General features: G+C 71.3%; 52 protein-coding genes and 1 pseudogene (1 of these 53 only partly in view). 20 read left to right on the forward strand and 33 right to left on the reverse strand.

All coding sequences use genetic code 11. From position 1 onward, the window contains the following. Window positions 1-376 precede the first annotated feature (376 nt). Both ACWEQG_RS37350 and ACWEQG_RS37355 read left to right on the forward strand, forming a co-directional pair. Window positions 377-1465 (forward strand): AI-2E family transporter, encoded by a 1089-nt coding sequence (locus ACWEQG_RS37350; RefSeq protein ID WP_452292175.1) that lies wholly within the window; start codon window positions 377-379, stop codon window positions 1463-1465. 108 nt (window positions 1466-1573) lie between these two features. Beyond that, window positions 1574-1984 carry a hypothetical protein gene (locus tag ACWEQG_RS37355; RefSeq protein WP_346229829.1) on the forward strand — a complete coding sequence of 137 codons (411 nt, stop codon included), beginning with the start codon at window positions 1574-1576 and terminating at the stop codon, window positions 1982-1984. A 34-nt stretch (window positions 1985-2018) separates the two neighbouring features. Here the strand turns inward: ACWEQG_RS37355 and ACWEQG_RS37360 are convergent, their stop codons facing one another. The 5 genes from ACWEQG_RS37360 to ACWEQG_RS37380 all read right to left on the reverse strand — a co-directional run bounded on the left by ACWEQG_RS37360 (window position 2019) and on the right by ACWEQG_RS37380 (window position 10256). Beyond that, window positions 2019-3392 carry a hypothetical protein gene (locus ACWEQG_RS37360; protein ID WP_452292177.1) on the reverse strand — a complete coding sequence of 458 codons (1374 nt, stop codon included), beginning with the start codon at window positions 3390-3392 and terminating at the stop codon, window positions 2019-2021. 373 nt (window positions 3393-3765) lie between these two features. Then, window positions 3766-5241: a carbohydrate-binding protein gene (locus tag ACWEQG_RS37365; protein ID WP_452292179.1), complete on the reverse strand. Its 1476-nt coding sequence runs from the start codon at window positions 5239-5241 to the stop codon at window positions 3766-3768. Between the two features lie 38 nt (window positions 5242-5279). Beyond that, entirely contained in the window at window positions 5280-6884 is a 1605-nt protein-coding gene (locus ACWEQG_RS37370) for a chitinase (protein ID WP_452292181.1), read from the reverse strand. 5 nt (window positions 6885-6889) lie between these two features. Next, window positions 6890-8230: a cellulose binding domain-containing protein gene (locus ACWEQG_RS37375; RefSeq protein WP_452292183.1), complete on the reverse strand. Its 1341-nt coding sequence runs from the start codon at window positions 8228-8230 to the stop codon at window positions 6890-6892. Between the two features lie 781 nt (window positions 8231-9011). Beyond that, complete coding sequence (locus ACWEQG_RS37380; RefSeq protein ID WP_452292185.1) at window positions 9012-10256, reverse strand: glycoside hydrolase family 18 protein; 1245 nt, start codon at window positions 10254-10256, stop codon at window positions 9012-9014. A 310-nt stretch (window positions 10257-10566) separates the two neighbouring features. On the opposite strand from ACWEQG_RS37380, the pseudogene ACWEQG_RS37385 reads away from it, so the two are divergent. After that, a pseudogene (locus ACWEQG_RS37385) lies at window positions 10567-10751 on the forward strand (ATP-binding cassette domain-containing protein); the annotation flags it as partial. A 3-nt stretch (window positions 10752-10754) separates the two neighbouring features. Here the strand turns inward: ACWEQG_RS37385 and ACWEQG_RS37390 are convergent. Further along, window positions 10755-11354, reverse strand: a complete 600-nt coding sequence (locus ACWEQG_RS37390) for a hypothetical protein (protein WP_452292187.1) — start codon at window positions 11352-11354, stop codon at window positions 10755-10757. Further along, window positions 11351-12739 carry a selenium-binding protein SBP56-related protein gene (locus ACWEQG_RS37395; RefSeq protein WP_169981894.1) on the reverse strand — a complete coding sequence of 463 codons (1389 nt, stop codon included), beginning with the start codon at window positions 12737-12739 and terminating at the stop codon, window positions 11351-11353. The genes ACWEQG_RS37390 and ACWEQG_RS37395 overlap by 4 nt, the downstream gene beginning before the upstream one ends. A 121-nt stretch (window positions 12740-12860) precedes the next feature. On the opposite strand from ACWEQG_RS37395, the gene leuE reads away from it, so the two are divergent. Further along, window positions 12861-13547, forward strand: a complete 687-nt coding sequence (leuE, locus tag ACWEQG_RS37400; RefSeq protein WP_452292189.1) for a leucine efflux protein LeuE — start codon at window positions 12861-12863, stop codon at window positions 13545-13547. 7 nt (window positions 13548-13554) lie between these two features. On the opposite strand, the gene ACWEQG_RS37405 is transcribed toward leuE, so the two are convergent. Then, window positions 13555-14346, reverse strand: a complete 792-nt coding sequence (locus tag ACWEQG_RS37405; RefSeq protein ID WP_452292190.1) for an LLM class F420-dependent oxidoreductase — start codon at window positions 14344-14346, stop codon at window positions 13555-13557. Window positions 14347-14687: 341 nt separating this feature from the next. Between ACWEQG_RS37405 and ACWEQG_RS37410 the strand changes: the two genes are divergently transcribed. Next, window positions 14688-15329 carry a VC0807 family protein gene (locus ACWEQG_RS37410; protein ID WP_452292192.1) on the forward strand — a complete coding sequence of 214 codons (642 nt, stop codon included), beginning with the start codon at window positions 14688-14690 and terminating at the stop codon, window positions 15327-15329. Here ACWEQG_RS37410 and ACWEQG_RS37415 read toward each other — a convergent pair. Then, entirely contained in the window at window positions 15326-15787 is a 462-nt protein-coding gene (locus tag ACWEQG_RS37415) for a nuclear transport factor 2 family protein (RefSeq protein WP_363473033.1), read from the reverse strand. The genes ACWEQG_RS37410 and ACWEQG_RS37415 overlap by 4 nt on opposite strands. Window positions 15788-15831: 44 nt before the next feature. Here ACWEQG_RS37415 and ACWEQG_RS37420 point away from each other — a divergent pair, with 44 nt between their 5' ends. The 3 genes from ACWEQG_RS37420 to ACWEQG_RS37430 all read left to right on the forward strand — a co-directional run bounded on the left by ACWEQG_RS37420 (window position 15832) and on the right by ACWEQG_RS37430 (window position 18540). After that, the gene (locus ACWEQG_RS37420) at window positions 15832-16557 is read left to right on the forward strand and encodes an SDR family oxidoreductase (RefSeq protein WP_452292194.1); all 726 of its coding nucleotides are present in this window, start codon (window positions 15832-15834) and stop codon (window positions 16555-16557) included. A gap of 76 nt (window positions 16558-16633) precedes the next feature. Continuing rightward, window positions 16634-17506 (forward strand): phosphotriesterase family protein, encoded by an 873-nt coding sequence (locus ACWEQG_RS37425; RefSeq protein WP_363473037.1) that lies wholly within the window; start codon window positions 16634-16636, stop codon window positions 17504-17506. 164 nt (window positions 17507-17670) lie between these two features. Then, complete coding sequence (locus ACWEQG_RS37430) at window positions 17671-18540, forward strand: alpha/beta fold hydrolase (RefSeq protein ID WP_452292196.1); 870 nt, start codon at window positions 17671-17673, stop codon at window positions 18538-18540. Here the strand turns inward: ACWEQG_RS37430 and ACWEQG_RS37435 are convergent. From ACWEQG_RS37435 to ACWEQG_RS37450, 4 genes are all read right to left on the reverse strand, one after another. Further along, entirely contained in the window at window positions 18503-19648 is a 1146-nt protein-coding gene (locus tag ACWEQG_RS37435) for a sensor histidine kinase (protein WP_452292198.1), read from the reverse strand. The genes ACWEQG_RS37430 and ACWEQG_RS37435 overlap by 38 nt on opposite strands. Then, window positions 19645-20313, reverse strand: coding sequence for a response regulator transcription factor (locus tag ACWEQG_RS37440; RefSeq protein ID WP_452292200.1), 669 nt, complete (start codon window positions 20311-20313; stop codon window positions 19645-19647). The genes ACWEQG_RS37435 and ACWEQG_RS37440 overlap by 4 nt, the downstream gene beginning before the upstream one ends. A gap of 6 nt (window positions 20314-20319) precedes the next feature. Continuing rightward, a complete protein-coding gene (locus ACWEQG_RS37445) occupies window positions 20320-22020 on the reverse strand; it encodes a serine hydrolase (protein WP_452292202.1) in 1701 nt (566 codons plus the stop codon). Between the two features lie 89 nt (window positions 22021-22109). Next, window positions 22110-23225: an FAD-dependent oxidoreductase gene (locus ACWEQG_RS37450; protein WP_452292204.1), complete on the reverse strand. Its 1116-nt coding sequence runs from the start codon at window positions 23223-23225 to the stop codon at window positions 22110-22112. 201 nt (window positions 23226-23426) lie between these two features. Between ACWEQG_RS37450 and ACWEQG_RS37455 the strand changes: the two genes are divergently transcribed. Continuing rightward, window positions 23427-24041 (forward strand): TetR/AcrR family transcriptional regulator, encoded by a 615-nt coding sequence (locus tag ACWEQG_RS37455; protein ID WP_452292205.1) that lies wholly within the window; start codon window positions 23427-23429, stop codon window positions 24039-24041. Window positions 24042-24084: 43 nt separating this feature from the next. On the opposite strand, the gene ACWEQG_RS37460 is transcribed toward ACWEQG_RS37455, so the two are convergent. Beyond that, window positions 24085-24603 (reverse strand): nuclear transport factor 2 family protein, encoded by a 519-nt coding sequence (locus tag ACWEQG_RS37460; protein WP_452292207.1) that lies wholly within the window; start codon window positions 24601-24603, stop codon window positions 24085-24087. Between the two features lie 247 nt (window positions 24604-24850). Here ACWEQG_RS37460 and ACWEQG_RS37465 point away from each other — a divergent pair, with 247 nt between their 5' ends. After that, window positions 24851-25339, forward strand: a complete 489-nt coding sequence (locus tag ACWEQG_RS37465) for a hypothetical protein (protein WP_452292209.1) — start codon at window positions 24851-24853, stop codon at window positions 25337-25339. Between the two features lie 78 nt (window positions 25340-25417). On the opposite strand, the gene ACWEQG_RS37470 is transcribed toward ACWEQG_RS37465, so the two are convergent. Genes ACWEQG_RS37470 through ACWEQG_RS37495 form a run of 6 tightly spaced genes read right to left on the reverse strand, consistent with a single transcriptional unit; the run spans window position 25418 to window position 32411 of the window. After that, entirely contained in the window at window positions 25418-26812 is a 1395-nt protein-coding gene (locus ACWEQG_RS37470) for an NAD(P)/FAD-dependent oxidoreductase (protein WP_452292211.1), read from the reverse strand. Window positions 26813-26824: 12 nt separating this feature from the next. Next, window positions 26825-27616, reverse strand: coding sequence for an ABC transporter permease (locus ACWEQG_RS37475; protein ID WP_452292213.1), 792 nt, complete (start codon window positions 27614-27616; stop codon window positions 26825-26827). Continuing rightward, entirely contained in the window at window positions 27613-28476 is an 864-nt protein-coding gene (locus ACWEQG_RS37480) for an ABC transporter permease (RefSeq protein WP_363473019.1), read from the reverse strand. Before ACWEQG_RS37480 ends, ACWEQG_RS37475 begins: the two co-directional genes overlap by 4 nt. Beyond that, on the reverse strand, window positions 28473-29732 hold the full coding sequence (locus tag ACWEQG_RS37485) for a polyamine ABC transporter substrate-binding protein (RefSeq protein WP_452292215.1): 1260 nt from the start codon (window positions 29730-29732) through the stop codon (window positions 28473-28475). The genes ACWEQG_RS37480 and ACWEQG_RS37485 overlap by 4 nt, the downstream gene beginning before the upstream one ends. Window positions 29733-29777: 45 nt before the next feature. Next, window positions 29778-30926, reverse strand: a complete 1149-nt coding sequence (locus ACWEQG_RS37490; RefSeq protein WP_452292217.1) for an ABC transporter ATP-binding protein — start codon at window positions 30924-30926, stop codon at window positions 29778-29780. A gap of 51 nt (window positions 30927-30977) precedes the next feature. Further along, complete coding sequence (locus tag ACWEQG_RS37495) at window positions 30978-32411, reverse strand: gamma-aminobutyraldehyde dehydrogenase (RefSeq protein ID WP_452292219.1); 1434 nt, start codon at window positions 32409-32411, stop codon at window positions 30978-30980. A 224-nt stretch (window positions 32412-32635) separates the two neighbouring features. On the opposite strand from ACWEQG_RS37495, the gene ACWEQG_RS37500 reads away from it, so the two are divergent. Beyond that, on the forward strand, window positions 32636-33127 hold the full coding sequence (locus ACWEQG_RS37500; RefSeq protein WP_169981911.1) for an Lrp/AsnC family transcriptional regulator: 492 nt from the start codon (window positions 32636-32638) through the stop codon (window positions 33125-33127). Here ACWEQG_RS37500 and ACWEQG_RS37505 read toward each other — a convergent pair. From ACWEQG_RS37505 to ACWEQG_RS37515, 3 genes are all read right to left on the reverse strand, one after another. Then, the gene (locus tag ACWEQG_RS37505) at window positions 33087-34268 is read right to left on the reverse strand and encodes a GRAS family protein (RefSeq protein ID WP_452292221.1); all 1182 of its coding nucleotides are present in this window, start codon (window positions 34266-34268) and stop codon (window positions 33087-33089) included. The two genes, ACWEQG_RS37500 and ACWEQG_RS37505, sit on opposite strands and share 41 nt — an antisense overlap. 114 nt (window positions 34269-34382) lie before the next feature. After that, complete coding sequence (locus ACWEQG_RS37510; RefSeq protein WP_452292223.1) at window positions 34383-35036, reverse strand: cyclase family protein; 654 nt, start codon at window positions 35034-35036, stop codon at window positions 34383-34385. A 44-nt stretch (window positions 35037-35080) separates the two neighbouring features. Beyond that, window positions 35081-35929 (reverse strand): nitrilase-related carbon-nitrogen hydrolase, encoded by an 849-nt coding sequence (locus ACWEQG_RS37515; RefSeq protein ID WP_452292224.1) that lies wholly within the window; start codon window positions 35927-35929, stop codon window positions 35081-35083. 82 nt (window positions 35930-36011) lie between these two features. Between ACWEQG_RS37515 and ACWEQG_RS37520 the strand changes: the two genes are divergently transcribed. Beyond that, the gene (locus tag ACWEQG_RS37520; protein WP_452292226.1) at window positions 36012-37469 is read left to right on the forward strand and encodes a PucR family transcriptional regulator ligand-binding domain-containing protein; all 1458 of its coding nucleotides are present in this window, start codon (window positions 36012-36014) and stop codon (window positions 37467-37469) included. A gap of 16 nt (window positions 37470-37485) precedes the next feature. Here the strand turns inward: ACWEQG_RS37520 and ACWEQG_RS37525 are convergent, their stop codons facing one another. Continuing rightward, complete coding sequence (locus ACWEQG_RS37525) at window positions 37486-38916, reverse strand: M1 family metallopeptidase (protein WP_452292228.1); 1431 nt, start codon at window positions 38914-38916, stop codon at window positions 37486-37488. A 67-nt stretch (window positions 38917-38983) separates the two neighbouring features. Continuing rightward, the gene (locus ACWEQG_RS37530) at window positions 38984-39838 is read right to left on the reverse strand and encodes a DivIVA domain-containing protein (RefSeq protein WP_452292230.1); all 855 of its coding nucleotides are present in this window, start codon (window positions 39836-39838) and stop codon (window positions 38984-38986) included. Between the two features lie 122 nt (window positions 39839-39960). Between ACWEQG_RS37530 and ACWEQG_RS37535 the strand changes: the two genes are divergently transcribed. Together ACWEQG_RS37535 and ACWEQG_RS37540 are read left to right on the forward strand one after the other, a co-directional pair. Further along, window positions 39961-40719: an ABC transporter ATP-binding protein gene (locus ACWEQG_RS37535; RefSeq protein WP_452292232.1), complete on the forward strand. Its 759-nt coding sequence runs from the start codon at window positions 39961-39963 to the stop codon at window positions 40717-40719. Beyond that, window positions 40716-41387 (forward strand): hypothetical protein, encoded by a 672-nt coding sequence (locus ACWEQG_RS37540; protein ID WP_452292234.1) that lies wholly within the window; start codon window positions 40716-40718, stop codon window positions 41385-41387. The genes ACWEQG_RS37535 and ACWEQG_RS37540 overlap by 4 nt, the downstream gene beginning before the upstream one ends. A 7-nt stretch (window positions 41388-41394) precedes the next feature. Here ACWEQG_RS37540 and rlmN read toward each other — a convergent pair whose 3' ends face one another. Beyond that, window positions 41395-42510, reverse strand: coding sequence for a 23S rRNA (adenine(2503)-C(2))-methyltransferase RlmN (gene rlmN, locus ACWEQG_RS37545; protein WP_346229861.1), 1116 nt, complete (start codon window positions 42508-42510; stop codon window positions 41395-41397). 104 nt (window positions 42511-42614) lie between these two features. Here rlmN and ACWEQG_RS37550 point away from each other — a divergent pair, with 104 nt between their 5' ends. Then, window positions 42615-43649 (forward strand): suppressor of fused domain protein, encoded by a 1035-nt coding sequence (locus ACWEQG_RS37550; protein WP_452292236.1) that lies wholly within the window; start codon window positions 42615-42617, stop codon window positions 43647-43649. Window positions 43650-43683: 34 nt separating this feature from the next. On the opposite strand, the gene ACWEQG_RS37555 is transcribed toward ACWEQG_RS37550, so the two are convergent. The 6 genes from ACWEQG_RS37555 to ACWEQG_RS37580 all read right to left on the reverse strand — a co-directional run bounded on the left by ACWEQG_RS37555 (window position 43684) and on the right by ACWEQG_RS37580 (window position 50271). Beyond that, window positions 43684-44784 carry a phosphatidate cytidylyltransferase gene (locus ACWEQG_RS37555; protein ID WP_452292238.1) on the reverse strand — a complete coding sequence of 367 codons (1101 nt, stop codon included), beginning with the start codon at window positions 44782-44784 and terminating at the stop codon, window positions 43684-43686. Window positions 44785-44889: 105 nt separating this feature from the next. Next, window positions 44890-45447 carry a ribosome recycling factor gene (gene frr, locus ACWEQG_RS37560; RefSeq protein ID WP_169981923.1) on the reverse strand — a complete coding sequence of 186 codons (558 nt, stop codon included), beginning with the start codon at window positions 45445-45447 and terminating at the stop codon, window positions 44890-44892. Window positions 45448-45456: 9 nt separating this feature from the next. Further along, window positions 45457-46227, reverse strand: a complete 771-nt coding sequence (pyrH, locus tag ACWEQG_RS37565) for a UMP kinase (protein WP_111701993.1) — start codon at window positions 46225-46227, stop codon at window positions 45457-45459. A gap of 53 nt (window positions 46228-46280) precedes the next feature. Further along, complete coding sequence (gene tsf / locus ACWEQG_RS37570) at window positions 46281-47114, reverse strand: translation elongation factor Ts (protein WP_452292240.1); 834 nt, start codon at window positions 47112-47114, stop codon at window positions 46281-46283. A 192-nt stretch (window positions 47115-47306) separates the two neighbouring features. Continuing rightward, window positions 47307-48212: a 30S ribosomal protein S2 gene (gene rpsB / locus ACWEQG_RS37575; protein WP_363466365.1), complete on the reverse strand. Its 906-nt coding sequence runs from the start codon at window positions 48210-48212 to the stop codon at window positions 47307-47309. A gap of 397 nt (window positions 48213-48609) precedes the next feature. Further along, window positions 48610-50271 (reverse strand): CoA transferase, encoded by a 1662-nt coding sequence (locus ACWEQG_RS37580; RefSeq protein WP_452292242.1) that lies wholly within the window; start codon window positions 50269-50271, stop codon window positions 48610-48612. A gap of 306 nt (window positions 50272-50577) precedes the next feature. Between ACWEQG_RS37580 and ACWEQG_RS37585 the strand changes: the two genes are divergently transcribed. From ACWEQG_RS37585 to ACWEQG_RS37600, 4 genes are all read left to right on the forward strand, one after another. Beyond that, window positions 50578-50931, forward strand: a complete 354-nt coding sequence (locus tag ACWEQG_RS37585) for a YraN family protein (RefSeq protein WP_363466360.1) — start codon at window positions 50578-50580, stop codon at window positions 50929-50931. Window position 50932: 1 nt separating this feature from the next. Next, on the forward strand, window positions 50933-52489 hold the full coding sequence (locus ACWEQG_RS37590; RefSeq protein ID WP_452292244.1) for a YifB family Mg chelatase-like AAA ATPase: 1557 nt from the start codon (window positions 50933-50935) through the stop codon (window positions 52487-52489). Continuing rightward, entirely contained in the window at window positions 52489-53841 is a 1353-nt protein-coding gene (gene dprA / locus ACWEQG_RS37595; protein WP_452292246.1) for a DNA-processing protein DprA, read from the forward strand. Before ACWEQG_RS37590 ends, dprA begins: the two co-directional genes overlap by 1 nt. A 462-nt stretch (window positions 53842-54303) precedes the next feature. Then, window positions 54304-55224: a tyrosine recombinase XerC gene (locus ACWEQG_RS37600; RefSeq protein ID WP_452292248.1), complete on the forward strand. Its 921-nt coding sequence runs from the start codon at window positions 54304-54306 to the stop codon at window positions 55222-55224. A gap of 12 nt (window positions 55225-55236) precedes the next feature. Here ACWEQG_RS37600 and ACWEQG_RS37605 read toward each other — a convergent pair whose 3' ends face one another. After that, window positions 55237-55782 carry a murein hydrolase activator EnvC family protein gene (locus ACWEQG_RS37605; protein WP_452292257.1) on the reverse strand — a complete coding sequence of 182 codons (546 nt, stop codon included), beginning with the start codon at window positions 55780-55782 and terminating at the stop codon, window positions 55237-55239. On the opposite strand from ACWEQG_RS37605, the gene ACWEQG_RS37610 reads away from it, so the two are divergent. Next, on the forward strand, window positions 55718-55809 hold the 5' portion of the coding sequence (locus tag ACWEQG_RS37610; protein ID WP_452292259.1) for a hypothetical protein. It continues 64 nt past the right edge of the window; the window shows 92 of its 156 coding nt (coding positions 1-92); the start codon lies at window positions 55718-55720; its stop codon lies off the right edge, out of view. The two genes, ACWEQG_RS37605 and ACWEQG_RS37610, sit on opposite strands and share 65 nt — an antisense overlap.

Here is a 55809-nt window from a genome sequence, read left to right on the forward strand (position 1 = left end):
ACCCCCAGCCCGGCGCAAAACCACCGACCCAGACACCCAAGAAGAGAGAAGGACACCGACGACCAGCCCGCGCACAGCCAACACAACCACCGAAGCGATCGAAGAGGAGTGCGCCGAACCGCGCCGACACCACAAGATTACCAGGGCCTGCCGACAGCTTGGCCCGGCTAAGCTCCAACGCACCGGCCCGGAGACCTATTCCCGCAGGTCATCAACAAGATGGAAGTTCCGTGCGAGTGCGTACGCTCCAACGGCATCGACCCCGGGCTTCATTCCCGTCACGAGTCGCGCACGCGCACTGGGGTAGAGGGCCGGACGTGCTAGGACTTGATCCACCTTGCGCAGCCTTGCCAAAAAGAAGGGGTAGGAACGGGACGTGATTCGACAGGGGTTCCCTCGCGCCCTGATCGTGCTGGCCGGCACCGCCGCCGCGGTGATCACTCTCGCCGGTGTCCAGGCGGTGGGCTCCATCGTCGGCCCGGTCGTCCTGGCTCTGACCCTCGTCATCGCCGTCTCCCCGGTGCGCGGCTGGTTGGCCCGGCGCAAGGCTCCGGTGTGGCTGCAGGTCGCCGTCCCTCTCGCCGTGGTGCTCCTGGTCCTGCTCGGCATGGTCGCGATCCTCAGTCTGGCCGCCGCGCAGCTCGCCATCCTGGCCCCCACGTACGCAGACCAGTTCAACGCGATGGTGGCCGACCTCCAGCACTGGGCGGCAGGCCTCGGCTACGGCAGCGAACAGCTCAACAAGGCGCTGTCTTCGCTCGATCCCGGCAAGTTCATCGGCGTCGCCCAGAGCGTGCTGAGCAGCATGCTGGGAGTGCTGTCGAGCCTGTTCCTGATCGTCGTGCTGCTGCTGGCCATGAGCCTCGACGCCCCCGTGTTCGCCCGGATCGTGGACGCCGCCTCGGCCGAACGGCCCGCGCTCGCCCGCGCTCTCAAGACCTTCACGTACAAGACCCGCCGCTACCTGATCGTCTCGACCGTCTTCGGCCTCGTCTGCTCGGTCCTGGACATCACCGCGCTGTACGTGCTGGGCGTGCCGCTCCCCTTGCTGTGGGGAGTGCTCGCCCTCATCACGAACTACATCCCCAACATCGGCTTCATCCTGGGCCTCATCCCGCCCGCGCTGCTCGGGCTGCTGGAGGGCGGGCCCAAGACCATGCTGCTGGTGATCGTGGCCTACATGGCGATCAACGTGGTGATCCAGTCGTTCATCCAGCCGAAGTTCCTGGGTGACGCCGTGGGGTTGTCGACCACGGTCACGTTCCTCTCACTGATCGTCTGGGCGTGGGTGCTCGGGCCGCTCGGCGCGCTGCTGGCGATTCCGCTGAGCCTGCTCGTGCGAGCCCTGCTCGTCGACAGCGATCCGGACAGCACCTGGGCCGCCGCGCTCATCTCCGGACGGTTGCCGGAACACGCCCCGGCGTCCGGCGCCGGCCCACAGCCGGAGCAGTCCGAGCCCCGGTGAGACAGTCCGGCCGCGCGTGATCGGCCGCGCAGCGGACGCCGTCCCGGCTCGGGGCGACACGGGACGGTTCGCGGGGTGCCGCGCGGCGCTCCGGCTTAGGGTCTGAGCATGCGGCGATGGGACAACGACGAGCGGTTCACCGGGATCGCGGACGCCTCGGCGATGGAGCCGCAGGTCTCCGCCCTGCTGGATGCGATGGCACGGGACGGATGGGTGACGGAGCAGCCCGAGGCGCACCTGCTCCCCCACCTGCGCCGGGCATGCGGGCCGGAGTGGCTGCTGACCGGCGAACGCCTGCTCGACGACGGTGTTTACGAGGTGACGGTGTCGCTGGCCGGCGACAGGGAGGGTGTCCACGTGCATCGTGACGTGATACGGCTGCTGTCGGCGATCGCCGAGAGCGTCTTCTTCGTGCGGCAGGCCGCGCCGGGCGTGTTCGAGTGCGTGACCGGAGTGCTCGACGGGGACCCACCCGGGTTCGCGAGCCACGGTCACATGGTCCGCCTCATCGTGACCTGAGCGGCCCCTCCCACGAGGTGGAAGGGGCGCGGACTCAGGTGGCGGGAACGGTCTCCTTCTCCTCCGGGCGAGGCTCCGCTGCGGTCTCCATGTGCCTGCGCCGCCACGGGATGGCCGCGATCAGCAGCGGGAACAGCACCAGCGAGCTGATCGCCCAGGGCGCGTGCAGCTCACCCCACTTGGGCCCGTGGAACTGCGTGAGCACGATGTATCCGATCGCCGCCCACAGCGAGCTGCCGAGGATCGCGGGCCAGGCCCAACGGGTGGGCCGGGCGACCAGGAACGGCATGAACCACAGCAGGTACTGCGCGCCGAGACGCGGCGTGAAGATCATGAAGGACAGCAGGATGGCGATCGTGACGTCGACGGGGTCTGCCTTGCGCCACCAGATGAGACAGGCGACGATCGCGGCGTAGATCATGTACTGGCCGATCCTCGCCGGGGTCGGGTCGAGGTTCCAGTTGCCGCCGCTGACCAGGGCGGTCCAGCCCCAGTCGCCCGTGATCGGGCGGACGTCGCTGGGCCGCAGGCCGATGGTGTTGAGCACCTCGGGCAGTTGCCGCCATTCGGTCCAGCCGCCGATGGGCAGCGTCAGCAGGAAGAACACCGGCGAGACGCCGGTGGCGACCAGCGTGACCAGGCGGCTGCGCAGCCCCGGCAGGAACATGAGCAGGGCCGGCACGAGGATCACCGGCCAGCTCTTCGCGCAGAGCGCGAGCCCCATGAGCAGGCCCGCCCACACGGCGCGGCCCGTCGCCGCGCGGTCCTCCTCCGACGGGCGCACGATGCGCCGCACGATCTCACCCGGCGGGATCCAGGGCAGCGGCAGGTCACGGTTCGCGAGCCGGACACTGGCCCACGGCAGCGGCGCCGGCCGCCGCCAGTCGCCCGGGCCGCGCGCCACGACGTACGCCGCGACGCCGAAGACCAGGGAGACCGGCTCGACCTGGCCGTGCACGGAGGCGACGAGGATCGCGAGGGGATTGCAGGCGTACTGGAAGGCGCGCAGCCTCTCGGTCCGTCCCCCCGCCAGCTTGCCGACCAGCGGGATCAGCACGATGTCGGCGACGACGGTGACGATGCGGCCGGCGTACTCCCAGGGGATGCCGAGCCACAGCAGCAGCCCGTACATGTACGGGATCGTCGGGAGGAAGTGCCATCCGCCGTTGCTCTCCAGCACCGGATCGCGGTGGTCCAGGATCGCCACGCCGGCGGGCTGGAAGCTGTTGACGTAGTCGACCGGCTGCCACTGGGTGTCCCTGGCCGACAGGACCATGATCAGCACGCGTACGGCGATGCCGAGCGTGAGCGTGACGGCCAGGGAGGGCCGCCAGCCCTTCCATTGGGCGACGAGCGCGAGCGCGACGCCGGCGACGAGGACGATGCTGGTGGGGATCGCGTATTCCATGACGGTGCCAAGACTGCCTGACGAAGGGCACAACAGGCGACTCGATCCCGGATTCGGTGAGCACGCCGTCGCGATCCGTCACGATTCGAGGTATTGTGACCACGGAGCGTTACATCCAGGAGACTTCGATGAAAATTCGCCTTTGGGTCACCCTTGCCGTGGCCGTGATCGTCGGAATGCTGATCGGCCTGCTCGCCCCGACGCATGGTGGCGACCGGTCCGGCGGGTAGGGGGGTCGTCCCCGCCGGACCGGCCGCCTGCTCATGGACGCCCGGCTCGAAGCGACACGCGCCCCGGGTGCCGCGCGGCGGCGGCGAGGGATCCGGTCCGGCGGGCCGAGCCCGGATCCCTCTGACCGTCGGTACGACGCGGGTCAGAAGCCCGCGGTGACCCGGGTGAAGTCCCAGTCGTTCTGCGCGATGCCGCTGCAGTTCGACACCACGCCGCCGCCCGGGCAGCCGCGGTCACGGTTGACCGACCAGAAGGCGAGCCGGCCCAGGCCCTTCGACTTGGCCCAGTCGCGGATCTGCGTCCAGGTGGACAGCGAGGTCAGCTCCTGCTGGTCGGACAGGCCGTTCATGCCCGAGATGCCCATGTGCGCGTACGCCTGGGCGTCGCTCCAGCCCCAGGCCGCTTTGAGCGCGTTCTTCAGGCCCTCGGACGCGTTGACCGTGTTCTGGTACATGTTCGCGCCGCCGCCGAAGTCGAACGGCATGATCGTGTAGTTGTCGATGTTGACGCCGAGCGCCTTCGACTGGTTGATCAGCCGCGTGCCCCACCAGCTCGGGCCGGTCGTGCTGGTGCCGAAGGTGACGACGACCTTGACGTTCGGGTTGTTCTGCTTGACGATCTTCAGTCCGCCGAGGATGCGGTCCTGGACGGCCTCGTTCTCGAACTCGTCGCTGTTCTCGATGTCGAAGTCGACCGCGGCCGGGTTGTAGGCGTTGATGACCTGCTGGACGGCCGAGGCGAAGGCGGACGAGCTGGAGCAGTTGGGGCCGAGCTTGTTGCCCGACCAGCCGCCGAAGGAGATCTGGACGTTGCCGCCCGCGGCCTTGATCTGTGAGATCGCGGTGGCGTCGGGGCTGCCGGACAGCGGGCGGGAGCCGTCCCACGCCGGGGTGCAGCCGCCGCCGGAGAGCATGAAGGCCATCGTGAACTGCTTGACCCCCGTGGCGTTCATGACCGTGGCCGGGTTCGGCGGGTTGCCCCAGCCCTCGTACAGGTACGGCGCGCCGGGGAGCTTGCCACCGCTCTGCGGGCAGCCCGTCGTCGTGCCGGTCACCGCTCCGCTCGCCGCGGACTCGCCGCTCGAGTTGTACGCCTTGACCGTGTACGTGTGGGTGGTGCAGGTGCCGAGGCCGGAGATCGTGGCGCTGGTGCCGCCGACCGTCGCCTTGACCGAGGTGCCCTCGTAGACGCGGTAGCCGGTCACCGTGCCGCTCGACGCGGACCAGGACAGCGAGATCGACGCGTTCGTGGTGCCGGTGACGTTGGGGTTGCCCGGCTTGCCGGGCGCGCCGGACGGCGGCGTCGGCGACGGGCTCTGCGACGGGGTGTCGCCGCTGACCTTCTTCCACAGCGCCGGGACGATCGGCGGCTCCCAGCCGGTCAGGGAGGTGTGCGCCTGGATGCACTCGTAGTCGGCGCCGTTGTAGGTCACCCGGGCGCCGACGGCGTACCAGGTGTTCGGGGCCCAGGCCGGGTAGGCCAGCATGACCACGCTGTTCGGGGCGGCCGAAGCGGAGGCGGCCGTTCCCGCGACCAGTCCGGCGACGGCCAGGAGGAGGGAGGCCAGCAGGGCGACCAGCGCCCTGGCGTGCCGGCCCGTACCGAAGCGAAGCTGCATTCTTCCTCGCAATGGTGGTTGGGGGGTGGGTGGGGGGTTCACTTCAGGGCGTCGAGATACGCCCTGTGGGAGCGGGAGAATTCGGAGCCCGTGTACCTGTCCCAGTTGACGGACCAGGCCATGAGGCCGCGCAGGCCGGGGAAGACGCCGTGCGGCCGGTAGGAGCCGCAGCCCGTCCCCTTCGCCAGGCAGCCGAAGGCGCTCTGCACCTCCGCCGTCGTGGTGTAGCCGTTGCCGGCGTACGGCGCGGCGGGCAGGCCGATCGCGACCTGGTCGGGACGCAGCGGCGGGAAGGTCGCGCCCCCGGCCACGGGGAAGCCGGTGAGCAGCATGTCGGTCATGGCGACGTGGAAGTCGGCCACGCCCATCGTGTGGTACTGGTTGTCGAGGCCCATGATCGGCCCGGAGTTGTAGTCCTGGACGTGCAGCAGCGTGAGGTCGTCACGCAGTGCGTGGATCACGGGCAGGTACGCCCCGGAGCGGGCGTCGGCAGTGCCGTTCCGGCCCGGGCCGTAGAACTGGTAGCCGAGCTGGACGAAGAACGTCTCGGGGGCCATGGTGAGCGTGAACTTCGCGCCGTACCTGGCCTTGAGCGACCGGATGGCGGAGATGAGGTTCACGACCACCGGGGTGGTCGGGTTGCGGAAGTCGGTGTCGCCGGGGTTCAGCGACAGCGAGTGGCCCTCGAAGTCGATGTCGAGGCCGTCCAGGCCGTACCTGTCGATGATCGCGGCGACCGACTGGACGAACTTGTCCCGGGCGGCGGTGGTGGTGAGCTGCACGATCCCGTTCTGGCCGCCGATCGAGATCAGGACCTTCTTGCCGGCCGCCTGCTTCGCGCGGATGGCCGCGGCGAACTCGGCGTCGCTCTCGACGTTCGGGCACTCGGTGACCGGGCATCGGGTGAACCGGATGTCGCCGGAGGTGGGCGAGGTCGGCTCGCCGAAGGCCAGGTCGATGATGTCCCATGCCGCGGGCACGTCGGCCATCCGGACGTAGCCGGAGCCGTTGGCGAACGACGCGTGCAGGTAGCCCGCCAAGAGCCGCTTCCCACTCGGCGGCGGGCTCGGTGAGGTCGACGGCGACGGGGAGGGAGACGGGGATGGGGATGGGCTGATGGAGGGCGAGGGGGACGGCGAGGGCGACGGCGACGCCGGGGTGCCGGGGCCGTCGAGGACGACGTCGTCGGCGTAGTAGGCGCCCTGGCCGTACCAGCCGTTGACATAGATCGTCACGCTCGTGGTGGACGACCCCGTCGTGAACGACGTGGACAACTGCGACCAGGACGCTCCCGGCGAGGCCCACGTCTGGGCGTTCACGCCGGCGCCGGTCGCGCCCAGGAACACGTAGTTTCCCCGCACCCACGCCGACAGCGCGTACGTCGTGGACGGCTTGACGGTGATCGTCTGCTCGCATCGGGCGTAGTCACTGCCGGCCGGGGTGGCGGACAGGGCCCTCGACCCGCCGTGGACCGGACTCGACACCGCCTGCGCGGTGGACGCGCACGTCCAGCCCGACAGGCCCGACTCGAACCCAGGATTGGCGGCGATGTTCGCGGCACGGGCCGGTCCGGTGAACGTCGCCGTGAGCAGGCCGGCGAAGGCGACGGACGCCGCCGTGCCGAGGCCGATGAGCTTCTTCATGTGCGTCATCCCGTGTACGAAGCGAAGATCTTGGAGAACTCGTAGGGCGACTGGGGGACGTTGGTGCAGGAGTAGAGCGCGCCGGTGCAGGCGTTGCGGTCGCGGGTCGTCTCCCAGAAGGCCAGCAGGCCGAGGTGCCTGTCCTTGGCGAAGGCGACGAGCTGACGGGCGTCGTCCTGGTTGTAGATCCGGCCGTCGTCGTTCTGGCCGAGCATCGGCGTGACCCCGACCATCCGCCACACCCGGTCGTCGGACAGGCTGGGATACAGGCTCTTGAGCTGGCCGAAGGTGCTGTTCGCCGCCTGGACCGCCGCGTCGCCGTAGTCGACGGACTGGTAGTAGTCCATGGCCATGACGTTGACGGCGTCGAGCCTGACCCCGGCGTCGCGGGCGGACCGCACCACGTTGAGGCCGTCGGCGGTCAGGCCGTTCGGCAGGACGGGCAGGGTGAGGGAGATCTTCAGGTCGGGGTGGGCCTGCTGCAGCCGGGCGAGCGCCTGGGAGCGGCGGGCGATGGACGCGGGCTCGGCCGCCGCCGATCCCTCGATGTCGAGGTCGATGTATTTCAGGTCGTAGGCGGTGACGACGGCGTCGTACTCGGAGACCAGCGCGTTCACGTCCGTGCACGCCTGGGCGAGTTCGATGCCGGTCGCGCCGCCGAAGGACACCTTGACGTCCCCGCCGCCGGCCCTGATCGCGTCGATCTGGTCCTTCGCCCACTTCTGCCGCGGGTCGTACGCGTTGAACCACATCGCCTTGCAGCCCGACGCCGTGACGAACGCGAGAGTGAAGCTCTTCAGGCCGGACGCCGTGGCCATCGCGGGCAGGCTCGGGGTCGGCCAGGCGCCCATGTCCACGTACGGCGCGGTGCGCAGGGCGCCGGGCGCGGGCGGCGGCGGGCTGGGAGACGTGCTGGGGGACGCGCTCGGGGACGGGGACGGGGACGGCGAGGTCGTGACGCCCTCGCACGGGCCGCCGTTCAGACGGCAGTTCACCGGTTTGCCGGGCCCGCTGTTCACCCACCCGAACGTCGCGGAGGCGCCGGGGGCCAGGCCGCCGTTGTACTCGCGGTTCCTGAAGGTGTAGTGGTCACCGGAACGCGTCATCAGCGCGTCCCAGTAGGCCCCGGCCGTCGAACCGGCGGGGAGGTCGAACTCGACCGTCCAGCCGGAGAGCGCGGAGGTCCCCGTGTTGGTGACGGTGTAGCGGCCCTGGTAGCCGGATCCCCAGTCGGAGTCGGTGGAGAAGACGGCCTTGACCGTCGCGGCCTCGGCGGGCAGCGCGACGAGAACGAGCGCGAGTGCGGCCATCGCGGCGAACGCACGCCAGACGTGCTTGATCTGCATGGACACAACCTCTGTCGGGGGGGTGAACGGGGAGGTCATGGAATCCGTACGGCCGGCGCCTGACGGAGGCGGCCGATCAGAACGGCACCGGCCGTACGGCACTCAAGGGCGTCTGGTGACGGGACGCGGACGTGAAGAGGCTAAAGGTGAGGAAGGGCCATCGTCGGCTCCCAGGTCGTTCTCTTTTAGGAAAGTTTCCTAAGAGTTGTACGGATCGTAGCTTCGCGGTCGACGGTCCACAAGACCCAATTCGACAGCGTTCCTTACGAACCCTGTCATCGCTGGTCGGCACGCGACGACGTGTTATGCGCGCGTTAAGGGCCGACTGGCTGTCCGTTAAGGCGGTTATGTCGCATCGGCACGCTCACCAGCGGTTTCACCGGGCTCAGCGCAGCCGCCGCGCGTCGGGAGCGCGGGCGTCCGGGGGATGGGCGCTCGGTGGACGGGTGCTCGGTGGACGGGTGCTCGGTGGACGGGTGCCGGTGGCGAAGCGAGTCAGCGCGGAAGTAGAGCCGCGGCAGCGCGGGTCGGCGGAGGGGCAGCGCGGGCCGAGGCGGCGCGGGCCAGAACCGGGGCCGCGCGGGCCGGTGGGGGGCAGCGCGGGCCGAAGCGAGGTAGCTGCGGCGCCCCTGCCACGGCCACGACAGCGTGGGTCGGCGCAGGGCAGCGCGGGCCGAAGCGGGATGGCTACGGCAGCGCTGTGAAGCCGGATCAGCGCAGGACGGACGGCGCGGGGTGAAGCCGGATCAGCGTAGGACGGACGGCGCGGGGTGAAGCCGGGTCAGCGCAGGACGGCGCCCTCGCGGACGGCGTGCCGTCCGTCCCGCTGCACGTTGACGAAGTCGACGAGGCCGACCAGCCTCTCCAGCTCGAACCCGGCATCGATGCGGTCCGGGTCGGCGGGAAGGTAGACCGTGAGCAGATAGTGGCGGCCCGTGGCCGCACCGAGCGCGTCGAGTTGCGCGCGGAACTCGGCCAGCAGGGCCGTCAGGTTCCGCCTGTCGTCGACGCCGGTGTGGTTGCCCAGGTGCCCTTTGCCGCCGGGCCACTCCCAGTCGATGTCGATGCCGTCGAAGACGCCGGCCGCGCTGCCCGGTCCGCCCCTGCCGCCGGCTCCCGGCAGGTCGCCCCTGATGTACGCGTCGAGGCACGACTTGACGAACCTCTGCCGGCTGGCTGCGGTCCGCGCTACGTCGGAGAAGTACTTGGAATACGTCCAGCCGCCGATCGAGATCAGCGTCTTCAGACCGCGGTGGCGGGCCTTCAGTTTCTTCAGCTGGTTGAAGTTCCCGGCGAGCGGGGCGTCGGGAGGATCGGCCACGCCGTCCAGCGACTCGGCGGCCGTGAAGCCACGCTGGTAGTCGGCCCAGGCGTCCCCCGCGCCGTCGCCCTGGTCGGGGTCGTTCGGGTCGGGCGCGAGCGGCCGGGTGACTCCGGTGAGACAGGTCAGCGATGCGGGGTCGATGTTCGCGAACGCGTAGAGGACGTGGGTCAGCCTGCCCGCCAGCCCGCCGGTTTCGAGGTCGCGCACGGTGGACGTGGCGCCGTACGCGCCGCGCTGCGCGACATATCCGACCCTGATGCGGCCCGGCGAGGGGGACGGCGACGGCGTGACGGTCACCGTGACCGTCACCTGCGGCACGGGAACGGCGTTCTGCACCGTCACGGCGTGCGCGGTTGCGGCGTGCGCGTTGCCTGCTTGCGCCGTGCCTGCTTGCGCCGTGTCTGCTTGCGCCGTGTCTGCTTGCGCCGTGTCTGCTTGCGCCGTGTCTGCTTGCGCCGTGTCTGCTTGCGCCGTGCCTGCTTGTACGGTGCCTGCTTGCGCGATGCCCGCTTGCGCGGGGGCGACCGCTGCCCGCACCGGCGCGGGGGCGGCCCGCGGTGGCACAACCCGTGACCTGGCCTGGCTGACGGCCGTCGTGCCGGTCTCGGTGGCGCGGGCCGGGCCGTACCAGGCGACGAACAACGAGGACAGCAGGGCGCTCAGGACCACGACGGTGAAGGCGCCACGCGTGATCGCTCCCATGGTGGGCTCCGAACAGTGCGTGCCTCCGCGACGAGGCACGGAGGCGAGAAGAGGAATGCCGCGGGAGCGTAGTGACGTCGCCGCCGGGCCGACAAGCAGCGGAGTCTTAAGCCCGGATTATGCGTGACTCATTTCGCAGGTGGGCGCGTTCCAGCGGCACCACCTGCGGTTACCCATGGTGCCGCCCTTCTCTGCAAGTTTCACCCCCGCCCCCCGGTGGCGAGACCGCCGGCCCCGTGCCGGCGTCGTGCCAGTCCTGGTGCCAGTCCTGTGCCAATCCCGTGCCGGCGCGGGCGGCGAACGTCGGAGCATGACGTACGCGATTGAGGCCCACGGTCTCGTGAGAGATACGGCGACAAGGCCGCGCTGGCGGGAGTCGACCTCGCCGCGCCGCCGGGCACGGTGCTCGGCGTGCTCGGCCCGAACGGTGCGGGCAAGACCACCGCGGTCCGGATCCTCGCCACGCTCGTCTTCCCCGACGGAGGCCGGGCGGCCGCCTCAGACGGCGCCGACCAGGGTGAAGACACCCGCCCCCACCAGGGCGAACGCCCACATCCTGTCGAGGTTGAACCAGGCCCGCCGCAGGACGGCGACGCCGAGGAACTCGTACACCACGACGGCGAGGACGGTCGCCGTGAGGAACATCGCGAGCGTGTGCACGCCGGCGACGAGCATGCCGCCCGACAGGGCGTGCCCGTGATGGCTCGCCGGCATGCGGGTCAGCACGGGCAGCAGCATCAGGCCCGCACCGTGCACCGACGACATCAGGAACGACCACGCGGCCAGTTGCGGCAGCGACAGCCGCATGCCCACCCAGCGGAAGTGCCGCCGGGAGAGCAGGTGCCACAGGCCGAACCCGACGAGCACGACGCCCGCCCCGATCGCGAGGGCCGTGGCCGTCACCAGCGACCCGGTCGCCGACACCACGGCCACCACGAGGGCCACCGACACGAGGTGGCCCAGCGCGATGACCGGCAGGGACTGCAGCAGCAGGTCGCGGCTGCGCTCCTGCAACCCCCGCGCGACGGCGAACAGCCAGCCCATCGCGGGATTGATCCCGTGAAAGGCGCCGAGCAGGATGACGGCGGTCAGGGTCACGGGTAGCAGTAGGAGTCGGAGGACGCGTCGCCGCCCTGGAGCCGGGTCTGGTGCGGGCGCAGGCCGCGGAAGTCGTCGCCGTGCGGGAAGAACCGCTCGTCCAGCGTGAACGACTCGGTGTCGATTTTCGCCATCCAGGCGCCCACGCCGTCGGGATAGAACTGGTCGTCCCAGGCCCCGTACAGCGAGTTGGTGACGTAGACCCGGCGGCCGTCGCGGCTCACCTCGACCATCTGCGGGCCGCCGGCGAGCCGCTCGTCCGGCGCGGCCGGGTGCGCCTCGCGCCGCACGATGCCGCCGAGGCGGACCGAGCCGAGCTCGACCGGCTTGAACGGGTCGGACACGTCGTACTGCTTGAGCTCGCCGGTGCCCCAGCACGACACGTACAGGCGCTGGTCGTCGACCGACAGGTCGATGTCGGTGACCAGCGGCGGCACCGCGCCGAACGGCTTGAGCACGTCGGGCAGGTCGTCCGGCGAGGCCGGCTCGGCCGGGATGGTGATCACCTTCTCCGCCGCCCAGCGGGAGCCGTCCCTGTGCCACACCCACACGGATGCCGACAGGTCCTCGACGCTGGTCACGACGCCGACGAAGCCGTACGTCTTGGTCGGGTCATGGGCGGGGCGCAGCTCCAGCGTCATCTGGTGCTGGTCGCCGAGGTCCACCTCCTGGACGTGCCTGCGCTTGCGCAGGTCCCAGAAGTGGATCTTGTGGCCGTACTTGCGGCCGAGCAGCAGCTCGCCGACCACCCCGTCCTCGACCATGGACGGCGTGCCCCACTCGGAGGTGACCAGGACGTCGTGGTTGATGTGCCACCAGAAGTCGTACGCGAGGTACTGCGGGCCGCGGTCGACCTCCCACCGGCCCAGGACCTCGAAGGAGTTGTGGTCGAGGATGGCGATGCCGCCGGGCCCGTCGTCGCCGTACCCGCCGAGCGCGCTGACGTACAGGCCCTCGGGGCCGCAGTGGACGGTGTGCGGGCGGGAGTAGCCGGCCCGCTTGCCCAGCTCCTCGGGCTCGATGACCTTCACGAGCTCCGGGCTGACCCGGTCCTTGGTGTCGTACACGTAGATCCGCGACGACCGCAGGCCGGGCACGATCAGGTAGCGCCGTTCGACGTGCGGGTGCGGCGCGTAGGGGCACAGCGCGCTGCTGCAGGCGTTCCAGCCGAAGTGGTGCAGCTCGTCCCCCGTGTGCGGCAGGTCGGTCCAGCCGACCACGGTCCCGTACGCCGGGGACGCGGGATCGGTGTCGAGGACCGCGAGCGCGTCGGGCCGCTGGGCCGACCGGTCGAAGGCGGCCACGTAGGCCAGCTTCTCCGGCGGCGCCTCGGCGGCGTCGCGGGGCGAGGGGTAGAAGGTCGGATCGGGCTTCCACAGCGTCATGGACTCAAGGATTGTCCCTTATTCCCCATAGGGTCAATAGGAATCTCCGGTCCTGTACCCTGCCGTGACCACAGGCCGTGTAGAGCTATACCCTGCCTTATCACGCTTTACGGAGGCAGGGTTGTTCTTCGGAATCACCAACATCTGGACGTACGTCGTCGGCTCGTTTCTGATCATCCTGCTCCCGGGGCCGAACTCGCTGTTCGTACTGTCCACCGCCGCCCAGCGCGGCGTGCGGCAGGGGTACCGCGCGGCGGCCGGGGTCTTCGCCGGCGACTCGGTCCTCATGATCCTGTCGGCCGCCGGGGTCGCGTCGCTGCTGAAGTCGACGCCCGTGCTGTTCTCGATCGTGAAGTACTCGGGCGCGGTCTATCTGGCGTGGATCGGCTTCGGCATGCTGCGCGGCGCCTGGCGCTCCCTTCGGGCCTCCCGGGCGGGGGCCGCGGGCCAGGTCACCGAGGCGTCCGAGGCGGCGGAGGCCGTGGAGGCGGCGGTCCCGGCGGCGGCCGACCCCTTCCGGAAGGCGTTCACGATCAGCCTGCTCAACCCCAAGGCGATCCTGTTCTTCGTGGCGTTCTTCGTGCAGTTCGTGGACCCGTCGTACGGCGCGCCGGCGCTGTCGTTCCTGATCCTCGCGCTGATCGTGCAGGTCTTCAGCGTGGCCTACCTGAGCACGCTCATCTTCGGCGGCACGTTCCTCGCGAGCCACTTCCGGCGGCGCCGCAAGCTGTCCGCCGGGCTAGCCTCGGGGGTCGGCGCTCTCTTCCTCGGTTTCGGCGCCAAGCTGGCCACCGCGACGCTGAGCTGATCGGCCTCTACTCCCCGTGCAGGTCGGCGAGGGCGCCCTCGAAGGCGTCCATCGCCCGCTGGACACGGTCGTATCCGGCCGACGGCAGCCAGGCCATGACCCGGGACACGCCTGCCTTCTCGCACTGCTCCAGCGCGCCCGGGTCGGCCGGCGCGGACAGCATCAGGACCTCGACCTGCCTGCCCGCCTCCTCGGCCCGGCGGAACAACTCGGGAACGCGTTCGAGGATCCCCTCGCCGTAGTTGGGCAGCCACGCGTCCCCGTAGGCGAGCACGCGGTCGAAGACGCGCGGCCCGACACCGCCCACGAGGATCGGTGGGTACGGCTTCTGCGCCGGTTTGGGCCATGACCAGATCGGGTCGAAGGACACGAAGTCGCCGTGGAACTCGGCCTCGTCACGGGTCCAGATCTCCTGCATCGCCCGGACGCGCTCGCGCATGACGGCGAAGCGGCGGGCGGGATCGACGCCGTGGTGGCGCAGCTCCTCGCGGTTCCATCCGGCGCCGACGCCGAACTCGAACCGCCCGCCGGTCAGGTTGTCCACGCTCGCGACCGTCTTCGCCAGGCCGATGGGCTCGTGCTCGGGCACCAGGCAGATGCCCGTTCCCACGCGCAGCCGGGTCGTCGCCGCGCCCGCGGCCATCGAGGCGACGAACGGGTCGTAGCTGTGCCAGTAGCGCCGGGGCAGGTCGCCACCCCATTCGTCCTGTGGCGGCTTCCCGCCGGGCGGCACCGGGATGTGCGTGTGCTCGGTGAACAGCAGGGCCGTGTGGCCGCGCTGCTCGACGAGCCTGGCCAAGGCATCCGGACGAACCGCATCATCCGTTGCGAAGTAGCCGAAACCTGAGTCCATGCCGTCAAAGTAACCCGCGCCCTCCGCGTGCCGGGGAAAGCGCCCCGCGGCCACCGGTAAAGCGCTGACCAGGGGTTTCCGCGAGCCCGCCGGCCGGGCCCGGTCATGCCGTACCGTTATGAGCCAGCGATCGGCCCCACGCGTTCGGGCCCCGCAGGGCCGGCCGTCGGGTACCGTGAGCCACCGACAAAGAGCCTTCCCTCGGGCGTTTCCGCCCGCGATGTCCGGGTAGGCGCGTTGCCCAACTACAGCGTCGGTCTCCCCCTGCCGGCCCCGTTGGAGTTGCCATGAACCACACGCCTTTCGCACTGCCACGGCTCACCGCGCTGATCAAGCAGGCGGTGCCCCGGCTCCTCGAAGGCGTGGTGGCTCCCCTCGTGGTCTTCTACGCGGCTCTCGCGCTGCTCGGCCTGCGCGGCGCGCTGATGGCCGCGGTGTCGTGGGTCTACCTGGGCGTCCTGTGGCGGCTCGTCCGGCGTCAGCCCGTGCCGGGGACGATGATCATGGCGACGATCGCGATCACCTTCCGCACCGTGATCGGACTGTGGACCGGCAGTCCCGTCCTCTACTTCATCCAGCCGGAGCTCGGCACGATCTGCATCAGCATGGTGCTCCTGGCGTCGGTGCGGATGCGCCGCCCGCTGGTCCAGCGGCTCACGCTCGACTACATCCACCTGCCGTCGTTCGTGCTGCGGCACGAGCGCGTCCGCACCTTCTTCGCCCGGATCACCCTGCTGTGGGCGTTCGTCCTCCTGGTCAACTCGGCCATGAGCATCTGGCTGCTGCTGCACGAGTCGATCGGCGACTACCTGATCATCCGCACCGCCGCCGTCGCCGTGGTCACCGGCCTGGCCTTCCTCGGGTCGGTCTGGGCGTTCCGCCGGGTCCTGCGGCGCCTGCACACCGAGGCCCCGGCCATCACCGCTTAGTCCTCCAGCGTGTGGGTGCGCACCGCCTCGTCGCCGCGGGTGTGCCGGGCGTCGAACGCGAAGGCCGTCACCTTCCACCCCTCGGCCTGGCGTAGCAGCCGGAGCCGGTAGACGCCCCACACCTCGAACATGCCGCCGCCCAGCGCGGCGTCGAGCAGGTTGTAGGCGTAGCCCTTGGTGGTGACGTGCGCCTCGGCGCCGTCCACGGTCACGGCGAAGTTGCTCACGGTGTGGAAGCTCTGCTTGCGGGCGTGCAGGCCGGTCCGCCAGCCGTCCACGAGGGCCTCGGCGCTGATCCGCGCGGGCTCCCCGCCGTTGAGGCTGGTGAAGTCGGCGTCCACCTCGTCGTCGAACAGCTCCCGGCACACCGGCCAGTTCTTGGCGTCCACGGTGTCGAAGACGGCCGTGACGACGTCCACGATCTCGGCCCGGTCCACCAGTGCGGCGATCTCATCCATGCGCCCCATCCTGCCCCACGCGATCTGTGATAGGCACGCTTGTCATGGGTACCGCACTGGTCACCGGCGCCTCACGAGGTCTGGGCGCCGTCATCGCCGAACGGCTCGCCAAGGACGGCTGGCACGTCGCCGTCAACTACGCCAACGACACGGCCGGGGCCTCCGCCGTCGTCGACCGCATCACCGCCGCCGGCGGCTCGGCCGGCCTGGCCCGGTTCGACGTCACCGACGAGGAGTCCGTACGGGAGGGCGTGGCCGCGATCGGGCACGTGGACGTGGTCGTCAACAACGCCACCGGCCCGCAGCCGCTGATGCCGGTGGAGAAGCAGACCTGGGAGGACCACCTGGGCCAGCTCCGCTTCTTCGTCAAGGCTCCGCTGCTGATCCTGCAGGCCGTGCTGCCCGGCATGCGCGAGGCCGGGGCCGGGCGGATCGTCAACGTGGGCAGCGAGGTCGCCGACCTCGGCAACCCGGAGTTCGGGCACTACGTCTCGGCCAAGGCGGCGATGCACGGGCTCACCCGGTCGTGGGCCCGCGAGCTCGGGCCGTACGGGGTCACCGTGAACACCGTCGAGCCGGGCTGGATCCCGGTGGAGCGCCACGCGGACGTCCCCCCGGAGGACTACACCGACTACCTGCGCGACGTCCCGCTGGGGCACATGGGCGCGCCGGTGGACATCGCCGAGACGGTCGCGTTCCTCGCCTCCCCCGGTGCCCGCTTCGTCACCGGTCAGCGGCTCGCCGTCAACGGCGGCAAGACGATGAGCTGACCCCGCCCATGCCCTCAAGGTAAAGAATCACGTGATTCAGGAGCGGTTTAGACAAAAAATCGGTTAATGTCCGTTCATGTCCGGCGCATATTTCCCTCGAATCCAGACCGTCACGGGCGCCGTCCCCGTCTCCGAGATCGACGGGCCGGTGCTCCCGTACGAGCATCTGCGCACCGACACCCGCTGGGGGATCGGCGTGGACTCCGATCCCCACCGGTGGCTGGACGAGGAGCGGTACGTGCTGACCGAGGTCAAGCACCTCGGCAGGGAGCAGGCGCTGGGCCTCGTGGTGGAGCACAGCTGCATCGGCATGGCGCGCGACCCCGCCGCGCTCGCCCGGATCTCGATGGCCTCACGGGTGCCGATCGTGGCCGCCACCGGCTTCGCCGCGCAGCCGTTCGCGGGTGAGGCCATCACGCGGTACGGCGTGGAGGACCTGACCGCCGATCTGCTGCACGAGATCGGCGCCGGGCTGGACGGGACGGGCGCGCGGCCGGGGGTCATCGTCACCGCCTCGTGGGACGAGGCGCCCACCCCCGCCGAGGAGCGGGCCGTCACGGCCGCCGCCCGCGCCTCGCTGCGCACCGACCTCCCGGTCGCGACGGGCGGCCTGGAACTGCTGGAACTGCTGCTCTCGCAGAACGTTCCCGCCCGGCGTCTCGCGGCCCGCACCGGCGACCCGCTGGCCCAGCGCAAGATCGCCGAGACCGGCGCGTACGTGAGCGTGGACGACTCCGAGGACGTCCTCACCCTCCTCGACGCCGGGCACGCCGAGCGCGTCCTGCTGAGCAGCGGCGTACGCCTGCGGGAGCACCTGTCCGGCTACGGCGGGCAGGGCTACGGGCGGCTGTTCTCGTCGGTCCTCCCGGCCCTGCGGGAGGCCGGCGTGGACGACGGCACCCTGCGCCTGATCACGCACGACAACCCCCTGCGCTGGCTCACCCCCTGACGACCCGGTGGAGCCGGTCGAGCACCACCGGCGGCCGCTGGACGTGGCGCGGTGGCTGGAGAACCCGCAGCGCGAGGTGGTCCCCCGGCCTTGAGGAGCCGCACCCGGCGTCTGTGACGTCGCCGTGCGATTTCCCCGCGGCGTCACGGGCAGGGGCACCTGCCATGTTCGCCGGATTCGAACTCAGCTACGTCGAGGTCGGGGACGTGCGCCTCCGGGTGCGGCACGGAGGCCGGGGACCTGCGGTGCTGCTGGTCCACGGCCATCCGAGGACCCACACCACCTGGCACCTGGTCGCGCCCGCTCTCGCGTCCGCCGGATTCACCGTCGTCTGCCCCGACCTGCGGGGCTATGGCCGGTCCACGGCGCCTCCCGACGAGCCCGACCACTCCCAGGCGGGCAAGCGCGCCATGGCCGGCGACCTGGTCGCGCTGATGCGGAAGCTCGGCCACGAGCGGTTCCACGCCGTGGGCCACGACCGCGGCGGCTACGTCGTCCAGCGCCTCGCGCTGGACCATCCGCACCGCGTGGACCACGTCGTCATCCTCGGCGACGTACCGATCGGTGAGGCGCTGGCCCGGTGTGACGCCCGGTTCGCCCAGGCCTGGTATCACTGGTTCTTCATGGGCCAGCCCGCGCCGCTGCCCGAGCGGCTGATCGCCGCCGACCTGGAGGCCTGGTACACGCTCGACCCGGCCCGGATGGGCCGGGAGAACCACGCGGACGTGGCGGCGGCGATAGCCGATCCCCGGGTGCGGCACGCGATGTGCGAGGACTACCGAGCCGGGCTGGGCGTGGACCGGGCCGCCGACGACGCCGACCGGGCCGCCGGGCGGCGCATCACGAGCCCCCTGCTGGTCCTGTGGGGCGCCGAGGACGACCTCGCGGAGCTGTACGACCACGACGTGCTCGGCGTGTGGCGGCCGTGGGCCGCCGACCTGTCCGGTCACGCCCTCGACACCGGCCATCACATGATGGAGGAAGCCCCTGAGGCCCTCACCGAGGCCCTGCTCGCCTTCCTCCCCCGGCCGTGAGCCCGGCGCCCGTGAGCCCGGCGCCCGTGAGCCCGGCGCCCGGCCCGCGCGGGCGGCGCAGCGTGAGACGGAAGACGCAGCCCGGGGCGCCGGAGGTCCCGGACGTGACGGTGAGGTCGCCGCCGTGGGCCCGGGCGATCTGCCGGGCGATGGGCAGGCCGAGGCCGGTGCCGGGCACATCGCGGTGCCCGCGCCAGAACCGCTCGAACACGCGCTCCCGTTGCTCTTCCGGGATGCCCGCCCCCCGATCGGCGACCGTGACCACGGCCAGGTCGCGCGTGACGGCGATCTCCACGGTCACGGGCGTCCCCTCCGGGCCGTAGCGGACGGCGTTGTCGACGAGGTTGGCGACGGCGCGGGTCACCGTGACCTCGTCGACCGCGCACACGGCCTCCGGCGGGCCCTCCAGAGACAGCGTCATGCGCTTGCCTGCCGCCAGCACCTCGGCGTGCCGAAGCACGTCACGCGCCACCTCCATGAGGTCGACCGGCCGGTGGTCGAGCGTACGGGCGCGCCCGCGGGCCTCGGTCAGCAGGTCGTCGACGGTGGCCTGCAACCGCCGGGCGACGTCGCGTGAGCGGCGCAGCCCGTCGCGGTAGATCTTCGACGTTGGCTGGGGGTGGGCGAGCAGCACCTCCGCGTTGGTCATCAGCACCGACAGCGGGCCGCGCAGCTCGTGGCTCGTCTCCTCCAGCAGCCGCCGCTGGATCGCCGCCGCCGCCGCGAGCCGGTCCAGCATCGCGTCGAACTCGGCGGCCAGCGCCACCACCTCCAGCGGCCCGTGGTCGAGCCCGATCCGGCGGCCCAGATCGGTGCCGCCGATGTCCCCGGCCACCGCGCGGACCCGGTTGATCGGGGCGACGGCCCGTCCCGCCCACCACCAGGCCGCCGCGGCGGCGGCCGGGGCGAGCGCGAGGAGGGTCCAGGAGACCCACGGGGAGCGATGCGCCGAGGCGCCGCGCACGTGTTCGACCCCGTTGAGCACCTGCACGGTCGTCTCCGTGTCGGTCACCAGGACCACTCCGAACAGCAGCAGCGGCGGGACGTAGAACCCCAGGAAGGCGAGCACGGCCAGCCGGACGCGCAGCGAGCGCCATGGCCGCGTCACGGTCCCTCCAGCCGGTAACCGGCGGCGGTGACGGTGGTGATGACGGGCGGGTCGCCGAGCTTCCTGCGCAGCCGGCTGAGGATCACCCGCACCGAGGTGGTGAAGGGGTTGGCGTTGGCGTCCCACACGTGCTCCAGCAGGTCCTCGGCCGACAGCACCCGGCCGGGGTGGTGCATGAAGTAACGGAGCAGGGCGAACTCGCGTGACGTCAGCTCCAGCTCGGCGCCCGCCCGCCGGGCCCGGTGGGTGACCGGGTCGAGTTCGAGGTCGCGCACCCGCAGCAGCGAGCCGTGCTGGTCGCCGCGCCGGCCCAGCGCCCGCAGCCGGGCCACCAGCTCGGCGAAGTGGAACGGCTTGACCAGGTAGTCGTCGGCGCCCGCGTCCAGCCCCGCGACGCGGTCGCCGACCGCGTCGCGGGCCGTGAGTACGAGCGTGCGCCGGGGGCGGCACAGATGCGCGTCACCGGCGAGCCGGCGCAGCAGGTCCAGGCCGTCGCCGTCGGGCAGGCCCAGATCCAGGCAGGCCACGTCATAGGAGGTGACCCGCAGCGACTCCTCGGCCTCGCGGTACGTCGCCGCGACGTCCACGGCGTACGACTCGTTGCGCAGGCCGAGCGCGACCAACTCCGACAGCTCGGGGTCGTCTTCGACGAGGAGAACGCGCATGGCGGGTCAGCCGGACCGCTCGGCGGTGACGGCGCCCGGCCCGCTGGTGACGGTCATGCGGCGGCCCTCGAACGCGACCTCCACACGGGGGCCGGATCCGGTGGGATCGTCCGGGCGGAACCGGCCGGCGCCGCCCGACGGCACGAGCGTCAGTGCCGGCGGCTTCGCCGGAACCTCGGCGGCCATCACCCCGCCCTGCTCGTTGACGGCGTACCAGGCCAGGACCGGCCCCTTGCCGGTGACGAGCGTGACGTACGTGCGGACGTCGGCGCCCTTCGTGACCGTGCCTGCGAGCGTGAGGCCCGACACCGCGCCGAAGGCCTTTTCGAGTGAGGCCCGTTCCCTGCGGCCCTCCTGGGTCTGGCCGTTCAGCAGCGTCAGCACCCGTTGGTCGTGCGCGCGCAGTGCCGCCTCCGTGACGCCCGCGCCGGGCGGCGCCAGCGCGCGGACCGCGTCGGCTCCGGTCGCGGAGACGGTGAGCCTGTCCCGTTCTGCGGACACCGTGAACCCGCCTCCCCTCTCAAGCCGGTACGTCCCGACCATAGCCGTGAGGTCACCGGCCGGGGTGGCGGTGGAAGGCGCGGGCAACGGCCGTCCGGCCAGCAGCGCCGGTCCCACCGCCCGCAGCAGCGCCTCGGCCGGGAGCTTCGCGGTGTTCGACGCGATGGCGACCGCACGCCGCTGGGCCGGGACCCAGGCGACGACGGCGTTGTGGCCCACGTCGCCACCGCCGCCGGCGGCGCTCAGGAACCGCTCGCCGTAGAGCGACTGGTCGAAGGCGACCCAGCCGGGCGTCTCCGACCTGCCGTCGCCCAGCGGCCGCCCCGGGCGGGCCGCGAGTTCGGCCGACGCGGGCGTGACCACCCGGCCGGTGAACAGCGCATTCGTCCACTCCGCGAGGTCGGGCATGGTCATCGCCAGCCCGCCGTTGCCCTCCACACCCCAGTACGGCCCGGCGAAGCCACCCCGGTGTCCCGGCTCCCCGTCGTCGAGGTAGCCGACCGCTCTCGGGCCCGGCGCGGCCGGACGCCCGTCCCAGAACCCGCCCGCCACACGCCCGCCGGGAAGCCGCAGGACGGTGGAGCTCACGTAGTCCCGGTATCCGCGGCCCGACAGACGTTCGACGACGAGGCCCAGCAGGGTGTATCCGGTGTTGGAGTAGGCGTGCCCGGCACCCGGCGGGAAGGCGAGCTTCAGCCTGCCGATCGCCGCCAGAGCCGCACCCGCCGACAGCGGCTCGTAGTCCCCGCCGTGAGTGCCGATGAGCCCGCTGGTGTGCAGCAGAAGCTGCCTGACCGTCGCGTCGGCCACCGGACCGCGCAGCCGCGGCAGGATCGCGCCAACCCGGTCGTCGAGCGACAGCCTTCCCTCGTCGGCGAGCCGGAGGATCGCGGCCGCGGTAACCGTCTTCGTCACCGAGCCGATGCTGAACACCGTGCCAGGCGTGTTCGGCCGGCGGGCGCCGGCGTCGGCCATGCCGTACGCGGCGCGGCACTCGAAGGCGCCGTCCCTGAGTATCGCGACCGCCCCGCTGAAGCCGGCGTCGGCCCATGCCCCGAACGCGCGGTCGAGTGCGGGGTCACATGCGGGCGCCTCGGGCGTACGCACCGCCCGGCCGGGCCCGGCGCCGCACGCCGTCGTGAGCAGGGCGGCGACGGTCAGTCCCGCCGACAGGCCCATGGTGAGTCGCGCAGACAATCTTCGCATGCCGGAAACGTACGGACCGCCGCGCGAACCTGATGTGAACGGCGGCGTCTTCCGGAACGGCCGGATCGCCCCGGTCGCATATTCGCCGGTCAGCGGCCGTCGGCGCCGGCGAAGTCGGGTAGCTCGGTGGACAGCAGCCCGTCGGCGGCGCCGTCGAGGAGCCGGGCCATCTCCGTGGAGCGGGGAAGCATGGTCTTCTCGTAGGCGCGGACGGCTTCGCCGACGGTGTCGTGGCGGACGATGGCGAGGGCGAGTTCGCACGCGTCCAGCATCGCGAGGTTGACGCCGACGCCGAGCGGGGGCATGAGGTGGGCGGCGTCGCCGAGCAGGGTCATCGTGGGGTCGTGCTCCCAGGCGTGCGGGACCGGCAGGGCGAAGATCGGGCGGTCGACGTAAGGGCCGTCGTTGTCGGTGATCAGCCGGCGCAGGCGGGGCGACCAGTCGCGGTAGCGCTCCAGGAGGAGGGCGCGGATGCCGTTGGTGGCCCGAGGGGTGAGACCGGCGGCGGTGATCCAGTCGGCCGGGACGCGCTGGATGATGTAGACGCGGATGTGGTCGCCGCCGTTGCGCTGGGCGAACAGGCCGCGGTCGCCGTCGGCCGCGGCGGCGCTGCCCTGGCCGACGAGCTCGGCGATGTCGGGGTGCCGGGTCTCGACGTCGTGGAACCAGGCTTCCAGGAAGCTGATGCCGGTGTAGCGGGGGGTGGCCCCGGAGACCGAGCGACGGACCGTGGACCAGGCGCCGTCGGCGCCGACGACGAGGTCGGCTTCGATGGTGGTGCCGTCGGTGAAATGCAGCTGCCGGGGGCCTTCAACCGGACCGCCGACGGCCCGCAGGGCGTGGCCCCAGCGTACGGTGCCGGGCTGGAGCGAGTCGAGCAGCAGGTCACGCAGCCGGCCGCGGTCGATTTCCGGTTTGAACCGCTCGCCCTGCTCGGGGACGTGGTGGAAGAGGATCGTGCCCGCCGGGTCCACCTGGCGCATCTCCTGGCCCTCGGGCCTGGCCAGTTCGAAGAACTCCTCCAGGAGGCCGGCTTCGCGCAGGGCGATCTGGCCGTTGGCGGCGTGCAGGTCGAGGGTGCCGCCCTGGTCGCGGGCGGCGGGGCCGGCGTCGCGCTCGTAGACGACGGCGGCGATGCCGTGCCGCTGGAGGATGCGAGCGCAGATCAGGCCGCCGGGGCCGGCTCCGACGATGGCGATCTTCATGGTGGTGCTCCGTCCGTGCGGTGCGCAGTGCGGTGACTGCAGTGCTGAAGGGGTGCCTGGGTCAGGGGGATGGCGGGGCCTCGCCGAGGACAAGGGCGGCCGGGCGGTGCCGGGAACCGCCGCTCAAGAAAAACACACCGAGCCAATAAGTGCAACAGTGCAACTTTTGAAGTCGGTCAACCGGGAGGGTAGGGTGGCGGTATGTCCAGCACCACGACCGGTCCCGCTCCCGCGCCGGTGGGGCGCCGCGAGCGCAAGAAGGCCGCCACCCGCCAGGCCATCGCCGACGCCGCGCTGCGCCTGTTCCTGGAGCGCGGATACGACGAGGTCGGCATTCGCGAGATCGCGGACGCCGCCGACGTGTCCACTACCACCCTGTTCAAGCACTTCCCGGTCAAGGAGGCCCTCGTCTTCGACGAGGACTCCGACCAGGAGACCCGCCTGCTCGCCGCCGTCCGCGAGCGGCCCGCGGGCCATTCCATCCCCGCCGCGCTGCGCGAACACGCCCTGACCACCCGGCTGGCCGTCGCCGACGGCGACACAGCCTTCACCGCCTTCGCCGACCTGGTGGCCGGCACCCCCGCGCTGCGCGACTATGCCCAGAAGATGTGGCTGCGCCACACCGCCGCACTCGCGAAGGCCATCGCCGAGGAGAGCGGCCTCGCCGCGGACGACCCCGTCTGCGCGGCCCTGGCCCACTTCGCCCTCGAAGCCCCCCGTGCGGCCTACGCCCACGACAACCCCCGAGAGGCCATCACCCGGGCCTTCGACCTCCTGGAACACGGCTGGGGCGCGGCCGCCCGGAGCAAGGCGTGAGCGAGCGCCCTGAAGCGGCACGGCACGCGCGCGGCGGCTCCCGTCACGTCGGACGGGAACCGCCCGCTCCGGGGCTCTGAGGGTGCGAGGTCGCGGCCGCGATGGCTGCGGGATCCCAGTAGAACGGCCGGCACTCGAGCATGCGCCCGTCCCGTACCCGGATCAGTTGCATGATCAGCGTGTCGACGACCTGACCGGTCGCACGCGCGCGGAACCGTACCCGGCTCCGTACCACCACCGTGTCCCTGTCGCCCCAGTGTTCCTGCTCCAGGAACTCCATGGAGGTCCAGAGCTCGGTGAAAGCGGCCAGGAACCGCTGCAGCCCGTCACGTCCTCGCCACGTCCCCGTCCCCGTGAAGGGCAGGCCGGGAGCCTGGTACAAGACGACCTCGGGGTCCAGGTACGCGGCGACCTCGTCATAGCCGGCCTTGCCGAACCCACCCGCGGCCACGTACGCGGCCTCGGCCCGGTAGAACTTCTCCATCACCGCCCAGGCGTCCTGCCGCTCGTCCCCGCCAGGCGAGCCGTCGGTCTGCTTCCCGGTCACGTTCGCCGTACTCATGCCCCCAGCATCACAGGCAGGCGAAGCACCACCCTGGCGGTTATCGGACGCCTCAGCGGCCGGTGGTCTTCGGCGCCAGCTGTGCCCGAACACCGCCGATCCCGACGTTGTCGCCGCAGCGCGCCGACCGCCCGAAGCCGCCGCGACCTGGCCACTCACGATCGGCTAGCGATCGGCTGACGGCGCCCTTCCTACGTTGATGCCGCTCGCGAAGGCCGCGAGCACATCGAGAACCGAGGGAATCCTCATGCGTATTCGCACACTCGTCACCGGCCTCGGCCTGGCCGCCGGCCTCCTCGTCCCCGCCGGGGTGTCCAGCCCGGCCCACGCCGTCACCGCCGCGACCGCCTGCACCGTGGAGCTCTACTCCATCTACGCCGGCAACGTCGACGAGAAAGACGGACGGGACGAACTCCGCTTCCGCGTGGACGGCAACCTCTTCCCGCGCGTCAACTCCAACTACTCGACGATGACAGCGGGCGACACCGACTACGGGTCGGACTTCGAAGACCCGACCACGATCGTGGACGCGTCCCACTCCGCGTCCTTCCAGCTGCGTGAGGTCACGCCTCCGGCCGTCGGGTCCGGCACCCACCTGGGCAGCGCCACCGCGGACTGGTCCGACTGCAACACCCTGCAGGTCGGCCAGGCGGTGAACCTCCCCTCGCAGTCGATCAGCGGCACCGACAAGACGTACTACGACTACCGCGTCGTCCTCAGGGTCACCGGCATCTGAACCGACCGGCCGTCCGTACGGCAGGCCGCGGTTTCCCTCCGGTCCGCATGGCGGAGGGGAACCGCGGCGCGCACATTCTCAGGAGTCGAAGCCGACCCCGAGGGCGTCGAGGGTGCGCAGCCAGGCGTTGCGCCGGCCCTCGTGCTCGTCGGCCCGGGCGATGGCCCAGCGGGTGAGCTGGATGACGCCGGACCGCACCGGCTCGGGCGGGAAGGGCATCGGCTTCTCCCGCACCATGCGCAGGTCCGTACGCTCGGTCACCCGGCCCTGCAGCAGGTCGAGCATGACGTTGGCGCCGAACCGGGTCGCGCCCACGCCGAGGCCGGTGTATCCGGCGGCATAGGCGAGGCGCGAGCCGTACGCGGTGCCGAAGAAGGCGCTGAACCGGCTGCAGGTGTCGATGACCCCGCCCCACCTGTGGGTGAAGCGCAGGCCGTGGAGCTGCGGGAACGTCTCGAAGAAGTGCATGGCGAGCTTCTCGAAGGTGGCGTCGCGCTGGTCGTACTCCGGCCTGACCAGGCCGCCGTTGTGATAGACGGCGTCGTAGCCGCCCCACAGGATCCGGTTGTCGTCGGTCAGGCGGTAGTAGTGGAACCGGTTGGCCGAGTCACCGATGCCCTGGCGGTTCCGCCAGCCGATCTCCGCCAGCAGGTCGTCCGGCACCGGCTCGGTCATCAGCGCGTAGTCGTACACCGGCACGAGGAAGTGCCTGAGCCGGCGCAGCAGCGGCGGGAAGGCGCCGGTGCCGAGGGCCACCCGCCCGGCCCTGACCCGGCCCTTCGGCGTGCCGAGTTCGAGCGCCACGCCGTCGTCGTGCAGGGAGCGCACCGGCGTGTGCTCGAAGACGCGCACGCCGAGCCGCACGCAGACGTCGCGCAGCCCCCATGCCAGCCGCGCCGGGTCGACCATGGCGACGCCCTGCCGGTCCCACACGCCGCCGAGGTACGTCGGGGAGTCCACCTCGGCCCGCACCTGCTCGCGGTCGAGCCGCTCCAGCGGCAGGCCGAGCGAGGCGGCCCCGCTCACCTCCTCGTCGAGCCCGGCGAGCTGCCACTCCTCGGTGGCCACCCGCAGCTCGCCGGTGCGCTCGAAGGAGCAGTCGACGCCGTAGCGGGTGAGGGTCCGCTCGATCTCGTCGAGGTTCTCCAGGCCGAGCCGCTCCAGGGTCGCGATCTCCGCGGGCCAGCGGTCCTGGCCGTTGCCGAGCCCGTGGGTCAGACTCGCCGCGCAGAACCCGCCGTTGCGGCCGGAGGCGGCCCACCCGACCGCGCGGCCCTCCAGGAGGACCACGTCGAGCGAGGGGTCGCGCTCCTTGGCCATCAGGGCGGTCCACAGGCCGGTGAAGCCGCCGCCGACCACCGCGAGGTCCGCCGTGACGTCTCCCGTCAGCGGGGGCAGCGGCTCGGGCGCGATCGGCCGGTCCAGCCAGTACGGCTTACGCTCCGCGTCGGCGAGCGCCTTCGACGGGACCACGGTCTCACTTCCTCACGCGTTGGCGCGGCGGCGTGCCAGGAGGGCGTTGACCACGGCGATCAGCACACCGGCCGCGAAAATCAGCGTTCCCATGACGTTCACCTGCGGCGGGAGGCCGACACGCGTGGCGCCCCAGATCCACAGCGGGAACGTCATGGTGCCGCCGGAGTTGAAGTTGGTGATGACGAAGTCGTCGATCGACAGCGCGAAGGCCAGCATCGAGCCCGCCAGCACACCGGGGAAGATCATCGGCAGGGTGACCAGCCGGAACGTCGTCCACGGCCCCGCGCCGAGGTCGCGCGCCGCCTCCTCCAGGGAGGCGTCGAGCGTCATCACCCGGGCCCGCACGGTCACGGCCACGAACGAGATCGAGAACATGACGTGCGAGATCACGATCGTCCAGAAGCCGAGCGGCACGGCGAGCGTGACGAACAGCGACAGCAGCGACGCGCCCATCACGATCTCGGCGCAGGAGATCGCCGCGAACATCACGAGGTTCATCGCCCCGGAGCCGCGGAAACGGTAGCGGCCGAGCGCCAGCCCGATCAGCGACCCGAGCACCCCGGCGATCAGCATCGTCAGCACGGCGATGAGCAGCGAGTTCACCAGCGCCTGGGTGAGGTCGCCGATCTCGAACAGCTTGCCGTACCACTTGAGCGTGAAGCCCTGCCAGGCCGTGTTGTACCGGCCCTTGGTGTCGTTGAAGCCGAACAGGATCATCACGGCGATCGGCAGCACGAGCCAGGCGATCACCAGCCACGTGTAGATCTGCAGGCCGCGGCCGCGCAGCAGGCCACCCCTCATCGGGCCGCCACCTCCAGCACGTCCTCGGTGCCGAGCGCCTTGGCGTACGCGAAGATGCCCACCAGCAGCAGGGCCATCAGCGTGAACGACAGCGCCGAGGCGGTCGGGTAGTCCTGGTTGACCAGGAACTGGTTCTGGATGACATTGCCGATCATCGTGTTGCTGGTGCCGCCGAGCACGGAGGCGTTGACGTAGTCGGAGGTGGCCGGCACGAACGTCATCAGCACACCGGCGAACACTCCCGGCAGCGACAGCGGCAGCACGACGCGCAGGAAGGTCTGCAGCTTGCTCGCGTAGAGGTCCTGCGCGGCCTCCAGGACACGCGGGTCGATCCGCTCCAGCGCCACGTACATCGGCAGGATCATGAACGGCAGGAAGTTGTACGCCAGGCCGCCGATGACCGCCGCGCTCGTGGCCAGGATGTGGAAGTCCTGCGGCACCAGGCCCAGCGACTTCAGCGGCCCGAGCAGCATGCCGTTGTCGGACAGGAAGAACTGCCAGGAGATGGTGCGCAGCACGAACGACACCAGGAAGGGCAGCAGCAGGAGGAACAGGTAGATCGACTTGCGGTTGCCGCCCTTGAAGGCGATCCAGTACGCCACCGGGAAGCCGATGACGATCTGGATCACCGTCGAGATCACGCCGTACACCACGGACCGGATGATCTGGTCGTGGTAGGTGCTGATCCCGTCGACGTAGCTGTGCCAGTTGAACGTGAACGCGTAGCCGTTCACGACGTCGCCCGACTGCAGCGACAGCGACAGCATGACGACCGTCGGGATGACGAAGAAGATCGCCAGCCAGAGCGTGCCCGGGAAGAGCAGCAGGTACGGCGTCAGCGCAGCCTTGAGCCTGCTCATGACGTCGTGATCGCCTGGAAGATGGACTCGAACTTCTTCTGCTCCTGCGGCGTCTTGAAGTTCACGTAGTTGCGCAGCCTGGCGGTGTCCTCCTTGCTCGGGAACACCAGCGGGCTGCTCGCGACCTCCTCCAGGAGCTTCTTGTCGTCGCCCGAGGCCTTGGCGGCGTCGGCGGCGATGACGTCCTTGGCGGCCGGGACCGGCGTCACGTAGTTGATGTACTCCGCGAGGTGCGCCGCGACGTTCACGTCGTAGAAGAAGTCCATCAGCATGATCGCGTCGACCGGGTTCGTCGCGGTCTTCGGGATCGTCATGTTGTCGGTCCAGATAGTCCCGCCCTCCTGCGGCACCACGAACTTGAGGTCCGTGCCGTCGGAGACGTTCTTCTGGAAGACGTCGCCGGACCACGCCATGGTGAGCCAGATGTCACCCTTGGCCAGCGGGTCCATGTACGCCTGGTCGTAGTACTTGCGGACGATGCCGCCGTCGCGCTGCTCCTGGAGCTTGGCCGCGGCCTTCTCCCAGTCCGCCTGGGTGGACTTGTCGGGGTCGGCGCCGACCGCGAACAGGCCGAAGTTGGCGATCTCCTGGGAGTCGGACATCATGCCGACCTTGCCCTTGTACTTCGGGTTCCACAGCTCGGCGATGCTGGTCGGCGGGGTGTCGATGTACTTCGGGTTGTACGCGATGCCGGTCATGCCGGAGGCCCACGGGATGCTGTGGACGTTGCCCGGGTCGTACGACTCGTTCTTGTACTGCTCCGCCGCGTTGGCCGCGAAGTTCGGCAGCTTGGAGTGGTCGAGCGGCGCCAGGTAGCCGAGCTGGACGAGCTGCTCGAAGTGCAGGCCGTTGGTGACGATCATGAGGTCGTAGTCGATCGACTGCCCGGCGGCGAGCTGCGGCTGGATCTTGGCGAACCAGCTCGGCATCTCGAGGATGACCTCTTTGTAGTTCACCGTGATGCCGGTCTGCTGGGTGAACTGCTTGAGCTCGGGCTGCTTGGGGTCCATGTAGAGCGGCCAGCTGGCGAAGTCGACGTGGCCGTTCTTCGTCTTGCCCGACCAGAACTTCTCCACCTCGGACTGGGCCTGGGCGGAGGAGGTCGGCTTGGCCGTGCCCTTGCCCTGCACACCGCAGGCGGCGAGGGCGAGCCCGGCGGCCGACAGGCCCGCGAGCCGGAAGGCGTCGCGCCTGCCGAGCCGGCGCTGGGTCATGCCACGGAGGAAGGCGGGGTCCTGCCTGTATGGGTGGTTCATTGGGGTTTGGTGCTCCGGGTTCTGTTACCGCGGGGGTTCGGGGTGTTACCGCAGGGCGTAGGAGTGCCAGGGCTGCCAGGAGAGCCAGACCGAGTCGCCCCGCTCGGCGGTGATCGTGCTGTCGTTCGCGTTCTGCTCGAACACCGTGATCTCGGCGCCGTCGCCGAGCATCACGACGTAGCTGTTGGAGGTGCCGAGGTAGACGACCTCGGCCACGGTCCCCCGCACGACGCTGAGGTCGCCCTCGGGCTGGACCTTCGCGATCTTGATCTTCTCCGGCCGGACCGTGAGATCGACGGTCTGGCCCGCCGTGAGCGAGCCGTCCGCGGGGATGAGGATCCGGTCGCTCTGACCGAGGGCGAGCACGGCGGTGTCACCGCTGACCTGTCGCACCGTTCCGCTCAGCAGGTTGGAGGTGCCGATGAACCCGGCCACGAACTTGCTGGCGGGCCGCTCGTAGATCTCGCGGGGGCCGGCGAGCTGTTCCACGAGGCCGTCGTTCATGACCGCGATGCGGTCGCTCATCGTCAGCGCCTCGCTCTGGTCGTGCGTCACGTAGACGAACGTGATCCCGACCTCCCGCTGGATGCGCTTGAGCTCGATCTGCATGGCCTGGCGGAGCTTGAGGTCGAGCGCGCCGAGCGGCTCGTCGAGCAGGAGCGCGCGGGGCCGGTTGACCAGTGCGCGGGCGAGCGCGACGCGCTGCTGCTGGCCTCCCGACATCTCCTTCGGGCGGCGCTTCTCGCGGCCGACCAGGTCCACGACCTCCAGGATCTCCCCGACGCGGCGCTTGATCTCCGCGTCGGGGACCTTCTTGCGCTTGAGCCCGAACGCGACGTTGTCCCAGACGTTCATGTGCGGGAACAGCGCGTAGGACTGGAACACCATGTTGATGTCACGCTTGTTCGGCGGGACGTTCGTGACGTCCTCCCCGTGGAGCCTGACGACCCCCTGGGTGGGGTCCTCGAACCCGGCGATCATTCGCATGCTGGTGGTCTTGCCGCAGCCTGAGGGGCCGAGGAGGGAGAAGAACTCCCCCTCCGCGATGGCGAGGCTCACGCCCTTGACCGCTCGTACGACCTCGCCGTGCGAGACGTACTCCTTCACCACGTTGTCGAGTTCGATGGCGGGCACGTCTCCTGATACGGGGGCAGCCGCGACGGCTGCCCCCGGGCCCGCCTGGATCTCTGTCATTCCAGGCTTATCCCTCTTTTTCGATAGGTGTCCGGGCGGAGCCGGTGGCACCTATTCGCCGATGTAGTGCATGACGTGCTTGACGCGGGTGTAGTCGTGGAGGCCGAAGACGGACAGGTCCTTTCCGTAGCCCGAGTGCTTGAAGCCGCCGTGCGGCATCTCGGACACGAACGGGATGTGGGTGTTGACCCAGACGATGCCGAAGTCGAGCCGCTTGGACATCCGCATCGCGCGGCCGTGGTCGGTGGTCCACACCGAGCTGGACAGGCCGTAGCGGACGCCGTTGGCCTTGGCCAGCGCGTCGGCCTCGTCGGTGAACGTCTGGACGGTCATGACGGGACCGAAGATCTCGTCCTGCACCATCTCGTCGTCCTGCTTCAGCCCGTCCACGACGGTCGGGGCGAAGAAGTAGCCCGTGTCGCCGACGCGGGTGCCGCCGGTGAGGACCTTCGCGTGCTCGGGGAGCCGCTCGAAGAAGCCCTCGACCCGGGCGAGCTGGTTGGCGTTGTTCAGCGGCCCGAAGTAGGCGTCCTCCTCGTCGAGACCGCCCAGCTTGGTGGCGGCGGCGGCCTCGGCCAGCGCCGCGGCGAACTCGTCGTGGATGCTCTCCTGCACGAGCACGCGGCAGGCGGCGGTGCAGTCCTGGCCGGCGTTGTAGAGGCCCGCCCCGGCGATCTCCTCGGCGACGGCCTTGATGTCCTTGACGTCCTCGAAGACCACGACCGGGGCCTTGCCGCCCAGCTCCAGGTGGACCCGCTTGAGGTCGTCGGCGGCGGTCCTGGCGACGGCCATGCCGGCCCCCACCGAGCCGGTGATCGCCACCATGTCGGCGTCGGCGTGCCCGACGACCAGGGCGCCGGTCTCCCGGTCGCCGGTGACCACGTTGAAGACACCGGCGGGCAGGACGTCACCGAGGATCTCGGCCAGCTTCAGCGTGGAGACCGGGGTGGTGTCGGACGGCTTGAGCACGATCGTGTTGCCGGCGGCGAGAGCGGGGGCGATCTTCCACACCGCCATCATCATCGGGTAGTTCCACGGCGTGACCTGGCCGATGACCCCGATCGGCTCGTGCCGGATCATCGAGGTGTGGTCGGCGAGGAACTCACCGGCGGTGGGGCCCTCCAGGGTGCGGGCCGCACCGGCGAAGAACCGGAAGTGGTCGGCGGCGACCGGGGTCTCGTCCTCGGCCATGCGGGCGCGGGGCTTGCCGGTGTTACGGCACTCGGCCTCGTTGATCTCGTCCGCGCGGGCCTCGATGGCGTCGGCGACCTTGAGCAGCAGCGCCGCGCGCTCGCCCGGCGTCGTCTGGCCCCACGTCTCGAATGCGGCCGTCGCGGCGGCGTAGGCGGCGTCGACGTCCTCCTGACCCGACACCGGTGCCTGGGCGTAGACCTCGCCCGTCGTAGGGTCTACGACGTCGGAGAAACGGCCGCTCGCGGCGTCGACGAACTTCCCGTTCACGAAGTTCTGGAGACGGGTGGTCACCGTTGACCTCCTGTTGAGGTGGCTGAGTTGTCGCGACTCTGGCAGAGCAAAGAGCCACAGACAAGGGATTTCGTCGCTAAGATACCAAATTGCTACGGAATCGCTTGACACGAGCGACTCAGCTGACAACATGTCAGACCACGATCGCAACATGTCAAGAACGCTGCTGTAACACCAGGTCGCTACGGCGGCCGAAGCCCGCCAAGAGAGGACACCCCCCGAGGATGACGACTCCCCCCAAGGCTCGCGCGGCTGCCGCTAAGGGTGGGCCGGTGGTGCTCGACGAGATCTCCAAGCAGATCATCGAGCAGCTTCAGATGGACGGGCGAAAGCCGTACGCCGCCATCGGCAAGGCGGTGGGGCTGTCGGAGGCGGCGGTGCGTCAGCGGGTGCAGCGCCTGCTCGACCTCGGCGTCATGCAGATCGTCGCCGTCACCGACCCGCTGACCCTGGGCTTCCCCCGTCAGGCCATGATCGGCATCAAGTGCGAGGGCGATCTCGAGCGGGTCGCCGACGAGCTGGCGCAGATTCCCGAGATCGACTACGTGGTGCTGACGGCCGGGTCGGTCGACATCATGGTCGAGGTGGTCTGCGAGGGCGACACCCACCTGCTGGAGATCCTCGGGAAGATCCGGGCGATCTCCAGCGTGCGGGCGACCGAGACGTTCGTCTACCTCAAGCTGCACAAGCAGACGTACTCGTGGGGGACGCACTGACGACGGCGCCCGGCACGGCCGTCATCACGGCGAGCAGGGGCACGTCCCGGTAGCCGAGCCGGACGTGGTCGCGCTCCACGCCGAGGGTGAAGTCCGGCGGCGCCGTCAGCACCCCCGCGAGATCGTCGGTGACCGCGGGCACCGTGGGCGTGTATCCGCAGCGCCGCAGGCGCCGCAGCCAGGTGGCGGTGGTCTCGTGCCGTTCGTACCGGCCGCTGTCGTCCACCGCGCCCACGATGTCCAGGATCTCCCTGCCGAAGAAGCTCTTCATCGCGTCCTGCTCGGCACGGGCGAGCGGCAGGCCGTCGATGGCCTCGAAGAGCGTGCCGAACATCCGCCAGGAGTTGACGAACCGCTCGGCCAGGCCCACCTGGTGATGGTCCGAGCCGGGCTCGCACAGCGCGACGGCCGCGGGTTCCAGGGCGCGCAGCCGCCGCAGGAAGACGTCGCGCGCGTCGTGCCCGGGACGCGGATTAACCATGTGGTGCAGGGCGAAGGAGGCCACCGCGAGCAGCGGCCGGGGAGCCTGCCCGATCAGCCTCCAGTCGGCGTCGTCCAGCGCCTCCGTGGCGCGCGGCACCGCGTGGAAGGTGACCTCGATCCCGTGCTCCGCGCCCGCGCGCAGCAGGTTGATCTCCGCGTCGGCCAGCGCGGGGGCGGCCGGGTCCACCCCGACGACCACCAGGTGACGCAGCGGCAGGTTCCGTGCCGCCGCCTCCGCCAGCAGCGCGCTCTCCTGCCGGCCCTGCCCGATGCCGATCGACAGCAGGGTGGCGGTCGCGTGCTCGCCCAGATGGCCGAGCAGATGCGCGTTGGCGAGGCATCCGGCGCGTACGAACGGAAGGTGCCGCGTGAGGAGATAGAACAGGTCGATCTGCGGCCGCCGGTAACGGCGCAGGTAGAGGTTGACGCTCTCCTCCCCCTCCAGCCGGCCGGACAGGCCCGCAAGATAGTACATGGGCAGCATGTCCCGGGGGTCGGCGTCCGGGTCGATCGCGGCGCGTGCCTCCGCGAGCAGGGCCCGCGCATCGCGCTCCCGGCCGTCCTCGGCGGCCACCGCCGCCTCGAAGAGCAGCGCGCGTGCCCGCGCGCCGGCCGTTTCCGCCCGTGCCCCCACCGCTGTCTCGATCGCAGCGCTCATCGTGACCCCCGTACCGGTCTGTGTCGTATTCCTGGCGCACTCATCCTTCGGGACGGCCGCGCCGCTGCGGATCTCCAGTAAGCGGCGACTTCACCGGGAGCAGTGGACAGGCACTCAGCCGATCCTGGCGACGGCGCGTACGGGCGCGCCGTCGGCCCCGGTCAGGCGCAGCGGGAGCAGGGAGACCTCCACCCGGCGGCCGGCGGCCTGGGCCTCCAGCAGGGGCCCCAGGTTGCGCAGGTTCTCGGCGATCACCGCGTGCGCCCCGCACAGGGCCCGGTGCGCCGGCAGGTCGGCCGGCGCCGGCGTCGGGTCGACGCTGAGGGCGTCGATGCCGACGGTACGCACCCCCGCGGCGACGATCAGGCGAGCGGTCTCCTCCGTCAGGTACGGATGGGCGTGGTAGTCCGGCGTCCCCCAGTGCTCGTCCCAGCCGGTCGCGACGAGCAGGACGGTTCCCGGTCGCAGCCGTCCCGACACCGCCTCCAGCGTCCCGGGGGTGACCGGCGAGCGCGGCGGCAGGCCGCGGACGTCGAGGACGGCCGCTGGACCGAGGAACCGCTCCAGCGGCACGTCGTCCAGCGTCGGCAGCGTGTCGTCGATGTGGAACGGCGCGTCCACGTGGGTGCCGGACTGCGACCCGAGGTGCAGGCCGAGGACGTTGACGCCCTCGGCCACCACGGTGAGGGCGGGCGCGATCTCGACCTCGGGGTCTCCGGGATAGACGGGCATGCCGCTCACGACGGGCACCGACAGGTCGACGATCACGGCTTCTCCCCTGGCGTCAGGCCTCCCGGGCGCGGGCGGGCCGATCAGATCGTAGGCCACGAGTAGAGATCGGTCCGCCGGTCGCGGTGGACGTCGTTGCGCGGGCCGGTGGCCTTGTTCCTGGCGTGGGCCAGGTCGCAGCCGGCGACCAGCACGGCCGGCCCGTCCCTGAGCACGGGGCCCGCCAGAGGGTATCCGTTCGGGCCGATCAGCGACGTCCCGCGCACCCAGTCCACGCCGCGCTCAGCCGCGCACCGGTCGGCCAGGGCGACGAACATGCGGTTGGCCGCGGCGGCGATCTGGGCGTACGCGACCAGCACCGGGCGCTCCCCGGCGGGAACGGGCGAGGCGGGCCAGTTGGTGGAGACGGCGAGGAGGTCGGCCCCGGCGAGGCCCACGGACCGCACCCATTCGGGGAACTCCAGGTCGTAGCAGACCATCATCCCGATACGGCCGATCGCCGTGTCCACGACGGGGGCCGGCGCGTCGCCAGGCGTGAACACGTCCTGCTCGTCGTGCCACAGGTGGGCCTTGCGGTAGACGGCCCTGGTCCCGGTGGCGTCGACCATGACCTGGCTGTTGCGCAGGACGCCGTCGGCCAGCTCGCAGAATCCGCCCACGATCACCAGGTCGTGGGCCCGGGCCAGGCGGGTCCAGGCGGTGACGGTCGGGCCGTCGGCCGGCTCGGCGAGGCTCCCGGCCTCCTCGGCGCCCGAGAAGACGTAGCCGCTGTTGACGAGCTCGGGCAGCACCACCAGCCGGGCCCCGGCCTCGGCCGCCTCCACGATCGCCGCTTCGGCGGCGGCACGGTTCGCCTCCGGGTCGCCCACCCGCAGCGGGACCTGCGCGACCGCGACCCGCGTCACCGCCGCGCCTTCGTCCGCCGTCGTCATGCGTTCCTCCAGATCATGGTTCCGGCGCGCTCACCCTCCAATTAGGACAACTAGGGATATCACGGGAAATAGGCTGACGACTGTGGACGGGCACAACACCGTGGAGGACCTGCTGCGCTCTCCCGCGTTGCAGCTTCGGGTGCTGGCGGGCGAGCGCGGCCTCGGCAGGTCGGTCTCCTGGGCCCATGTGAGCGAGCTGGAGGACCCCACGCCCTGGCTGCTCGGGGCCGAGGTCATCATGACGACGGGCATCGGCGTCCCTCGCGCCGCCGCCGCCCAGCGGGCGTACCTGGAACGGCTCGACGACGCGGGGGTGGCGGCGCTCGCCGTCAGCGCGGGGCTGCACGTCCCCCCGCTGCGCCGGGCCTTCCTCGACACCGCCGAGGAGCGCGGGTTCCCCGTGCTGGAGGTGCCGCTGGCCGTGCCGTTCATCGCGATCGCCCAGGAGGTCGCGGCGGCGGTGCAGGAGGACGCCCGGCAGCGGCTGGGGGCCCAGCTGCAGGTGTTCGGCGCGCTGCGCTGGCTCGCGTCCGAGGGGCTGGACACGGCGGGGCTGTTCCGGCGGCTCGAGCGCCTGTCGGGCTACGACATCTTCCTGAGCACGCCGCAGGGCCGCCCGCTGCTGCCGGGCGTGCCGGCGCCCCCGCCGTCCGTACGGCTGCCCGCCTCGGCGGACGCGCCACCGACGATCCCCGGCGGCTTCGCGCTCCCGGTGCCCGCGCCCGGCGGGCCGGCCGGGTTCCTGGTCGCCTTCGAGCGGGAGGGCGCCCGCCCGGCCGGGCTCGCCGTGGTCCAGCACATCGCGACCGTCGCCGCCCTGCGGGTGGCGATGGTGCGCAGCGAGCGCGAGACGCTGCGCCGCCAGGGGGCGGAGACGCTGGCCGAGCTGCTGCAGGACGTGCTCGACCCGGAGACCGCCCGGCGCAGGCTCGACCTGATGGGCCTGCCGCCGGACCGCGACGTCGTGCTGCTCGTGGTGCGCGACGCCGCCGACGACGCCGTGGTCCGGGCCCTCGCCGAGCATCCGCACCTCATGCTCCGCCGCCATCGGGACCTGTACGTGCTGACGGCGGCGGCCGTCGCCACCGCCGAGCTGGAGGCGGTGCCCGGCATCGCGGCCGGCGTCAGCCGCCCCGTCGCGCCCGGGTCGTCGCTGCGCGTCGCACAGCGGGAGGCCCTGTGGGCGGCCTCCCGCGCCGCCGAGGCGGGCCGGCCGCTGGTCGCCTACGGCGAGGACACCACGGGCCGGTGGCTGCCGGACGACGTGGGCGTGCTGGCCGCCCTGGTCGAGCACGTGCTCGGCGACGTCCTGCGGTACGACGCCGAACACGGGTCGGAGCTGATCACGTCGGTCCGCACGTGGATGGAGCGCGACCGCCGCGTCGACGACGCCGCGCGGGCCCTGCACGTGCATCCCAACACGCTGTCGTACCGGTTGCGCCGCTTCGGCGCGCTGACCGGGCGCGACCTGTCGGCGACCGGCGACTTCGCCGAGGTGTGGCTGGCCATCCGGGCGGCGGCCCAGCTCGGCGGGCTCTAGCCGATGCCCGGGCGGGTCACAGCTTCGGCTTGGCCGCCCGGTACAGCCACGCGTCGAACAGGTCGTCCAGGTCCCGGCCGGACAACCGCTCCGCCAGGGCGAGGAGGTCCTTCGTGGTGACTGTGGAGTGCCGGTTCTGTCTGGCCCACGTGCGCAGCAGGGTGAAGAACGTCTTGTCGCCGATCTCCTTGCGCAGCGCGTGCACGGTCATGGCGCCGCGCACGTAGATCGCGTTCCAGTCGAACATGCCGTCGTGGCCCGGGTCGCCGGTCTTGAGCTTCCAGAAGTTACTGCCGGCCCTGTGCTTGTAGTGCTCGGCGAAGGTCCGCTCGGCGGAGGGGCCGCCGTGCTGCTCCTGGTACAGCCACTCGGTGTACGACGCGAAGCCCTCGTTCAGCCAGATGTCCTTCCAGCTGCGCAGGCCGACGCTGTCGCCGAACCACTGGTGGGCCAGTTCGTGCACGATCACGAGCTCGTCCGACATGACCTTGTCGTACACCGGCCTGCCCTGCGTCTCCAGCGCGTAGTCGACGTCGAGCCGGTCGGCGATGCCGCCGGTGGAGGAGAACGGGTAGTCGCCGAAGAGCTTCGACTCCCACCTGATCGCCTTGGCCGTGGTGCTGTGCAGGTGCTTGAACTCCGTGGCCAGCGAGGGGTCGTACGCCGTGATGTTGGGCCTGCCCCCGACGGTGCCCCGGGTGACCGTGAACTTCCCGATCGCGACCATGGCGAGGTACGGCGCCATGGGGTGACGCATCGTCCACTTCGAGGTCCGGTAGCCGTCACGCGGGCCGGCGACGCCGGAGTTGTCCGGCTCGCCGTTGGCCAGGACCGTCAGTCCCTCGGGCGCGGTGACCTCGAAGGTGAAGGTGGCCTTGTCACGCGGGTGGTCGTTGGCAGGGAACCAGCTGCGGGCGCCGTCCGGCTCGGCCAGTGCGACGGCTCCGTCCTCGGTGTCGATCCAGCCGGCGACGCCGAGCGCCCTGTTCTTGATCGCCTTCGGCCGGCCGGCGTAGGACACCTCGACCGTGAACTTCTTCCCCGCCGGCAGCCCGTGCCGGGGGGTGACGACGAGCTCCTGGCCCTTCCGGACGTACGACGCCCGCCGGCCGTTCACCTCGACCTCGCTGATCGCCGGCCCGGAGAAGTCGAGGTCGAACCGGGACAGGTTCTTGGTCGCCGTCGCCGTGATCGTCGTCGTGGCGCTGAGGCGGCGGGTCTCCGGGGTGAACCGCAGCCGGATCGCGTAGTGGGCGACGTCGTAGCCGCCGTTGCCCGCGAGGGGGAAGTACGGGTCGCCGAGCCCGGCCGAGCCGGGAGTGTAGGCGGCGGAGCCGGTGCTCGCCCGGGCCGCCGGCACGGCCGCCAGAGGGATGACCGTCAGAGGCATGACCGCCGTGAGACCGGCGGCGAGGAGCCCCGGCCAGGGGGATGATCTGCGAAGCATGATCCCCATCGTGGTGCATAGCTCCACGAAAATTGGAATTTATGCGCTTTTAGGGGTGCAGATCGGGTCAGGGGCGGCGTTCCAGCACGCTCGCCATCTCGGCCAGGAAGCCGTCCACCTCGCGGATCGCGTAGCCGGGCCGGAACACGACGGTGGCGAACGTCGCCTTCCTGACCTGCTCCGCCGTCAGCGGCTCGGCCGTCGTCCCGCGCAGCGTCGCCACCACCCGGTCGAGGAACGCGTCGACCTCCTCCTCCCGGTAGCCCATCCCGAGCCGTCCGGGGTGGAAGGCGACGCGTTCGACCCGGACCGCCTGTGCCTCCAGCCAGGACGCCGTGCCCGGCTCCGGTGGTGGCGTGCCCGGCTTCCCGGCGGCGTTCGCGGGGGCGTTCGCCGGGGTGTTCGCCGGGGCGCTCGCCGGGGCCGTGTCCGACCCCGCGCGCGCCCCGTCCCCCGTACGGCGCGCCGTGGCCCGGGCGGCCGGCGCCGCGACGAGGGGCTGTGTCACTGCGGTCTCCAGGGCGGCGGTCCCCTTGGCGGTGCGTTCCGCGACGCCGGGCCATGTGGTGGCGGGCGTCGTGGCCGCGGGCCCTGTGGTGGCGGGCTCTCCGGCGGCGGGCTCTGCGGCGGCCGGGCTCAGGGTGGCGGGCTTCGTGGCCGCGGGCCGCGCCCGCGAATCGTCGCCCTGACCGGCTCTGGCCTCGACCGCCACGATGAACGCGTCGAGCGCGAAGTCCACCGCCGTCTCGTTGTAACCGCCGAGTTTGACGGCGAACCGCGCGTTCCTGATCTCGTCGGCCGTCACCGGCGGCCCGTCGGCCGGGCCGCGCCCGAGCGTCGACTCGATCCTGCGCACGAAGTCGTCGACCTGTTGGGGGTCATAGCCCAGGCGCACGGCCATGACGCGGGGAAAGCGGTTCACCAGACCTCCGGCCCATCGCTCATGCCCGACCATTTTGACGGGAGTCCCAACAGAAAGGCGAGACCCAAAGATCGCCCGATGTCGGTACGCCTGGAGGAACATCCCGATAAGCTCCAGAAACTATGCGGATCGCCAGTCTCTCCTTCCGGTACGGACGGCGAGCCCCCTGGGTCCTGCGGGACGCCGGTCTCGTCCTCGATCCGGGAGACGTGGTCGAGGTCACCGGGCCCAACGGCACCGGCAAGTCGACCCTGCTGCGGCTCGTCGCCGGGCTGCTCAGGCCCGTACGCGGAAGCGTCCAGGATCGTCCCCGCGTCGTCGGATACGCCCCCGAGCGGTTCCCCGCGGACCAGCCGTTCACCGTGGCGTCCTACCTGCGGCACATGGCGGCGGTCCGGAGGGTGAGCCCGGACGCGATCGGCCGGTGGAGCGAGCGGCTCGGCATGGATCATCTGCTCGGACAGCGCCTGCCCGACCTGTCCAAGGGCAGCGCGCACAAGGTGGGCCTCGCGCAGGCGCTGCTCGCCGAACCGGGGTTGCTCGTGCTCGACGAGCCCTTCGCCGGGCTCGACGCCGCCACCCGGGCCGAACTCCCCACGATCATCGAGGAGATCCGCACGCGCGGCGGGATCGTGGTGGTGAGCGACCACCAGGGCGATCTGCGCGCCTTTCCCGGCCTGCGCCGCTGTGAGGTCCGCGACCGCGCCGTACGGGAACTCGAGCCGGTCGAGGAGACCGGCGAGCCGGCCCTGACCGTGCTGGAGGTGGCGGTGGCCGCGTCGCGGGCGGACGACCTGGCCCGGCGTCTGCGTGCCGAGGGATGCACGGTCCATGTTTCGGGGCGCACCACGTCCCGCGTCGCCGGGGAGGCCGCCGGATGACATCCGTGATCGCGCTGGCGCGCTTCCGCGTCGCCGGCTACGTCGCCTCCCACCGGGCCCTGCAGCCTCTCATCGGGCTGCTGGCACTGCTGGCGATCCTCTACGCGACCGCCGTCCCCGCCGGTCAGGAGATCGCCGCCACCGCGGACTCGGCGGCCATGCTCGTACCGGTGCTCGCCTGGGCCGCGCGCGGCCTGCTCGACACCGAACCCGACGAGCAGCGCAGCGTCGCCCTGTCCGCGCTTGGGCCGAGAGAACTGGTGAGCGGACTGCTGGCGGCGTTCTCGTCGCTGCTCGTCCTGGCCGCGGTCGCCGAGGCCGCGCTGCTCGCCCGCCTCGCCGCCTCTCCCACGCTCACCGTGCTCCTGGCCGGGGTGTGGCTGCACCTGTTGTCGGCGGTGGCGGGGCTCACACTCGGGGCGCTGACCAGCCGCCCGATCCTGCCCTCCCCCGCCGTCTCCACCATCGCCCTGATCCTCGGCTACCTGTCGATGCTGGTGATCAGCCTGGCCGGGGGCCGCTGGCTCACCGTGCCGGTCATGGGCTGGATGCGCGACGCCCACCACGGCGAACTGCAGGCGACCCTGCCTCTTCTCACGGTGCAGTCGCTGCTGTGGCCCGCGATCGGCCTGACGGCCTACGCGTGGCTGCGCCGTACCCGGCCCTGAACCGGGATCAGGGCTGGGGCGCGGCGGCGAGCTGCCCGCACGCCCCGTCGATCTCCCGTCCCCGGGTGTCCCGTACGGTGACGGCGACGCCGTGGGACTCCAGGCGGCGTACGAACGCCCGCTCGTCCTCGGGGCGGGAGGCGGTCCACTTGGAGCCGGGCGTGGGGTTGAGCGGGATCAGGTTGACGTGCACGAGCTTGTTCTTGAGCAGGCGGCCGAGCAGGTCGGCCCGCCACTCCTGGTCGTTGATGTCCTTGATCAGGGCGTACTCGATGGACACGCGCCGCTTGGTCCTGGCCGCGTAGTCCCACGCCGCGTCGAGCACCTCGGCGACCTTCCACCGCGTGTTGATGGGCACGAGCGTGTCCCTGAGCTCGTCGTCCGGCGCGTGCAGGGAGACGGCGAGCGTCACCGGCAGGCCCTCGTCGGCGAGCTTGCCGATCGCCGGCACCAGGCCGACCGTCGAGACCGTGACCCCGCGTGCCGAGATGCCGAGGCCTTCCGGCGCCGGGTCGACCAGGCGGCGTACGGCGCCGATGACGGCCTTGTAGTTGGCCATCGGCTCGCCCATGCCCATGAAGACCACGTTGGTCACCCGGCCCGGCCCGCCCGGGACCTCGCCGCGGGCCAGCGCCCGGGCACCCGCGACGACCTGCTCGACGATCTCGGCGGTGGACATGTTTCGGGTGAGCCCGGCCTGGCCGGTGGCGCAGAACGGGCAGTTCATGCCGCACCCGGCCTGGGAGGAGACGCACATCGTGACGCGGTCGGGGTAGCGCATCAGGACCGACTCGACCAGCGAGCCGTCGAACAGCTTCCACAGCGTCTTGCGCGTCATGCCGCCGTCACAGGTGATCTCGCGTACGGACGTCAGCAGCGGCGGCATGAGCTGCTCGACCAGCCGCTCGCGCAGCGCGCCCGGCAGGTCGGTCATCTGCTCAGGAGAGCCGGTGAGCCGGGTGAAGTAGTGACGGGAGAGCTGGTCGGCGCGGAACGGCTTCTCCCCCAGCTCCGCCACCGCCGCCCTGCGTTCGGCCATGGTCAGGTCGGCCAGGTGGCGCTGCGGCTTGGCCCGGCGGGGCGCCACGAAGGTCAGCTGCCCGGTCTTCGGCTGCTCGCTCACGCAAAACCCTTTCCATCTCCCGCCGCCATGGTCTTAACGACTGGCGCACGCGGCTTTACATTCTGTCTGGCGGTCGAATCCCGGAGGCGTACGAGAGGTGAGGTGTGGACACCACTGTCGTGCTCACCAGCCCCAACCCCTACGGGAGCCGCACACTGACGATCGAAGCCGACCGGACCTCCTCCGTAGCTTACCTTCGCGACGCGAAGGGGATCGTCCACGGAGCGGTCTGGCTGGCCAACCACGTCCCCGCGCCCGCCGAGGCCGATCTCGCCCGGGCAGACGCCGGGCTGCCGCCGGTGATGCCCGAGGCGCACACCGCGCATCCCTCCGGCCGGCCGCCCCTCGACGCGGAGTCGCTGTCGGTGCTGTGGTTCGAGGAGGGCGACGGCGTCGCCCTGTACGAGAACGACACGCTCCTGGCGGTCATTCCGGCGTGGGCCGACCTGGAGCGCGGCATGCCCGGGTACGCGCGGGACGCCGTCGGGGAGTCGCCGTTCGCCTGGCCGCTCGGCGAGGCGCTGGAGGGCCTGTCCCCCCGGGTGGCCAAGGCCCGCGCGTACTGGCAGTGGCGGCAGGCGGAGGGCAGCTGGGCCACCTTCCAGCAGTTCGTGCTCGGCCACCTCGACAGCAGGCTCGGAGCGCCGGGCCGCTACTGGGACGTCGGCGGCGACCGCTTCCCCATGGTGGGGGTCAGCGAGCGGCCGCCCACGTTCACCCGGGACTACACGGTCCTGTCCACCGTGGGCATGAGCTGCCAGCGGATGCCCGCCGCGGAGATGTACGACACGGCGTGCCGGGTGGAACTCGCGCTGGCGACCAGGCAGGATCCGAGGGTCGCCGCACGGCTGTTCGCCTGGCTCGGGCAGTATCCATGGCGGTCGGTGACGTGGCTGGGGCACGGGCACACGGCCCGCTGGTTCCAGAACCCGGTCACGTTCCCCTTGGACGGCGGGCACCAGGGGGTGCTCATGCTGACAGACCCGCCCGGCCTGCCGGACATGTCGGGATTCGTCTTTGGCGGCGACGCCGTACGGTGGCTGTGGTTGCTCCCGCTCACCGAGTCCGAGCTGCGCCTCGTGGCCGACCACGGTCATCGGGCGATCAGCGAACGGCTGGCGCTGACCAGCCGGATCTGACCCGGGACCGGACTCGCCGACGCCGACGCCGGCGTCAGGCCACCGGGACCAGGAGCGTGAGCAGCAGCCACACGGGGACGAGCGTGAACAGCAGCGAGTCGAGGCGGTCCATGGCCCCGCCGTGCCCCGGCAGCAGCGTGCCCATGTCCTTGATGCCGATGTCACGCTTGACGACCGACTCGACCAGGTCGCCGAGCGTCGCGCACACCACTCCGGTCAGGCCGACGACGGCGCCTTCCCAGTACTCACCCTGCAACAGGAAGTGGACCAGTAACGCGCCGCCCACGACACAGGCGAGGGTGGACCCGGCGAAGCCCTCCCAGGTCTTCTTCGGGCTGATGAGCGGAGACATCCGGTGCTTGCCGAGGAAGATCCCGGCGAAGTAGCCGCCGATGTCGCTGCACACGGTGACCGCGACGAAGACGATCACACGATCCGGCCCGTCCTCTGGAGCCAGCAGCAGCGGCACGAAGCCCGCGAGCAGCGCCGGATATACCGCGACGAACACCGCCGCGGTCGCGTCCCTGACGTAGCCTTCGGCTCCCTGGAACATGCGCCAGGTCAGCAGCACCATCACGGTCACGCCGAACGCGCCGACCAGGAAGGTCGTGCCCCACCAGTAGGGCCCGAGCACCATGGCCGCCATGCCGGCCAGGAGGGGCGGCAGCGGCACCCGGATGCCGAACCCGCCGAACGCCTTGACGATCTCGTGTATGCCGACGCCGACGGCCAGCAGGACCACGGCCAGGAAGGCGACCTTCACGGTGTAGAGCGAGCCGATGACCGCCGCGCCGAGCACGACGCCGACCCCCACCGCGGCCGGGAGATTGCGGCCCGTACGGCCCTTCTTGGGGGCGTCACCCTGCGGGGCCGCGGCACCGGTTCCCACCGGGTCCGCGAGACCGCCCGGTGTTGATGCCGGCGTGGCCGCCGTGCCCGGGCCGGAACCGGTGGCCCCGCTCTGCGCGCCACCGCGATCCGCGCCGGCGCCGGCGAGGCCGTTCGACGCGGAAGCCTGCCCGGCGCCCGGACCGGCGCCGGTGCGACCGCCCGTCTCGGGACCGTGTCCGGCGCCGGAGGGGCCCGCCGGGCCCTCCGCCGGGTTCCGGTCGCCGGCGGCAGCAGTTCCGTCCACAGCGTCCCACTCTCTATATACGCGTGATCCTTGTGCCGCCCGCTGTCGCGGTGCGGCACAAGGATCACGGTCAAGCCGTACGGGCCCGGATGCCGGGCCGCGTCGTCAGACCTCGAGCAGCTCGGCTTCCTTGTGCTTCAGCAACTCGTCGATCTTCGCGACGTGCTTCTGGGTGAGGTCGTCGAGCTCCTTGACCGCGCGATGGACCTCGTCCTCGCCCGCCTCGCCGTCCTTGACGAGCTTGTCGAGGATCTCCTTGGCGTGCCGGCGGATGTTCCGCACCGACACCCGACCGTGCTCCGCCTTGTTGCGGGCGACCTTGATGTACTCCTTGCGGCGCTCCTCCGACAGCTCGGGGAACACCACGCGGATCACGGTGCCGTCGTTGCTGGGGTTGACGCCGAGGTCGCTGTCGCGGATGGCCCTCTCGACCGCGTTCAGCGAGCCCTTGTCGTACGGCTGCACGAGCACCATGCGCGCCTCGGGGACGTGGAACGACGCGAGCTGCTGGATCGGCGTCGGCGACCCGTAGTAGTCAACGGTGATTTTGTTGAACATCGAGGGCGTGACGCGGCCGGTGCGGATGCTCGCGAAGTCGTCCTTGGCGACCGTCACCGCCTTGTCCATCTTCTCCTCGGCCTCGAGGAGGGTTTCGTCGATCACTGCGGCTCCCTACTTCCCTGCCGGACTCACCAGCGTGCCGATCTTCTCACCACGGACCGCCCGGAGGATGTTGCCCTCGCCCATGAGGTCGAAGACCACGATGGGCAGGCCGTTGTCCATGCACAGGCTGATCGCGGTGGCGTCCATGACCCCGAGACCCCGCGTCAGCACCTCACCGTACTCAAGCTGGTCGAACCGGACCGCGTCGGGGTTCTTGCGCGGGTCCGAGTCGTACACGCCGTCGACCTGGGTGCCCTTGAGCAACGCCTCGGCGCCGATCTCCAGCGCGCGCTGCGCGGCGCAGGTGTCGGTCGAGAAGAACGGCGAGCCGAGGCCCGCGCCGAAGATCACCACGCGCCCCTTCTCCAGGTGGCGGATCGCGCGGCGCGGCAGGAACGGCTCGGCGACCTGCTGCATCGTGATCGCGGTCTGTACGCGGGTGTCGATGCCGCGCTTCTCCAGGAAGTCCTGCAGGGCGAGGCAGTTGATGACGGTCCCGAGCATGCCCATGTAGTCGGCCCGGGCGCGGTCCATGCCGCCCTGCGACAGCGCCGCGCCGCGGAACATGTTGCCGCCGCCGACGACGACCGCCACCTGCACGCCCTCACGGACCGCCTCGGCGACCGAGTCCGCCAACTGGGCGACGACACGCGGGTCGATGCCGAGCGACTCGCCGCCCGCGAACGCCTCGCCCGACAGCTTCAGCATCACCCGCTTCCAGCGCAGCGGCCCGTCGTACGACGAAGCCGCCGGCGTGGCGGGTCTGGTGTTCTCCTGCACGGCGGCGGCCTCCTCGGTTGTCAGCGCGGGTCGAAAAGCTCCTGGCTGTAAGCCTAAGCCTGGCCGACCTTGTAACGGGTGAAGGCCAGGACCTTGACGCCGGCCTCCTCCGCGACCTTCTTGATCGTCTTCTTGTTGTCCTTCACGAACGCCTGCTCGAGCAGGGTGAAGTCCTTGTACCAGCCGTTGACCCGGCCGTCGACGATCTTCGGGATGGCGGCCTCGGGCTTGCCCTCCTCGCGGGTCATCTGCTCGAACAGCGACCGCTCCTTCTCGACGACCTCGGCGGGCACCTCGGCGGGGCTCAGGTACTTCGGCGCCATGGCGGCGGTGTGCTGAGCGATGTCCTTGGCGATCTCGGCGTTCGGCGTGTCGAGCTGCACGAGCACGCCCACGGCCGGCGGGAGCTGCGGGTCGGTCTTGTGCATGTAGGAGGTGATGAAGCCACCCTCGAGCAGCGAGAACCGGCGAATCTCGATCTTCTCGCCGAGCGCCGCGTTGGCCTCGTCGAGCAGCTCCTTGACGGTCTTGCCGTTCAGCTGGGACTCGAGCAGGGTCGGCACGTCGCCGGGCTTGGTCGCGACGATGTGCGCGACGATCTCGGCCGCGAGCTCCTGGAAGCGCTCGTTCTTGGCGACGAAGTCGGTCTCGCAGTTGAGCTCCAGCAGCGCCGCGAGGGAGTCGCCCTCGTGCTTGACGGCGACCAGGCCGTTCGACGCGGTGCGGGCCTCGCGCTTGCCGACGTCCTTGGCGCCCTTCAGGCGCAGGATGTCAACGGCCTTGTCGAAGTCGCCCTCGGACTCCTCGAGCGCCTTCTTGCAGTCCATCATGCCGGCGGCGGTCAGCTCACGAAGGCGCTTGACGTCGGCCATGTTTACGGAAGCCATTGTCCAATTTCCTCTTCGGGACCCGGATGAATCGTCTGGGGGGTGGGCACCCGTGCCGAGCGCCCACCCGGTGAAGCCCTCAGTGCGGAGGGCGTGTCCCCACCGCACCGGTACCAGGTCGCTGCCTGGGAGATCCCCGCCCGTCGCGGCCGGCCGGAGGCGCCGCGCCCGGCGGGGACCCGTGGTCGTTCCTCAGGCCTGCTCGTCCTGCGCGGGCTGCTCGGCGGCCGGAGCCTCGGCGGCCTCGGCAGCCGGAGCCTCGGCAGCCGGAGCCTCAGCGGTCTCGGCAGCGGGAGCCTCGGCGGCCGGAGCGGCCTCGCCGCCCTCGAGGAGCTCGCGCTCCCACTCGGCCAGCGGCTCGGCGGCGGCGACGCCCGCGGGCTTCTCGTCACCGCGGCCGGCGCCCGCACGGGTCATGAGACCGTCGGCGACGGCGTCGGCGATCACGCGAGTGAGGAGGCTGACGGCGCGGATCGCGTCGTCGTTGCCCGGGATCGGGTAGTCGACCTCGTCCGGGTCGCAGTTGGTGTCCAGGATCGCGACAACCGGGATGCCGAGCTTCTTGGCCTCGTTGATCGCGATGTGCTCCTTCTTGGTGTCCACGACCCAGACCGCGCTCGGGACGCGGGCCATGTCACGGATACCGCCGAGGGTGCGCTCCAGCTTCTCCTTCTCGCGGCGGCGCATCAGGAGCTCCTTCTTGGTGAGCCCGGAGCCGGCCACGTTGTCGAAGTCGAGCTCCTCGAGCTCCTTCAGCCGCTGGAGCCTCTTGTGCACGGTGGAGAAGTTGGTGAGCATGCCGCCCAGCCAGCGCTGGTTCACGTACGGCATGCCGACGCGCGACGCCTGCTCGACGATCGACTCCTGCGCCTGCTTCTTCGTGCCGATGAACATGATGGTGCCGCCGTGCGCGACGGTCTCCTTCACGAAGTCGTAGGCACGGTCGATGAACGACAGCGACTTCTGCAGGTCGATGATGTAGATGCCGTTGCGCTCGGTGAAGATGAAGCGCTTCATCTTCGGGTTCCACCGACGGGTCTGGTGGCCGAAGTGGACGCCGCTCTCCAGCAGCTGTCGCATGGTGACGACAGGGGCCATGGTGATGGTCCTCCATGGTCGTGTGCCCTTGGGCACGGTCTCGGTTGGTCACGCGGGCGTCTTGCCCGCGCCCTGACGCCCCGGGCCGCTTTCACCGGACGCGGTCCGGACCGAGAAGGCGGCTCGTGAGTGGGCGTGCGAATTCGGCCCGCCTAGCAGGCCGTCGAACAGTCTACCCGGATCCGCTCCTTCAGTTGACCCTTGCCGGATCAGCACCGCGTACCGTCACCACGCGCCTCGACGGTCACCGGGCTGCCTCGCGAATCGCGAGTCGCCGTCCGGGCCGCTCGCGCATCTTCCGGGCCCCTTGAGGCCGGCGATCGGGAGCGGAGATCAGGAACGGGAGGCAGGAACGAAAGGCAGGAGCCGCAGAAGCTGGGGGCAGGAGATCGCGCCTTCACGAGACCGGCCCCCACGAGGCGGGGTGCTCCCCCTGCCGGGGTGGCGGACTCGTCCAGTGGGGCCGCGCGCCGTCCACGGCGCCGGGTGGCCTCACATAGGTGAGCGCGCCGAAGGGGCTGTCCATCGTCGCCAGCAGATCGTCCACCGGGGGCTGGCGCGTCTCTTCCGCGTCGACCCTGCCGAGCTCGTCGAGCCACGCCGCGGTCCTCGCCAGCGATACCTCGACGTGCCAGGAACCGCCCTCGGCGGCCCGCCTGATCAGCGCCGCGACCGCGCCGAACGCGGCCAGGTAACCGGTGCCGTGGTCGAGTGCCTGCGCGGGCAGCGGGCTGGGCAGCAGGCCGTCGCCGTTCTCGTGGGCGATTCCGCACGCCATCTGGACGAGGCTGTCGAATCCTCTCCTCGATGCCCACGGCCCGCGCCCGCCGTACGCGGAGATGTCGACGCAGACGATGCCGGGCCGCAGGGCCGCGAGGTCCTCCGGCCCGAAGCCCCTGGCCCGCAGGGCCCCTGGCCGGTACGCCTGGACGATAACGTCGGCCTGGCGGACCAGCTCGCGCAGCGTGTCCGCCTCCGACCGCAGATCGACGTGGCAGGACCGCTTGCCGAACGCCGTCTCCACCACGAGCCCCGGCACCTCCGGCAGGTGCGCCGCGCCCACACGCAGCACGTCCGCGCCGTAGGCCGCGAGCGCCCGCGCGGCCACCGGCCCGGCGATCACGCGGGTCAGGTCGAGCACCCGCAGGCCGCTCAGCGGCCGATACGGCCCGGGCGGAAGGCCGGTGGCGGGGTCCGCGGGCGTCTCCCCGGCCCATACGCGGCCCCCCGAGGGAGGCTCGGTTCGGCTATGGCCGGTCTCGTCACGGAAGGTTCCGTCGCGGCCGGTCCCGCCGCCCCCGGTGCCTCTGTGGCCGGTTCCGTCGCCGGTTCCGCCGCGGCCGGTCTCGCTGCGATCCATCTCGCCGCAGCGGGTTCCGTCGCCGGGGCCGCTGTGATCGGTCTCGCTGCCACCGGTGCCGCCTCCGCGCAACTGGCCGCCCTTTTCCCCGCCGGGCAGCCGGGTGACGCCGACGAGAGGAAGGCCGGCCAGCGCCCGTGCCTGCGGATGCGCGAGCCACTCCGCCCTGCTTCGCATCGCCGCCGCGCAGCCGCCCGCGCGAATCACGGCTTCCTCGATGTCGACCGCCGCACGGTCGGCACACGCCCTCGCGACGTCCTCCTTGCCCGAGCCCGGGGGCAGCCCGAGCGCGCGCACGGCGGCGTCGCGGTGATGGTCGAAGTTGCAGTGGAGCCGCACCCAGCCGTCCGATGCGCGGTAGTCCCCCGACAGCGCGGCCCAGACGTCCATGCCCTTCCCGTCGGCGCGGAAATGCCGCTCGCTCTGGAAGGCCACGGCGGCGTGGCGGACATCGATGGTCACGTCCGGGTCTCTGTGCTTACTGGGAAGGGTTTCCCGGCCGCCGGGCTGTCCCTCGGCCCCGTCCTCGGTCCGCGCGGCATAGGCGGCGACGGCGGCGGTCAGAGCGCCGGCCGAGGTCGCGGCCATCGTGCCGATGGGAAACATCGACGGCAGCACGGGATCCTCTCCGGTGACCCGGACCTCGGGCAGCGCGACCCCGACGCTCGCACCCAGTTCCCTGATCAGTTTCGCGGTCACTGCCGTCTCCTCGCTTCCGATGCCCGGCGGCATGCTCCGTGAGGGCGGAGCGCCACCCGCCTCAGGGAGACCCGGGCAAGTATTCATGCCGGTCGCAGTCTGCCCGCGACCGCCCTCCCGCTTCCGCCCCTGGCCTCGCCTGTGGACGGCAAGAGCGCTTTCTCCCTGCCCACCTGCGGTTTTCTCCGCCCGTCCACAGCCGCCGAGCCGCGTGCCGCGCTTGTCGACCGCACTTGTCCACAGAAAGAGGTTCGGTGGCACGGGCGGGGGGCCGCGTCGGCGATCGTCTGCGCCGGAGGTGGTCCCATGGCGGCGAAGGATCGGCTGGGCAGACAGGGCGAACAACTCGCCGTGACCTTTCTGACGGCGAAAGGCATGCACATACTCGACCGCAATTGGCGCTGCGCGGAGGGCGAGATCGACATCGTCGCCCGCGACGGCAACGCGCTGGTGATCGTGGAGGTGAAGACCCGCTCCGGGCGCAGCCACGGCACCGCGTTCGAGGCGGTGACCGGCGCGAAACTGCTGCGCCTGCGGACACTGGCCGGCAGATGGCTCGCCACACGCACCGAGCGCTTCGACACGATACGGATCGACGTGATCGCGCTGGAGCGGTTCGCCGGCGATTTCTCTCTCAGACACGAACGCGGGGTGGTCTGAGATGCCCGTCGCCCGGACGCACTGCGTCGGCCTCGTGGGCGTCACCGGACGTCTCGTCGAGGTCGAGGCCGATGTCGGCCCCGGCGTCGCCGGGACGCACTTCATCGGGCTTCTCGACACCGCGATCAGCGAAGCCCGGGGCCGCGTGAGGTCGGCACTGATCAACAGCAGGTTCGCCTGGCCGGACGCGCGGGTCACGGTGAGCCTGTCCCCGGCCACCCTGCCCAAGCGGGGGTCGCTCTTCGATCTGGCCATCGCGATCGCGGTGCTCGGCGCGGCCGGCGCCGTGCCCGCGCAGCGGATCGCGGCTCCGATGTTCCTCGGCGAGCTCGGTCTCGACGGGCGGGTCCGTCCGGTCCGGGGCGTGCTGCCGGCCGCGCTCGCCGCCGCCGAGGCGGGGGTGCGCACGGTCGTGGTGCCCGCGCTCAACGCCGCCGAGGCCGACCTCGTGCCCGACCTCACCGTGGTTCCCGTCGCCACACTCGGCGAACTCGTGGGCTGGCTGCGGGCAGGCGACCTGCACCGGCTTCCGGTCGTGGCGGAGGCCGCCTCACTGTCGCGGGACGCCGAGCACATCGCGCACGCCGAAGGCACGCCGGGGCCGGACCTGTGCGATGTGGCCGGGCAGCCGATGGGCCGTAAGGCACTGGAGGTGTGCGCGGCCGGCGGGCACAACCTGTGGATGCTGGGCCCGCCGGGGAGCGGCAAGACCATGCTCGCCGAGCGTCTGCCGACCCTCCTTCCGCCGCTCGACCAGGAGAAGGCGCTGGAGGTGTCCGCCATTCACTCGGTGGCCGGAACGCTGCCTGCGGGGCGTCCGCTGCTCACCCGGCCCCCGTTCATGGCCCCGCACCACAGCGCGACGATGGCGGCCGTCGTCGGCGGTGGGAGCGGAGGCGTCGTGCGGCCCGGAGCGGTGTCGCTCGCGCACCGGGGCGTGCTCTTCCTCGACGAGGCCCCGGAGTTCGCGACCACCGTGCTCGACTCCCTGCGGCAGCCTCTCGAGTCCGGAACGGTGACGATCGCACGTGCTGTCGGCGCGGTCACGTTCCCCGCCCGGTTCACGCTGGTCCTGGCGGCCAATCCCTGTCCCTGCGGCCTGCAGGGAACGGTTGGACACCCCTGCAGGTGCACCCCCGTGGGCCGGCGCCGCTATCTCGACCGGCTCTCGGGGCCGCTGCTGGACCGCGTCGACGTGAAGATGAAGATCGGCCGGGCCACCCGTGCCGAGTTGCTCGCGGACCGGCACTTCGTGGAGACCAGCGCGACCGTGGCCGAGCGGGTGAGGCTGGCGCGCGAGCGGGCCGCCAGGAGATTGTCCGGCACCCCCTGGCGCACCAACGCCGAAGTGTCCTCCTCCGCGTTGCACCGCGACCTCCGCCTGCCCGACGCCGCGATGGCCCCGCTACACCGAGGCCTCGACGTGGGCACGCTCAGCGCACGCGGGCTGGACCGCGTGCTCCGCGTCTCCTGGACGCTCGCGGATCTCGCCGGCAAAGACCGTCCGGGCCAGACCGAGACCTCGGCGGCCCTCGCACTGTGGCTTGGAGTGGACTGATGGAAGCGACCGATTTCCGGGCCGCCGACGACGCGCCGACCGGTGACGCCCTCGCCCGGGCAGCGGCGGGCACCCCCCGCGCGGCCGGGAACATCGATGAACCCGCCGGGAACGTGGACGCGGTCGGGAACGACGCCCCGGCCGGAAACATGGATGGCTCGGCCGGGGACGCCCATGACGCGGCCGGGCCGGGCAGGACGGAGCGCCTGGCCCGGGTGGCGATCATGCGCATGGCCGAGGCGGGCGACGCGGTGATGGGACGGTTGATCGCCCGCTATGGTCCCGTGGGCGCGATGCGGCAGGCGAGGCGCGGCGTGCTGGATCCCGGCTTCGCGCGTGACGAGAGGGACCGCGCCGACGCTTCCCGGCGCCATCTCGATCTCGACCGGCATGCCGCCGCCTGGGCGGCCCGCTACTCGGACCCCGCGGGCGACCTGACGCTGGGCAGGCGGCGAGGAGCGCGGCTCGTCGTTCCGGGCGACGCCGAATGGCCCACTCAGCTCGACGACCTCGGGGACACCCGGCCGTTCGGCCTGTGGGTGGACGGCCGGGCGAACCTGCGGTTCTCCTGCCTGCGCTCGGTCTCCGTCGTCGGAGCCAGGGCCGCGACCGCGTACGGCACGACCGTGGCGGCGGAGTTCGCCATGAGCCTCGGCGGGCGTGGATGGACCGTGATCAGCGGGGGCGCCTACGGGATCGACGGCGCCGCGCATCGGGGCGCGCTTGCCTCCGGGACGCCGACGGTCGCCGTGCTCGCCTGCGGGACGGACGTGTGTTATCCCAGCGCCCACGAGGACCTGTTCCGTGCCGTGCGCGAGCGGGGCGTGGTGATCAGTGAGTGGCCGCCGGGCGCTCACCCCACCCGGCTGCGGTTCCTCATTCGCAACCGGGTGATCGCGGCCCTTTCGCGGGGAACCGTTGTCGTCCAGGCGGCCGCGCGCAGCGGTGCGCTCAACACGGCCACCCACGCCTGGGGCCTGAACCGGCATCTGATGGCCGTTCCCGGCCCCATCACCACGGACGTCTCCGCGGGCTGCCACGTCCTGATCCGTCAGGGCAAGGCCGTTTGCGTCACCGCGGCCGAGGAGATCATCGAACTGGTCGGCTCCATCGGTGACGACCTCGCGCCGGAGCGACGCGGGCCTGTGCGGCCTCGTGACGGATTGAATGACGAGACCAGGCGTGTGCTCGAGGCGATTCCCGCGCGGCGTGCCACGGGTCCCGCCGCGATCGCCGTCGCCGCCGGTGTGGACATCGGAACGACGCTCGCCTGCCTCGGCGCCCTGGCCGCCGCGGGGTTCGTCGAGAACGTGGACCGGGGGTGGCGGCTGCGGCCCGAAGCACGCGCATGAACCGCCGGCACCGCGCTGAAGCCGCTGGCGCTCGTGGATGGACCGGCGGCGTGGAGCGCTCCGGGATCGATCTGCGCGAGCACATCGCCGGAGCGACCCGATGCCTCGGGATTAACGACCGGCACCGCTCGAGCGGCCCGCCCGGGAACGAGGCCGGTGGTTAACATGCGGGTCATGGCCGTGTTCCCTACTCGCACGGCTTGCGGGAACGGAGGCGCTGGCGCTCATGCGCATCGAATGCCGCTCGTGGGCAGTAGGACCGCAAGGAATGGGACCCTGCCGGTCCGTCGCCGCGTCACCGGGGCTGCGAGAGTCACGGGGCTACGAGGCGGCTCCCACGGGCGGCGGCGACCGCGCCCATCGAGCGCTACGCGAGGGGAAGATCGGAGCGGTACGCGAGGGGAAGATCGGAGCGGTACGCGAGGGGAAGATCGGAGCGGTACGCGAGGGGAAGGACGCGCCGTGACAACGGGCGAAGGGCAGGGGCACGGGGAGTTCGACGCCGTCCTGGAGCGGTTCGAGCGGCATCTGCGGCTCGAACGGGACCTGTCTCCGCACACGACCAGGGCGTATCTGGGGGATATCTCCTCGCTGATCGCGCACATGAGGGCCGCCGGGCACGAGAACGTGTCCGCTCTCGATGTGACCGTCCTGCGCGACTGGCTGGGAGACCAGCACCAGTCCGGGCGATCGAGGGCGACGCTCGCCCGCCGTTCCGCCTGTGCCCGCGTCTTCACCGCTTTCTGCCATCGGCGGGGGTGGCTGGCGAGTGACCCCGGGTTGCTCCTCGGCACGGCGAAGGCCGAACGCCGGCTGCCGAAGGTGCTGGACCAGACGGAGGCCGAGGCCGTCCTCGGCGCACAGGGAGACGGTGACCCCAGGGACCTGCGCGATCGGGCGATGCTGGAACTGCTGTACGCGACCGGCGTGCGGGTGAGCGAGCTGTGCGGCCTCGACGTCGACGACGTGGACCGGGACCGCCGTACGGTCCGCGTGCTGGGGAAGGGACGCAAGGAGCGGACGGTGCCCTTCGGGCTCCCCGCGCTGCACGCCCTGGACGCCTGGTGCGTGCGGGGCAGGCCCCTGTGGGTGCGCGAAGGGAGCGGCCCCGCGCTCTTCCTCGGTGTCCGGGGAGGCCGGATCGACCAGGGCACCGTCAGACGCGTCGTGCACGCCCGTCTGGCGCAGGTCGAGGGGGCACCCGACATGGGCCCGCACGGGCTGCGCCACACCGCCGCCACGCACCTGCTCGAAGGCGGGGCGGACCTACGATCCGTGCAGGAGATGCTCGGACACGCGTCCCTGGCCACCACGCAGATCTACACGCACGTGTCCATCGAGCGGCTGCGGGCCGCCTACCGTCAGGCCCATCCCCGCGCCTGACGATCGCCTCCCTCACCACGGGCTCGGACGGGCGCCGCTGACCGGCCACCGGGGCAGGAGGCGGACCTGCCCCCGGCCGAACAGCAGGAGCGGGTCCAGGTAGAGGCGTCCGCGCAGGAGTCCCCAATGCAGGCAGGAGGCGGCGCAGTGAGCGGCGCCGTCCTCCTCGACGGCGCCGATGACCTGACCGGCCGCGACAACCTCGCCGGGCCGGACCAGGGCACGGACCGGCAGGTAGGTGGTGCGCAGGCCACCGGGATGGATGACCGTCACGACCCCCCGGCCGGCGACCCGCTCGGCCAGGCCGACGGTTCCCGCTCCTGCGGCCACCACCCGCTCCCCGGGCCGTGCGGCCAGGTCCACACCCCGGTGACCGGCCAGCCACCGCTGTGCGGGCGGATCGAAGCGCCTGATCGGGCGTGCGGGCCCGGAAAGCGGCCACCGCCATCGGGACCCATGCACCTCATGCGGTGTTCCGTCCGGCTCGCCGCGCGTGACCGGCAAGCCCCGCCCGCCCCGTATCAACTTCGCGCCCGGCAAGGCCCGCCTGCCCCGCATCACCGGCCTGATCGGCTGCGTCATGCC

The sequence above is a fragment of the Microbispora sp. NPDC004025 genome, from assembly GCF_053604425.1.

Bases quoted from the DNA above. Each gene is read 5' to 3' on its own strand.
- ACWEQG_RS37355 (WP_346229829.1), top strand. From the start codon at position 1,574: ATGCGGCGATGGGACAACGACGAGCGGTTCACCGGGATCGCGGACGCC.
- ACWEQG_RS37360 (WP_452292177.1), bottom strand. From the start codon at position 3,392: ATGGAATACGCGATCCCCACCAGCATCGTCCTCGTCGCCGGCGTCGCG.
- ACWEQG_RS37365 (WP_452292179.1), bottom strand. From the start codon at position 5,241: ATGCAGCTTCGCTTCGGTACGGGCCGGCACGCCAGGGCGCTGGTCGCC.
- ACWEQG_RS37370 (WP_452292181.1), bottom strand. From the start codon at position 6,884: ATGAAGAAGCTCATCGGCCTCGGCACGGCGGCGTCCGTCGCCTTCGCC.
- ACWEQG_RS37375 (WP_452292183.1), bottom strand. From the start codon at position 8,230: ATGCAGATCAAGCACGTCTGGCGTGCGTTCGCCGCGATGGCCGCACTC.
- ACWEQG_RS37380 (WP_452292185.1), bottom strand. From the start codon at position 10,256: ATGGGAGCGATCACGCGTGGCGCCTTCACCGTCGTGGTCCTGAGCGCC.
- ACWEQG_RS37395 (WP_169981894.1), bottom strand. From the start codon at position 12,739: ATGACGCTGTGGAAGCCCGATCCGACCTTCTACCCCTCGCCCCGCGAC.
- ACWEQG_RS37410 (WP_452292192.1), top strand. From the start codon at position 14,688: ATGAACCACACGCCTTTCGCACTGCCACGGCTCACCGCGCTGATCAAG.
- ACWEQG_RS37415 (WP_363473033.1), bottom strand. From the start codon at position 15,787: ATGGATGAGATCGCCGCACTGGTGGACCGGGCCGAGATCGTGGACGTC.
- ACWEQG_RS37420 (WP_452292194.1), top strand. From the start codon at position 15,832: ATGGGTACCGCACTGGTCACCGGCGCCTCACGAGGTCTGGGCGCCGTC.
- ACWEQG_RS37425 (WP_363473037.1), top strand. From the start codon at position 16,634: ATGTCCGGCGCATATTTCCCTCGAATCCAGACCGTCACGGGCGCCGTC.
- ACWEQG_RS37430 (WP_452292196.1), top strand. From the start codon at position 17,671: ATGTTCGCCGGATTCGAACTCAGCTACGTCGAGGTCGGGGACGTGCGC.
- ACWEQG_RS37440 (WP_452292200.1), bottom strand. From the start codon at position 20,313: ATGCGCGTTCTCCTCGTCGAAGACGACCCCGAGCTGTCGGAGTTGGTC.
- ACWEQG_RS37445 (WP_452292202.1), bottom strand. From the start codon at position 22,020: ATGCGAAGATTGTCTGCGCGACTCACCATGGGCCTGTCGGCGGGACTG.
- ACWEQG_RS37450 (WP_452292204.1), bottom strand. From the start codon at position 23,225: ATGAAGATCGCCATCGTCGGAGCCGGCCCCGGCGGCCTGATCTGCGCT.
- ACWEQG_RS37455 (WP_452292205.1), top strand. From the start codon at position 23,427: ATGTCCAGCACCACGACCGGTCCCGCTCCCGCGCCGGTGGGGCGCCGC.
- ACWEQG_RS37460 (WP_452292207.1), bottom strand. From the start codon at position 24,603: ATGAGTACGGCGAACGTGACCGGGAAGCAGACCGACGGCTCGCCTGGC.
- ACWEQG_RS37465 (WP_452292209.1), top strand. From the start codon at position 24,851: ATGCGTATTCGCACACTCGTCACCGGCCTCGGCCTGGCCGCCGGCCTC.
- ACWEQG_RS37475 (WP_452292213.1), bottom strand. From the start codon at position 27,616: ATGAGGGGTGGCCTGCTGCGCGGCCGCGGCCTGCAGATCTACACGTGG.
- ACWEQG_RS37480 (WP_363473019.1), bottom strand. From the start codon at position 28,476: ATGAGCAGGCTCAAGGCTGCGCTGACGCCGTACCTGCTGCTCTTCCCG.
- ACWEQG_RS37485 (WP_452292215.1), bottom strand. From the start codon at position 29,732: ATGAACCACCCATACAGGCAGGACCCCGCCTTCCTCCGTGGCATGACC.
- ACWEQG_RS37490 (WP_452292217.1), bottom strand. From the start codon at position 30,926: ATGACAGAGATCCAGGCGGGCCCGGGGGCAGCCGTCGCGGCTGCCCCC.
- ACWEQG_RS37500 (WP_169981911.1), top strand. From the start codon at position 32,636: ATGACGACTCCCCCCAAGGCTCGCGCGGCTGCCGCTAAGGGTGGGCCG.
- ACWEQG_RS37505 (WP_452292221.1), bottom strand. From the start codon at position 34,268: ATGAGCGCTGCGATCGAGACAGCGGTGGGGGCACGGGCGGAAACGGCC.
- ACWEQG_RS37515 (WP_452292224.1), bottom strand. From the start codon at position 35,929: ATGACGACGGCGGACGAAGGCGCGGCGGTGACGCGGGTCGCGGTCGCG.
- ACWEQG_RS37525 (WP_452292228.1), bottom strand. From the start codon at position 38,916: ATGCTTCGCAGATCATCCCCCTGGCCGGGGCTCCTCGCCGCCGGTCTC.
- ACWEQG_RS37535 (WP_452292232.1), top strand. From the start codon at position 39,961: ATGCGGATCGCCAGTCTCTCCTTCCGGTACGGACGGCGAGCCCCCTGG.
- ACWEQG_RS37540 (WP_452292234.1), top strand. From the start codon at position 40,716: ATGACATCCGTGATCGCGCTGGCGCGCTTCCGCGTCGCCGGCTACGTC.
- tsf (WP_452292240.1), bottom strand. From the start codon at position 47,114: ATGGCTTCCGTAAACATGGCCGACGTCAAGCGCCTTCGTGAGCTGACC.
- rpsB (WP_363466365.1), bottom strand. From the start codon at position 48,212: ATGGCCCCTGTCGTCACCATGCGACAGCTGCTGGAGAGCGGCGTCCAC.
- ACWEQG_RS37585 (WP_363466360.1), top strand. From the start codon at position 50,578: ATGGCGGCGAAGGATCGGCTGGGCAGACAGGGCGAACAACTCGCCGTG.
- ACWEQG_RS37590 (WP_452292244.1), top strand. From the start codon at position 50,933: ATGCCCGTCGCCCGGACGCACTGCGTCGGCCTCGTGGGCGTCACCGGA.
- dprA (WP_452292246.1), top strand. From the start codon at position 52,489: ATGGAAGCGACCGATTTCCGGGCCGCCGACGACGCGCCGACCGGTGAC.
- ACWEQG_RS37605 (WP_452292257.1), bottom strand. From the start codon at position 55,782: ATGCGGGGCAGGCGGGCCTTGCCGGGCGCGAAGTTGATACGGGGCGGG.